General features: G+C 61.7%; 55 protein-coding genes and 1 tRNA gene (2 of these 56 running past the window's edge). 19 read left to right on the forward strand and 37 right to left on the reverse strand.

Translation table 11 applies throughout. The features are described 5' to 3' along the window. On the reverse strand, positions 1–654 hold the 5' portion of the coding sequence (gene hrpA / locus ACM6IM_RS13640; protein WP_414865388.1) for an ATP-dependent RNA helicase HrpA. Its footprint begins 3,258 nt before the window's first position; 654 of the gene's 3,912 nt are visible here — the first part of the coding sequence; the start codon lies at positions 652–654; its stop codon lies off the left edge, out of view. A 177-nt stretch (positions 655–831) separates the two neighbouring features. Further along, a complete protein-coding gene (gene aceK / locus ACM6IM_RS13645; RefSeq protein WP_414865389.1) occupies positions 832–2,550 on the reverse strand; it encodes a bifunctional isocitrate dehydrogenase kinase/phosphatase in 1,719 nt (572 codons plus the stop codon). Between the two features lie 402 nt (positions 2,551–2,952). Here aceK and ACM6IM_RS13650 point away from each other — a divergent pair, with 402 nt between their 5' ends. Then, positions 2,953–4,578 (forward strand): methyl-accepting chemotaxis protein, encoded by a 1,626-nt coding sequence (locus tag ACM6IM_RS13650; protein ID WP_414865390.1) that lies wholly within the window; start codon positions 2,953–2,955, stop codon positions 4,576–4,578. A gap of 72 nt (positions 4,579–4,650) precedes the next feature. After that, positions 4,651–5,544: a DMT family transporter gene (locus ACM6IM_RS13655; protein ID WP_414865391.1), complete on the forward strand. Its 894-nt coding sequence runs from the start codon at positions 4,651–4,653 to the stop codon at positions 5,542–5,544. 104 nt (positions 5,545–5,648) lie between these two features. Here the strand turns inward: ACM6IM_RS13655 and ACM6IM_RS13660 are convergent, their stop codons facing one another. The 7 genes from ACM6IM_RS13660 to ACM6IM_RS13690 all read right to left on the reverse strand — a co-directional run bounded on the left by ACM6IM_RS13660 (position 5,649) and on the right by ACM6IM_RS13690 (position 14,541). Next, complete coding sequence (locus ACM6IM_RS13660; protein WP_414865392.1) at positions 5,649–7,229, reverse strand: aldehyde dehydrogenase (NADP(+)); 1,581 nt, start codon at positions 7,227–7,229, stop codon at positions 5,649–5,651. Positions 7,230–7,261: 32 nt separating this feature from the next. Beyond that, entirely contained in the window at positions 7,262–8,257 is a 996-nt protein-coding gene (araD1, locus tag ACM6IM_RS13665) for an AraD1 family protein (RefSeq protein ID WP_414865393.1), read from the reverse strand. A 50-nt stretch (positions 8,258–8,307) separates the two neighbouring features. Further along, a complete protein-coding gene (locus ACM6IM_RS13670) occupies positions 8,308–9,483 on the reverse strand; it encodes an L-rhamnonate dehydratase (protein ID WP_007972458.1) in 1,176 nt (391 codons plus the stop codon). A 33-nt stretch (positions 9,484–9,516) separates the two neighbouring features. Continuing rightward, positions 9,517–10,842, reverse strand: a complete 1,326-nt coding sequence (locus tag ACM6IM_RS13675) for an MFS transporter (protein WP_414865394.1) — start codon at positions 10,840–10,842, stop codon at positions 9,517–9,519. 408 nt (positions 10,843–11,250) lie between these two features. Next, positions 11,251–12,255 (reverse strand): 4-hydroxythreonine-4-phosphate dehydrogenase PdxA, encoded by a 1,005-nt coding sequence (locus tag ACM6IM_RS13680; RefSeq protein WP_414865395.1) that lies wholly within the window; start codon positions 12,253–12,255, stop codon positions 11,251–11,253. Further along, positions 12,252–13,208 carry an amidohydrolase family protein gene (locus ACM6IM_RS13685; protein ID WP_414865396.1) on the reverse strand — a complete coding sequence of 319 codons (957 nt, stop codon included), beginning with the start codon at positions 13,206–13,208 and terminating at the stop codon, positions 12,252–12,254. The genes ACM6IM_RS13680 and ACM6IM_RS13685 overlap by 4 nt, the downstream gene beginning before the upstream one ends. Continuing rightward, positions 13,201–14,541 carry an MFS transporter gene (locus ACM6IM_RS13690; protein ID WP_414865397.1) on the reverse strand — a complete coding sequence of 447 codons (1,341 nt, stop codon included), beginning with the start codon at positions 14,539–14,541 and terminating at the stop codon, positions 13,201–13,203. The genes ACM6IM_RS13685 and ACM6IM_RS13690 overlap by 8 nt, the downstream gene beginning before the upstream one ends. Before the next feature lie 381 nt (positions 14,542–14,922). Between ACM6IM_RS13690 and ACM6IM_RS13695 the strand changes: the two genes are divergently transcribed. From ACM6IM_RS13695 to ACM6IM_RS13710, 4 genes are all read left to right on the forward strand, one after another. Next, positions 14,923–15,939, forward strand: coding sequence for a Bug family tripartite tricarboxylate transporter substrate binding protein (locus ACM6IM_RS13695; protein WP_414865398.1), 1,017 nt, complete (start codon positions 14,923–14,925; stop codon positions 15,937–15,939). Between the two features lie 52 nt (positions 15,940–15,991). Next, on the forward strand, positions 15,992–16,525 hold the full coding sequence (locus tag ACM6IM_RS13700; protein ID WP_414865399.1) for a tripartite tricarboxylate transporter TctB family protein: 534 nt from the start codon (positions 15,992–15,994) through the stop codon (positions 16,523–16,525). Beyond that, positions 16,522–18,051: a tripartite tricarboxylate transporter permease gene (locus ACM6IM_RS13705; protein WP_201196081.1), complete on the forward strand. Its 1,530-nt coding sequence runs from the start codon at positions 16,522–16,524 to the stop codon at positions 18,049–18,051. Before ACM6IM_RS13700 ends, ACM6IM_RS13705 begins: the two co-directional genes overlap by 4 nt. A gap of 69 nt (positions 18,052–18,120) precedes the next feature. Then, the gene (locus tag ACM6IM_RS13710; RefSeq protein WP_192302248.1) at positions 18,121–19,062 is read left to right on the forward strand and encodes a LysR family transcriptional regulator; all 942 of its coding nucleotides are present in this window, start codon (positions 18,121–18,123) and stop codon (positions 19,060–19,062) included. Positions 19,063–19,109: 47 nt separating this feature from the next. Here the strand turns inward: ACM6IM_RS13710 and ACM6IM_RS13715 are convergent, their stop codons facing one another. The 3 genes from ACM6IM_RS13715 to cysK form a co-directional block, all read right to left on the reverse strand. Further along, the gene (locus ACM6IM_RS13715) at positions 19,110–19,973 is read right to left on the reverse strand and encodes a DMT family transporter (RefSeq protein WP_414865400.1); all 864 of its coding nucleotides are present in this window, start codon (positions 19,971–19,973) and stop codon (positions 19,110–19,112) included. 462 nt (positions 19,974–20,435) lie between these two features. Beyond that, positions 20,436–21,374 (reverse strand): aspartyl/asparaginyl beta-hydroxylase domain-containing protein, encoded by a 939-nt coding sequence (locus ACM6IM_RS13720; protein WP_414865401.1) that lies wholly within the window; start codon positions 21,372–21,374, stop codon positions 20,436–20,438. A 200-nt stretch (positions 21,375–21,574) separates the two neighbouring features. Continuing rightward, positions 21,575–22,549, reverse strand: a complete 975-nt coding sequence (cysK, locus tag ACM6IM_RS13725; protein WP_414865402.1) for a cysteine synthase A — start codon at positions 22,547–22,549, stop codon at positions 21,575–21,577. Positions 22,550–22,676: 127 nt separating this feature from the next. Between cysK and ACM6IM_RS13730 the strand changes: the two genes are divergently transcribed. The 3 genes from ACM6IM_RS13730 (at position 22,677) to ACM6IM_RS13740 (ending at position 25,965) form a co-directional block, all read left to right on the forward strand. Further along, positions 22,677–23,753: a DUF748 domain-containing protein gene (locus tag ACM6IM_RS13730; protein ID WP_414865403.1), complete on the forward strand. Its 1,077-nt coding sequence runs from the start codon at positions 22,677–22,679 to the stop codon at positions 23,751–23,753. 163 nt (positions 23,754–23,916) lie between these two features. Further along, positions 23,917–24,762: an AAA family ATPase gene (locus ACM6IM_RS13735; protein ID WP_192302253.1), complete on the forward strand. Its 846-nt coding sequence runs from the start codon at positions 23,917–23,919 to the stop codon at positions 24,760–24,762. Positions 24,763–24,786: 24 nt separating this feature from the next. Then, a complete protein-coding gene (locus tag ACM6IM_RS13740; RefSeq protein WP_192302254.1) occupies positions 24,787–25,965 on the forward strand; it encodes a vWA domain-containing protein in 1,179 nt (392 codons plus the stop codon). Positions 25,966–26,016: 51 nt separating this feature from the next. On the opposite strand, the gene ACM6IM_RS13745 is transcribed toward ACM6IM_RS13740, so the two are convergent. Genes ACM6IM_RS13745 through ACM6IM_RS13755 form a run of 3 tightly spaced genes read right to left on the reverse strand, consistent with a single transcriptional unit; the run spans position 26,017 to position 27,878 of the window. Continuing rightward, complete coding sequence (locus ACM6IM_RS13745; RefSeq protein WP_414865404.1) at positions 26,017–26,562, reverse strand: DUF2937 family protein; 546 nt, start codon at positions 26,560–26,562, stop codon at positions 26,017–26,019. 11 nt (positions 26,563–26,573) lie between these two features. Beyond that, complete coding sequence (locus ACM6IM_RS13750) at positions 26,574–27,350, reverse strand: class II glutamine amidotransferase (protein WP_192302256.1); 777 nt, start codon at positions 27,348–27,350, stop codon at positions 26,574–26,576. A 30-nt stretch (positions 27,351–27,380) separates the two neighbouring features. Continuing rightward, positions 27,381–27,878: an MFS transporter gene (locus ACM6IM_RS13755; RefSeq protein ID WP_192302257.1), complete on the reverse strand. Its 498-nt coding sequence runs from the start codon at positions 27,876–27,878 to the stop codon at positions 27,381–27,383. Between the two features lie 208 nt (positions 27,879–28,086). Between ACM6IM_RS13755 and ACM6IM_RS13760 the strand changes: the two genes are divergently transcribed. Then, positions 28,087–30,141: a S9 family peptidase gene (locus ACM6IM_RS13760; protein ID WP_414865405.1), complete on the forward strand. Its 2,055-nt coding sequence runs from the start codon at positions 28,087–28,089 to the stop codon at positions 30,139–30,141. Positions 30,142–30,328: 187 nt separating this feature from the next. Further along, entirely contained in the window at positions 30,329–30,802 is a 474-nt protein-coding gene (locus tag ACM6IM_RS13765) for a Crp/Fnr family transcriptional regulator (protein ID WP_192302259.1), read from the forward strand. Here the strand turns inward: ACM6IM_RS13765 and ACM6IM_RS13770 are convergent. Then, entirely contained in the window at positions 30,799–31,092 is a 294-nt protein-coding gene (locus tag ACM6IM_RS13770; protein ID WP_201196108.1) for a hypothetical protein, read from the reverse strand. The two genes, ACM6IM_RS13765 and ACM6IM_RS13770, sit on opposite strands and share 4 nt — an antisense overlap. Positions 31,093–31,183: 91 nt before the next feature. Here ACM6IM_RS13770 and ACM6IM_RS13775 point away from each other — a divergent pair, with 91 nt between their 5' ends. From ACM6IM_RS13775 to ACM6IM_RS13790, 4 genes are all read left to right on the forward strand, one after another. Next, positions 31,184–31,870, forward strand: a complete 687-nt coding sequence (locus ACM6IM_RS13775) for a spermidine synthase (protein ID WP_414865406.1) — start codon at positions 31,184–31,186, stop codon at positions 31,868–31,870. A gap of 48 nt (positions 31,871–31,918) precedes the next feature. After that, positions 31,919–32,290, forward strand: a complete 372-nt coding sequence (locus ACM6IM_RS13780) for a YajD family HNH nuclease (RefSeq protein WP_007944009.1) — start codon at positions 31,919–31,921, stop codon at positions 32,288–32,290. 194 nt (positions 32,291–32,484) lie between these two features. Further along, positions 32,485–32,955, forward strand: a complete 471-nt coding sequence (locus ACM6IM_RS13785) for an RNA methyltransferase (protein ID WP_095171660.1) — start codon at positions 32,485–32,487, stop codon at positions 32,953–32,955. Positions 32,956–33,043: 88 nt separating this feature from the next. Continuing rightward, positions 33,044–33,421 (forward strand): DUF2892 domain-containing protein, encoded by a 378-nt coding sequence (locus tag ACM6IM_RS13790; RefSeq protein ID WP_414865407.1) that lies wholly within the window; start codon positions 33,044–33,046, stop codon positions 33,419–33,421. A gap of 87 nt (positions 33,422–33,508) precedes the next feature. Here the strand turns inward: ACM6IM_RS13790 and ACM6IM_RS13795 are convergent, their stop codons facing one another. Both ACM6IM_RS13795 and ACM6IM_RS13800 read right to left on the reverse strand, forming a co-directional pair. Beyond that, complete coding sequence (locus tag ACM6IM_RS13795) at positions 33,509–34,738, reverse strand: hypothetical protein (RefSeq protein WP_414865408.1); 1,230 nt, start codon at positions 34,736–34,738, stop codon at positions 33,509–33,511. 18 nt (positions 34,739–34,756) lie between these two features. Beyond that, entirely contained in the window at positions 34,757–35,206 is a 450-nt protein-coding gene (locus tag ACM6IM_RS13800) for a YcgN family cysteine cluster protein (protein ID WP_192302264.1), read from the reverse strand. Positions 35,207–35,479: 273 nt separating this feature from the next. Here ACM6IM_RS13800 and ACM6IM_RS13805 point away from each other — a divergent pair, with 273 nt between their 5' ends. Then, complete coding sequence (locus tag ACM6IM_RS13805) at positions 35,480–36,073, forward strand: nitroreductase family protein (protein ID WP_192302265.1); 594 nt, start codon at positions 35,480–35,482, stop codon at positions 36,071–36,073. A gap of 126 nt (positions 36,074–36,199) precedes the next feature. Here the strand turns inward: ACM6IM_RS13805 and ACM6IM_RS13810 are convergent, their stop codons facing one another. The 15 genes from ACM6IM_RS13810 to dapA form a co-directional block, all read right to left on the reverse strand. Then, positions 36,200–37,132, reverse strand: coding sequence for a D-2-hydroxyacid dehydrogenase (locus ACM6IM_RS13810; protein WP_414865409.1), 933 nt, complete (start codon positions 37,130–37,132; stop codon positions 36,200–36,202). Between the two features lie 119 nt (positions 37,133–37,251). Next, positions 37,252–37,545: a YcgL domain-containing protein gene (locus ACM6IM_RS13815; RefSeq protein ID WP_015093929.1), complete on the reverse strand. Its 294-nt coding sequence runs from the start codon at positions 37,543–37,545 to the stop codon at positions 37,252–37,254. Further along, positions 37,542–38,675, reverse strand: coding sequence for a ribonuclease D (gene rnd, locus ACM6IM_RS13820; RefSeq protein WP_192302267.1), 1,134 nt, complete (start codon positions 38,673–38,675; stop codon positions 37,542–37,544). Before rnd ends, ACM6IM_RS13815 begins: the two co-directional genes overlap by 4 nt. A 123-nt stretch (positions 38,676–38,798) precedes the next feature. Beyond that, on the reverse strand, positions 38,799–39,458 hold the full coding sequence (locus ACM6IM_RS13825) for a class I SAM-dependent methyltransferase (RefSeq protein ID WP_414865410.1): 660 nt from the start codon (positions 39,456–39,458) through the stop codon (positions 38,799–38,801). A gap of 75 nt (positions 39,459–39,533) precedes the next feature. Next, entirely contained in the window at positions 39,534–41,183 is a 1,650-nt protein-coding gene (locus ACM6IM_RS13830; protein WP_414865411.1) for a phosphoethanolamine transferase, read from the reverse strand. Between the two features lie 168 nt (positions 41,184–41,351). Then, positions 41,352–42,734, reverse strand: coding sequence for a glutamine synthetase family protein (locus ACM6IM_RS13835; protein ID WP_414865412.1), 1,383 nt, complete (start codon positions 42,732–42,734; stop codon positions 41,352–41,354). A 363-nt stretch (positions 42,735–43,097) separates the two neighbouring features. After that, positions 43,098–43,463: a 5-carboxymethyl-2-hydroxymuconate Delta-isomerase gene (locus ACM6IM_RS13840; protein WP_201196120.1), complete on the reverse strand. Its 366-nt coding sequence runs from the start codon at positions 43,461–43,463 to the stop codon at positions 43,098–43,100. Positions 43,464–43,521: 58 nt separating this feature from the next. Continuing rightward, on the reverse strand, positions 43,522–44,448 hold the full coding sequence (locus ACM6IM_RS13845; RefSeq protein WP_192302274.1) for a LysR family transcriptional regulator: 927 nt from the start codon (positions 44,446–44,448) through the stop codon (positions 43,522–43,524). A gap of 126 nt (positions 44,449–44,574) precedes the next feature. Further along, complete coding sequence (locus ACM6IM_RS13850) at positions 44,575–44,766, reverse strand: YegP family protein (RefSeq protein WP_192302275.1); 192 nt, start codon at positions 44,764–44,766, stop codon at positions 44,575–44,577. Positions 44,767–45,051: 285 nt separating this feature from the next. Then, positions 45,052–45,687, reverse strand: coding sequence for a hypothetical protein (locus tag ACM6IM_RS13855; RefSeq protein ID WP_414865413.1), 636 nt, complete (start codon positions 45,685–45,687; stop codon positions 45,052–45,054). Positions 45,688–45,838: 151 nt separating this feature from the next. Then, positions 45,839–45,928 (reverse strand) — tRNA-Ser (locus ACM6IM_RS13860). A gap of 83 nt (positions 45,929–46,011) precedes the next feature. After that, positions 46,012–46,725 (reverse strand): phosphoribosylaminoimidazolesuccinocarboxamide synthase, encoded by a 714-nt coding sequence (gene purC / locus ACM6IM_RS13865; RefSeq protein WP_110966859.1) that lies wholly within the window; start codon positions 46,723–46,725, stop codon positions 46,012–46,014. A 28-nt stretch (positions 46,726–46,753) separates the two neighbouring features. Further along, on the reverse strand, positions 46,754–47,512 hold the full coding sequence (locus tag ACM6IM_RS13870; protein ID WP_192302323.1) for an MBL fold metallo-hydrolase: 759 nt from the start codon (positions 47,510–47,512) through the stop codon (positions 46,754–46,756). Between the two features lie 4 nt (positions 47,513–47,516). Further along, positions 47,517–48,632, reverse strand: a complete 1,116-nt coding sequence (bamC, locus tag ACM6IM_RS13875; RefSeq protein WP_414865414.1) for an outer membrane protein assembly factor BamC — start codon at positions 48,630–48,632, stop codon at positions 47,517–47,519. A 17-nt stretch (positions 48,633–48,649) separates the two neighbouring features. Further along, positions 48,650–49,528, reverse strand: a complete 879-nt coding sequence (gene dapA, locus ACM6IM_RS13880) for a 4-hydroxy-tetrahydrodipicolinate synthase (protein WP_192302325.1) — start codon at positions 49,526–49,528, stop codon at positions 48,650–48,652. Between the two features lie 326 nt (positions 49,529–49,854). Here dapA and ACM6IM_RS13885 point away from each other — a divergent pair, with 326 nt between their 5' ends. Both ACM6IM_RS13885 and ACM6IM_RS13890 read left to right on the forward strand, forming a co-directional pair. Further along, positions 49,855–50,415, forward strand: a complete 561-nt coding sequence (locus ACM6IM_RS13885) for a glycine cleavage system protein R (protein WP_056856013.1) — start codon at positions 49,855–49,857, stop codon at positions 50,413–50,415. A gap of 10 nt (positions 50,416–50,425) precedes the next feature. Next, positions 50,426–50,899: a peroxiredoxin gene (locus tag ACM6IM_RS13890; protein ID WP_414865415.1), complete on the forward strand. Its 474-nt coding sequence runs from the start codon at positions 50,426–50,428 to the stop codon at positions 50,897–50,899. A 72-nt stretch (positions 50,900–50,971) separates the two neighbouring features. Here the strand turns inward: ACM6IM_RS13890 and ACM6IM_RS13895 are convergent, their stop codons facing one another. Both ACM6IM_RS13895 and ACM6IM_RS13900 read right to left on the reverse strand, forming a co-directional pair. Then, positions 50,972–52,042, reverse strand: coding sequence for an AI-2E family transporter (locus tag ACM6IM_RS13895; RefSeq protein ID WP_192302327.1), 1,071 nt, complete (start codon positions 52,040–52,042; stop codon positions 50,972–50,974). Between the two features lie 31 nt (positions 52,043–52,073). After that, positions 52,074–52,313, reverse strand: a complete 240-nt coding sequence (locus tag ACM6IM_RS13900; protein ID WP_192302328.1) for a sulfurtransferase TusA family protein — start codon at positions 52,311–52,313, stop codon at positions 52,074–52,076. A 98-nt stretch (positions 52,314–52,411) separates the two neighbouring features. Between ACM6IM_RS13900 and ACM6IM_RS13905 the strand changes: the two genes are divergently transcribed. Beyond that, complete coding sequence (locus ACM6IM_RS13905; protein ID WP_192302329.1) at positions 52,412–53,845, forward strand: M48 family metalloprotease; 1,434 nt, start codon at positions 52,412–52,414, stop codon at positions 53,843–53,845. A 76-nt stretch (positions 53,846–53,921) separates the two neighbouring features. On the opposite strand, the gene ACM6IM_RS13910 is transcribed toward ACM6IM_RS13905, so the two are convergent. Further along, positions 53,922–55,346 (reverse strand): DegQ family serine endoprotease, encoded by a 1,425-nt coding sequence (locus ACM6IM_RS13910; RefSeq protein WP_192302330.1) that lies wholly within the window; start codon positions 55,344–55,346, stop codon positions 53,922–53,924. A gap of 181 nt (positions 55,347–55,527) precedes the next feature. Next, positions 55,528–55,651: the final stretch of a MucB/RseB C-terminal domain-containing protein gene (locus ACM6IM_RS13915; protein ID WP_414865416.1), read on the reverse strand. Its footprint extends 833 nt past the window's final position; 124 of the gene's 957 nt are visible here — the last part of the coding sequence; the start codon falls outside the window, past its right edge — the gene reads right to left on this strand; its stop codon occupies positions 55,528–55,530.

Here is a 55,651-nt window from a genome sequence, read left to right on the forward strand (position 1 = left end):
CAGGTCCGGACGGCGCGGCAGCAGGGTTTTCAGGTAACCCAGCAGGAAATCGATGTTGAGGCTGCGTTCGTGGGCCTCGTCGACGATGATCGTGTCGTAGCGTTCCAGGTAACGGTCGTTCTGGGTTTCCGCCAGCAGGATGCCGTCGGTCATCAGCTTGATCAGGGTGTTGGCGTCGCTCTGATCCTCGAAACGCACCTGGTAACCGACCAGCGCGCCCAAAGGCGTGCCCAGTTCCTCGGCGACCCGGCTGGCGACACTGCGCGCGGCGATGCGGCGCGGCTGGGTGTGGCCGATCAGGCCGTGCTGGCCACGACCGATTTCCAGGCAGATCTTCGGCAACTGGGTGGTTTTACCCGAGCCGGTCTCGCCGGCGATGATCAACACCTGGTGCTTTTCCAGCGCCTGCTTGATTTCGTCGCGCTTGGCGGCAATCGGCAGGCTGTCGTCGTAACGAATCACCGGCAGGCTGGCCTTGCGCGCCAGCACCTGATCGCAGGACGCCTGCATGCGCGCCACCCATTGGGCCAGCTTGGCCTCGTCGGGTTTCTTGCGCAGCTCAAGCAACTGCCGCCGCAGCCGGTGACGGTCGGCGAGCATGGCGTGATCGAGGTTTTTCAGCAGTTTGTCGATGGAAGGCGATTCGTCAGTCATCAGGTACGCAATAAGTCGTCTAGTGGCGCAGGGGGGCGATTGTCGCAGATTTCACGGCCGCTGCGCGGCCGATTCGCGAGCAGGCTCGCTCCCACCGTTGACGGTGGTGCCGCCGATTGCAGGGTCGGCACAGACCCAGTGTGGGAGCGAGCCGGCTCGCGAAGCGGACACACAGAGCTACTCGTTATCGAGGCCCTTGCGCCGATACGGGAACACATCGATCACTTTCCCGGCCCGAATCGCCTCCTGCAAACCCTTCCAGTAATCGGCGTTGTACAACTCGCCATGCAACTGGTCGAACAACTTGCGCTGCCCCGCATCGGCAAACAGGAACGGCGGAAACTCTTCCGGGAACACGTCCAGCGGCCCGATCGAATACCACGGCTCCGAGGCCATTTCGTCCTCGGGCGTGCGCGGCGCCGGGATGTGGCGGAAGTTGGCTTCGGTCAGGAAACAGATTTCGTCGTAGTCATAGAACACCACGCGACCGTGACGGGTCACGCCGAAATTCTTCAGCAGCATGTCGCCGGGAAAGATGTTGGCCGCCGCCAGTTGTTTGATCGCCAGCCCGTAGTCGTCCAGCGCCTCGCGCACTTGCGCCTCGTTGGCGTTGTCCAGGTACAGGTTCAGCGGCGTCATCCGCCGCTCCGTCCAGCAGTGGCGGATCAGCACCGTGTCACCTTCGACCGACACGGTGGACGGCGCCACTTCCAGCAATTCTTCAAGGCATGCCGGTTCGAATTTACCCAGTGGAAAACGGAAGTCGGCGAACTCTTGGGTATCGGCCATGCGCCCGACGCGGTCGACGCTTTTCACCAGCCGGTACTTCTCGATCACCGTGGCGCGGTCGACGTTTTTCGACGGAGAAAACCGGTCCTTGATGATTTTGAACACGGTGTTGAAACCCGGCAGGGTAAACACGCTCATCACCATGCCACGCACGCCGGGGGCCATGATGAACTGGTCGTCGGTGTTGGCCAGGTGATTGATCAGCGCCCGGTAGAACTCCGATTTGCCGTGCTTGTAGAAACCGATCGAGGTGTACAGCTCGGCGATGTGCTTGCCCGGCAGGATGCGTTTGAGGAAGCCGATGAACTCCGCCGGCACCGGCACATCCACCATGAAATACGAACGGGTGAAGGAGAAGATGATCGACACGTCGGCTTCGTCGGTGATCAGCGCATCGATCTGGATGCCGCGACCTTCCAGGTGCAGCAGCGGGATCGCCAGCGGCCATTGCTCATCGGCGGTGAAGATGCGCCCCACCAGGTACGCGCCCTTGTTGCGGTACAGCACCGAGGAGAACAACTCGACGCTCAGGTCCGGATCCTTGCACACCCAGTCCGGCAGGTTCTCGCGCAATTGCACCTCGAGGCGTCGCAGGTCGCCCGGCAGGTCGGCGTAATCCTCGCGGAAACGGTAGTCGGCAAATATGCTCGCGAGCATCTCCGCCAAGTGCCCCTGGGGTTTGTAGGTGCGGGTTTGCGCGGCGCGCGCCCGGCGCAGGCTGGGCCGGGTGGTGTGGATGAACATGCAGCCATCGCTGATCAGGTCATGGCTGAACAGGCCGCAGAAGATCGAGTTGTACCAGGTCTCGGACAACTCATCGTCGAAGCGCAGGTCAATCAGGCTGATGTAGGCGCTCTTGACCAGCGGCCAGCAACTGACATCCAGGGTGTCGGTATCGAAGGCAATGCGCAGCCGCTCCACCGTTTCACTGACTTTTTCTTCGTAGAGGTTGATCCGTGCCGCCGACGCCACCTGCGTCGCCTGCCACTGGGCCTGCTCGAAACGCGCCCGGGCGCCGTCGGTGATCTGGCGAAAATGCTCACGGTAATCGTCAAAGCCATCGAGGACCATTCGGGCGATGTCGGCGGCGGGCCATTGCTGCGGCATGGTGAAACCTCTGCGGGTATCTGGAAGACCTGAGCTTAGCCAGTCAACCCGGTGCAGGAGAAGGGTATTTTCGGCCGTTGTTGCGGATGATTCATTTGGACACAGATATTTTTTCGGTTTTTTTAAGTCGACCGTTTAGTCAATAAACGACCTTCCATCAGCGCATCTCAGTGATGAATCGATTCATCCACAGACCTCGAATTCCGTGGCCTTCGGATCCAATCCTGGAGGCGCACGCCAGTTTGCGCCGCCCACTTCAAACCTTCGTGGCCCCCTGAACGCCTCCCAAGGTGGCCTTACCAAAGTAGTGGCACTTTGATATACACGCCGCCGTTACCCGCCTGATAACAAGATCTTCGGTCAACGAGGACTACCTCTCTCATATGCCCAAGGAGCATTTTCATGCCGTTAAGGAACCTGCGCATCGGTTTGCGTGCCAGTTTGAGTTTCGCCGTTCTCGCCAGTCTTCTGGTACTGGTCGGACTGTTTGGTCTCGGTCAGATGGCGACCTTGCGCGAAAGCGCCAGAATCATTGAAGAATCATGGATGCCGAGCAGCGAGCGCATCCACGACAGCGCGGCCAACATCGCGACCATCCGCCTGGAGTCGTTGCGCCTCAGGACCAGCAGCCACAGTGAGGTCAGGCAGAAGAGCAAGGGCATCATCAGCGCCCAACGCCAGGAGTTGCTCCAGCGTCTCGAGGATCACGCGGCCCTGCTGTCAAGCGATCAGGAACGGGCCATGCTCGACAGCCTGAAGTCAACCGTCGCCAAGTACCTGTCGCTCGTCGACCAGGTCATTGCCCACATCGACGCCGGCCATGACAGCCAGACCTACGAGCACCTCAACGTCGAATCCAACGCGCAGGGCACCCAGCTGGACAAAATCCTGGAGTCGATGATCAGCTTCAACCAGCAAGGTGCCGACGCCGCCGCCGATGCCGCCACGGCGTTGTACCAGCGCGCGCAATGGATCGTCGGCTCGATCATCGTCGTTGCCTTGCTGGCCACCCTGCTCCTGGCCTGGGCGCTGACCCGCAGCATCACCACGCCCATCAATCAGGCCCTGGACGTCGCCCGCCGGATTGCCTCGGGTGACCTCAGCGGCAAAGTCGTCAGCGATGGCAAGGACGAAGCTGCGCAGTTGCTCGATGCCCTGGCCGACATGCAGGGCAACCTGCGTTCGACCATCCACGGCATCAGTGAGTCGGCCCGACAACTGGCTTCCGCCGCCGAAGAGATGAGTTCGGTGATGGAGGAAAGCACCCGCAGCCTGCAACAACAGAACGACCAGATCGAAATGGCCGCCACCGCCGTCACCGAAATGAGCACGGCGGTGGATGAAGTGGCCAGCAATGCCGTGTCCAGCGCCGAAGCGTCCCAGGCATCGAACGAGGACAGCAAGCACGGGCACCTTCAGGTCAGCGAAACCATCACCTCGATCCAGGGGCTGGTCAGTGAAGTGCTGGGCGCCTCGGAACAGGCCCAGGGCCTGGCCGTCCAGGCGCAGGACATCAGCAAGGTGCTGGAGGTGATCCGCGGCATCGCCGGCCAGACCAACCTGCTGGCACTCAATGCCGCCATTGAAGCGGCGCGCGCCGGTGAAGCCGGACGCGGGTTCGCCGTGGTGGCCGATGAAGTGCGCTCGCTGGCGCAACGCACGCAGAACTCCACCGAAGAAATCGAGCTGATGATCACCAACATCCAGCAAGGCACCGGGGCCACGGTCGGCGCTTTGCAAAGCAGCGCCGAGCATGCCAACCAGACCTTGCGCCGGGCCAACAGTGCGGGCAATGCGCTGGAGAAAATCACCGCGTCGATCTCGCAGATCAACGAACGCAACCTGGTGATCGCCAGCGCCGCCGAACAGCAGGCGTTGGTGGCCCGGGAAGTCGATCAGAACCTGGTGAACATCCGCGATCTTTCGACCCAGACCGCGGCAGGCGCCACCCAGACCTCGGCCGCCAGCCATGAACTGTCGCGGCTGGCGGTTGACCTCAACGGCCTGGTGACGCGCTTTGTAATTTGATGCCGGTTTTTCGGTTGCCATCGACCGGGCGCTCGGCAACACTCTCGCCCCCATCAAAGGAAGGAGTGCACCGTGAGCCCTGTCGATTCTGTGCGTCTGCTGTCGCTGGCGGCCATCTGGGGTGCGAGCTTTCTGTTCATGCGCATCATTGCCCCGGTGATCGGCCCCATTCCCACCGCGTTTTTCCGTGTCTCGATAGCCGCCGTCGGGTTGCTGGCGATTCTCGGGCTGCTGCGCGTGCGCTGGGATTTCAAGGGCAAGCTGAAAACCGTGATGTTGCTCGGGGTGATCAACTCGGGCATTCCGGCGACCCTCTATTCGGTGGCGGCCCAGGTACTGCCTGCCGGCTACTCGGCGATTTTCAACGCGACGACGCCGTTGATGGGCGTGTTGATCGGCGGGCTGTTTTTCAGTGAACGGCTCACCGCCGCCAAACTCGGCGGGGTGTTTCTCGGCCTGTTCGGCGTGGGTGTGTTGACCCGCGCCGGTCCGGTGGCGTTCGACCTGCAACTGTTGATGGGCGCCCTCGCCTGCCTGCTGGCCACCACTTGCTATGGTTTTGCCGGGTTTCTCGCCCGCCGCTGGCTCGATCAGGCCGGAGGGCTCGACAGTCGCCTGTCGGCGCTGGGCAGCATGCTCGGGGCCACTCTGTTCCTGCTGCCGCTGTTCGGCTACAGCGTGCTCAGCCAGCCACCGGCGAGCTGGGGCGGCTGGAACGTCTGGCTGTCGTTGCTGGGGTTGGGGCTGGTGTGCACGGCGTTCGCCTACATCATCTACTTCCGCCTGCTGAGCTCGATCGGCCCGGTGAAATCGATGACGACGACCTTCCTCATTCCACCGTTTGGCGTGCTGTGGGGCGCGCTGTTGCTGGATGAACCGCTGTCGATTGCGCACGTGTATGGCGGAGTGTTGATTGCGGCGGCGTTGTGGTTGGTGTTGAAGCCGGCCCGGCAGGTGGGTCGGTAAAAGCATCGCGAGCAGGCTCGCTCCCACAGGATCTCGGGTAACACAGGAATCTGTGTACACCCTCATCACTGTGGGAGCGAGCCTGCTCGCGATTCGTTCAGCCACTACAAAGCTGCCTGACTCACCTCCCCATCCACCAACCGCCGTATCCCCAGCGGATTGCTGTCCTGCAACGCCTCGGGCAGCAACGCATCCGGATAATTCTGGAAGCACACCGGCCGCAGGAAGCGGTCGATCGCCAGTGTCCCCACCGACGTCCCCCTGGCATCCGACGTCGCCGGATACGGCCCGCCATGGACCATGGCGTCACAGACTTCGACGCCGGTCGGATAACCGTTGAGCAAGATCCGACCGACCTTTTCCTGCAGCACGTCGGTCAGCCAGCGGTGCTCCAGCAACTCGTCGGCCTCGCCAATCAGTGTCGCGGTCAATTGCCCGCGCAAGCCGTGCAACGCTGCCGCGAGCTGCGCCCGATCCTCGACTTCGATGACGATGGTGGTCGGTCCGAAGACCTCTTCCTGAAGCAGTTCGTCGCCCTTGAGCAACAGGCTGACGTCGGCCTTGAACACTTGGGGTTGTGCCTGCCGGCCCTGCTGCGGTTTGCCCGCCAGGTGCGTCAGCCCGGGATGTTCGTGCAGCTCGACCAGCCCATGGCTGTAGCTGGCCAGCGCACCGGCGTTGAGCATGGTCTGCGCAGGTTGCTCGTTCATGGAGGTGCAGAACGCCTGCAAAAATGCGCTGAATTGCGGCGAGCGCAGGCCGATGACCAGGCCCGGGTTGGTGCAGAACTGGCCACACCCCAACGTCACCGAACCGGCCAGTTGCGCCGCGATCTGCTCACCACGCACCTGGAGCGCTTCGGGCAACAGGAACACCGGGTTGATGCTCGACATTTCGGCGAACACCGGGATCGGCTGCGCTCGGGTCGCGGCCATGTGACTCAAGGCATTGCCGCCCTTGAGCGAACCGGTAAACCCGACCGCCTGGATCGCCGGGTGCTTGACCAGCCACTCGCCCACGCCCGCGCCGTAGATCATGTTGAACACACCCGCCGGCATGCCCGTGCGTTCGGCCGCGCGGATGATCGCGTCAGCGACCCACTCGGCCGTCGCCATATGCCCGCTGTGCGCCTTGAACACCACCGGGCAGCCGGCGGCCAGGGCCGACGCGGTATCGCCACCGGCCGTGGAAAAGGCCAGTGGAAAGTTGCTCGCACCGAACACTGCCACCGGGCCGATGGCGATGCGGTACTGACGCAGGTCAGGACGCGGCAGCGGCTGCCGGTCCGGCAGCGCCCGATCAATCCGCGCGCCATAGAAGTCACCGCGGCGCAGGACCTTGGCGAACAGACGCATCTGGCCGCTGGTGCGACCCCGTTCACCCTGGATACGAGCGGCCGGCAAGGCGGTTTCGCGGCACACGGTGGCGACGAACTCATCGCCCAGCGCATCGATTTCATCGGCGATGGCGTCGAGGAACGTGGCGCGTTTTTCCGCGCTCAGGTTGCGGTAGATCGGGTAGGCCGCAGCGGCGGCCTTGGCGGCGGCATCCACCTCGGCTTCGCTGGCCTGGAAAAACCGCACCGGCAAGGGTTCACCGGTGGTGGCATCGAGACTTTGCAGTTGCACGGTGCCGTTGGCACTGCGTCGCCCGCCAATGTAGTTGTGGCCCAGTAACGTGGTCATGAGGTTTCCTTGAGCGGCTGACAAGTGAAGAGTTAAAGCGTACGCACCTGGCCGATGGGCAGTGGCTGCGCGCTTTCGCCGATACCGTTGACCAACGGCGCGCCGAACTCGTCGAGGCTGATCTGGAACCGATCCCCCGGCTGGGTCTTCACCCCGTCGGCGAACGACAGCGTCGCGGTGCCGAAGTAGTGCACGTGAACATCGCCGGGACGCAGGAACTGCGTGTACTTGAAGTGGTGAAATTCCAGGTTGGCGAGGCTGTGGCACATGTTGTCCTCACCGCTGAGGAATTCCTTTTCCCAGAGGGTTTCGCCGTTGCGCACGATGCGGCTGGTGCCGACCAGATGCCGGGGCAATTCGCCGACGCGCAACTCGGGACCGTAGGCGCAACTGCGCAGTTTCGAGTGCGCCAGGTACAGGTAATTGCGCCGCTCCATCACATGGTCGGAGAACTCGTTGCCCAAGGCAAAACCGACGCGATACGGCAGGCCGTCGTCGCCGATCACGTAGAGACCGGTCAACTCCGGTTCCTCACCGGCATCCTCGGCGAACGGGGGCACCGGAAAGTCCGCGCCGGGGCGCACGACGATACTGCCGTCACCCTTGTAGAACCACTCGGGTTGCGCACCGACCTGGCCGTCCGCCGGTTTGCCGCCTTCCAGGCCCCACTTGAACATGCGCATGGTGTCGGTCATGCCGGCTTCGACCGCACCGTCATGTTGGTGCATCTTGTCCCGCGCCGAGGCACTGCCCAGGTGAGTCAGGCCGGTGCCGCTGATCAGGCAGTGCGCCGGGTCGTCGTGGTCCAGCGGCGGCAGGACCTTGCCCTGCTGCAACAGCTGCGCGTAATCCGGGCCCGGCCGGGTGCCGCGCAGGGCCACTTCATCCTGCAGACTGCGTTGCGCACGGATGGCCGCGAGGGCCAGTTCACGGGTGCTGCCGGTGTTGTTCAACACCTGCACAAGGGAACCCTCGACCACGCCGACCTGGCGTTCTCCAGCGGTATTTTCAAATTGAATCAGGCGCATGTTTTCCTCCACTGAGTCGGGATGGCGCCGTCCGGGACGGCGCCTCAAGGTCACTCGATGATGTTGAAGTCGCTCAGGTATTCATCGGAGATTTCCAGGCCCAGGCCCGGTTTGTTGTCATCGAGCTGGATGTAGCCGTTGACCGGCTGCGGCTCGCCCTTGAACACGTAGTAGAACAGCTCGTTGCCGACCTCGACGTCGAACACCGGGAAGAACTCGGCCATCGGCGAGGCCGTGGTGGACATGGTCAGGTGGTAGTTGTGCATCTGCCCGGCGTGCGGGATGACCGGCACCGACCAGGCCTCGGCCATGGCGTTGATCTTGCGCGCGGCGGTGATGCCGCCGACGCGGTTGGTGTCGTACTGGATCACGTCGACGGCGCGACGTTCCAGCAGGTCCTTGAAACCGTAGGAGGTGAATTCGTGCTCGCCACCGGAGATCGGCATGATCCCCATTTTTTTCAGCTCGATGTAACCCTCGATGTCGTCGGCGATCACCGGCTCTTCCAGCCAGCGCGGTTCGAACTCGGCAAGCTTGGGCAGCATGCGGCGCGCATATTCCAGGGTCCAGCCCATGTAGCACTCGAGCATGATGTCGACGTCAGGGCCGGCCAGCTCGCGCAGGGCACGCACTTGTTCGATGTTGCGACGCATGCCGGCGGGGCCGTCTTTCGGGCCGTAGCCGAAGCGCATCTTCAGCGCGGTGAACCCCTGGTTCAGGTAGCCCTGGGCTTCTTCGAGGAACAGGTCGAGGTTGTCGTTGGCGTAGAGCTTGGAGGCGTAGGTCCAGATCTTCTCTTTGGTGCGCCCGCCCAGCAGCTTGAACACCGGTTTGTTGACCGCTTTGCCCATGATGTCCCAGATCGCGATATCGATCGCCGAGATCGCCGCCATGCCGATGCCTTTGCGGCCCCAGGCGTGGCTCTGGCGGTACATTTTCTGCCAGATGTATTCGTTGTCGAACGGGTCTTCGCCAATCGCGATCGGTGCCAGGTAAGTGTCGATGATTTCCTTGGCCACACGCGGCGCCAGGGCGCAGTTGCCGATGCCGACGAGACCGGTGTCGGTCTCGACTTCCACCACCAGCCAGCCGTGGAACCGGAACGAGCCCATGGCATCGCCGCGCTCGAACAGGATGTCGCTGGCATTGGTGCAGAAGTGCGCCTGCGGTGGGACGACTTTGCCTTTCCACTCGAAAACGCGGGTACGGATTGCTTTGATTTTCATGAATTCATTTCCTTGCTAACGCTTGGGTAGTGATCAGCCAACCTGAGCCGGTGTGAGCTGCGAGGGGGTTTCGGGGGTGTGGGTGGTGCGAAGTCGGGACAGCAGGACGGCGCCGAGAATGCCCACCAGGGCCAGGGCGAACATGCCGGCACGCGGGTCGGCGAAACTGCTTTCCATCACGGTTTTCAGGTTCGGCGCGACGAAGCCGCCGAGGTTGCCGATGGAGTTGATCAGCGCAATCCCGCCCGCCGCCGCCGCACCGCTGAGGTAGCTGGTGGGAATGGTCCAGAACAGCGGCTGTACCGAGACGAAACCGGCGGCCGCGAAACAGAAGGCGATCACCACCGGCACCATGCTGGTGCCCAGCGCCGAAGCGGCGATACCGAGGGCTGCCATGGTCAGCATGCACACGGCGAGGCGACGGTGTTGGCCGGTGCGGTCGGCATAGCGGGTCACAAGGCGGGTCACCACCAGGGCGCAGACCCACGGTATTGCGGTGATCAGGCCGACGTTGAGGCCGACGTGCCCGTCGAGCAGACCGGCAATGCGGGTCGGCAGGTAGAACACCACGCCGTAGACACTCATCTGAATGGTGAAATACGCCAGGCAGAATTGCAGCACTCGCCCATTGCGCAAAGCGCTGAAGAAACCATGGGGGCTGCTGTCCTTTTTCTTCGCGTCTTCTTCGCTGAGCGCGGTTTCCAGCGCCTGCTTTTCTTCAGCGCTGAGCCAGGTGGCCTGGGCCGGACGGTTGACCAGATAGAAGTATGCGGCGATGCCGACCACCGATGCCATCAAGCCTTCCACGACGAACAGCCACTGCCAGTTGGTCAGGCCGAACACGCCGTGGAAATCCAGCAGCCAGCCCGACAGCGGACTGCCCAGGACCAGCGCCAGCGGCAAGCCGAAATAGAACAGGCCAAGCGCCTGGCCACGGCTCTGCGCCGGGAACCAGTAAGTGAGGTAGAGAATGATCCCCGGGAAGAAACCGGCTTCGGCCACACCCAGCAGGAAACGCAGGACGTAAAAGGTTTCGGCGTTGTGGGCGAACATCATCGCCGCCGACACCAGCCCCCAGGTCACCATGATCCGGCACAGCCAGACCTTCGCACCGAGGCGATGCAGCATGTAGTTGCTCGGCACTTCGAAAAACGCATAACCGATGAAGAAGATGCTTGCGCCAAACGCAAACGCCGCATCGCCCAGCCCGGTGTCCGCTTGCAGCGCCGCTTTGGCGAAGCCGACGTTGGAGCGATCGATGAACGCGAGGATGTACATCAGGATCAGAAACGGCAGCAAACGCAGCCGGCTTTTGGAGATGGCACTGGACAGAGCCAGGACGGAATCTGGACGGGTCATGTGAAGTTTCCTTTGCTGCCGGTATGTGCCTCGCGGAAGTGACAAGGCAGGCTTTTTGTAGTTGTTGTCGGATGGACCGAAGCGGCCTGTGTGGCCGGCTGAGCTCATTCGATGGAGCGACTGTAGCCAGCGCAGGGAGGTGCGGATAATCACTTATGCGCATCCATCGATAACCTGGGGTGATAGGTTCGAGCAGTAATTGCGCAAATTGGGTTATCAGGCTGCCAAACAGCTTTGCCATTCCCAAAACCACTGTGGGAGCGAGCCTTCTCGCGATAGCGGGCGGACAGTCACCCTCGCAGTGCCTGTACAGCCGTCGTCGCGAGCAGGCTCGCTCCCACAGGTTGATTTCAGTCGTTCACAGTTTGTGTGGATGCACACAGCGCCCACAGGGTTACGCGTTGATCATCAGTAGCTGTTGCCACCCATCCGGCAGGCGATTTCGAAGGCCTGGCGGATGGCGCCGGGGTTGGCCTTGCCTTGCCCGGCGATATCGAAGGCGGTGCCGTGGGCCGGGGTGGTGATCGGGATTGGCAGGCCGCCCTGGACGGTCACGCCACGGGAGAAGCCCATCAGCTTGATCGCGATCTGTCCCTGGTCGTGATACATGGTCACCACTGCGTCGAAGGCACTGGCGTCGCCCTGTACCTTGAGGAAGATCGTGTCGCCCGGATACGGTCCTTCCGCCGCGATGCCGGCGGCCTGCGCGGTGCGCACCGCCGGACCGATGATGTCCAGCTCTTCGCGGCCAAACGAGCCGTTATCGCCGTTGTGCGGGTTCAAACCACAGACGCCGATGCGCGGTTTTTCCAGGCCGCTGCGTTTCAGTGCGGTGTCGATCAACTGGATCGCTTCCACCACCCGCTCCTGGCTGAGCATCCCCGGCACCTGCGCCAACGCCACATGGGAAGTCACCCGGGACGTCCAGAGGTTGTCGAGCACATTGAACTCGCAGAAGGGGCCGTGGAAATCCAGCAGCTCGGCAAACCAGTGCAGTTCATCGTTGTGCGCCATGCCGGCCATGTGCAGCGAGGTCTTGTTCAACGGCCCGAACAGCACCGCATCGGTGGTGCCGGCCTCGGTCAGGCGCAGGGCTTTTTCGAGGGTGTCGAGGCTGTAGCGCCCACCCATGACACTGGCTTCGCTGCGGGCAAATTCCCCCAGCGTGTCGCCTCGGAAGTCATAGAACAGCGGCGTGTCGTCGGTGAACGACAACTGCTCCAGCGATTCCACGCGACGGTAGGGAAACTCAACCTCGGCGATGCGCATGCCGCGACGCATCTCCGCCTCGTCGGCAATCAGGATCACGTTGGCCTGGCGGCGTACGTCGGGCTCGCCGAGCAACCGTGCGATCAGCTCCGGGCCAATGCCGGCGGGGTCGCCCAGGACCATGGCGATGGTTGTCTTGTTCATGCTTCACTCCTCAGGGATTCAGGCCGTGTCCGGTCAATGGCGCAAGGTTCGCAGCGGTACACCCGCTGCGCGTTGCTGTAGAACAGTCGCTCCTGATCCGCCGGCGGCAGGTCAGCAACGATGGATTTGAAACCGCTGTAAATGTCGTCGAACGAGCCGCACAGGCTGTCCACCGGAAAGTTGCTGGCGAACATCACACGCCCGGCGCCGAACATGGCGATCACTTCGCGCACGATCCACGCGTTGTCCTTGGCGCGCCACGCCCGGCCCTTGAGGCCCAGGCCGGAAATCTTCACCTGGACGTTCGGCCATTCGGCCAGCCGCGCCATCGCCCGGCGCCAGCCGGCAAGGCCTTCGGCGCTGCGGTCACTGGGCAAACCGGCGTGATTGAGGATCAGCGTGGTGCCGGGAAAGTCCCGGGCCAACCGTTCGGCTTCGTGCAGATTCCACCAGGGCGTCTGCAAGTCGAAGTGCAGCCCCAGCCCTTGCAGGGCCGCATAACTGCGGCGCCAGTGCTCGTCGCTCATGAGGCTGCGCACATGGCCCACCTGCGCCGGGGCTGTCGGCCCGCCAGGCTTGTGGCGCACGCTGCGCACACACTTGAACGCCGCTTGCTCGGCGAGCACCGCGAGTGCGTCCGGGTGATCGAGCCAGGCCTGCGCCACCACCGCATTCGGCACCCCGTAGCGCGCGGCCAGTTGCTCGATGAAACGGGTTTCTCCAATCGGGTCCCGTGGGTCCCATTCGGTCTCGATGTACACCGTTTGCACGACGTTGTGCGGGCCGGCATCGGCGAAGTAATCGTCGGGAAAATAGCGCCGCTTGATCGCGCTGTAGTCGCCGTAGCGAAACGGAATGTTGGCCTCGGGCGCAAGCCAGGGATGCGGGTTGAGCGTCGGGTCCCAGAAATGATGATGGGCGTCGATGATCGGTCCGTCGTACAGCTTAGCCATGGCGCACCTCGTCCAGACTGATGAACAGCGTTGCCAGCACAAACACCGCCGAGCACAGCGCAAAGAACCCCAGCACCGGGGCGAACCCACCGGCCATTTGCAGGATCACCCCGACCAGGATCGGCACCGCAATCCCGCCGGTGCTGCCGGCCATGTTCATCACTCCGCCAATCAGGCCGACCCGAGCCGGTGCCGCGAGCAGCGCCGGGAAGCTCCAGTAGAGGCTGCCCCACATCAGGAAAAACGCGGTCATCGCCAACAGCGCCACGGCGGCAAAAGGGTTGGTCAGGGTCGGCAACAACAGGAACGCGCCGAGCGCCACCAGGCCGGAAAACGCCAGCAGGCCCTTGACCGCCACGCCACGGCGCACGCCCTTGCGGATCAGACCGTCGCAGAGAAAGCCGCCGGTCAACGAGCCCAGCGCGCCGCAGATGAAAATCACGAACGTCGCCGCGCCAATGCCCTTGATATCGAAGCCACGGGCCTGCGCCAGGTAGCTCGGCCCCCAGGTCAGCAGCCCGAAATACACCATCGCCCAACTGGCGCGGCCTATCAGCAGACCGCTGAGGGAACGCGCGGCAATGCCCAGACCCTTGACCGGCACGCGCGCGGCCTCGGCAGCCGGCGTCAGGCGCCCGGCGTTGATCTTCTCCAGCTCTTGCGCATTGACCTGCGGGTGAGTGGCCGGGTCATCGCGCAGGTAGCGCCACGCCAGCCAGCCCAGCACCAGCGTGGCGACGCCGGCGATGCCAAAGGCCAGTCGCCAGGAGTCCAGCGTGGCAATCAGGTAGGCAATGATCAGCCCGCCCAGTGCAACGCCCAAGGGGCTGCCGCTGTCCATCAGCACCGCGCCGCGACTGCGTTCGATGGGTGCCAGCCACAGCGAAATCAACTTGCCGCCCGACGGGAACAACGGCGCCTCGGCGGCCCCCAGCGCGACCCGGGCGAACAGCAACGACAACCCGCCAGTGGCAAATGCCGCGAGCACCTGGAAAGTCCCCCACAGCCCGGTGGACCAACTGATCACCCGGTGCGGTCCGAAACGATCGATCATCCAGCCGCCGGGAATCTGCAACAGTGCATACGCCCAGAAGAAGCTGCTGAGGATCAGCCCTTGCAGGCTCGGCGACAGGGAGAATTCATGGGCGATGGTCGGCATCGCAATCGACAGTGACACCCGGTCGATCAGGTTGACCATGGTCAGCGCGAATACGATCGCGAAGATCCGCCAGCGTACGCTGCTGGCCTTGGTGGTGCCCGCCAGGGGTGTGGCCGCTGCGGCGGGTGGGACATCTGCGTCTGGCAGATGCAGGGAAGCACTGGGACGAGCCATGGTGCATACCTCGATTTATTATTTTTGTAGGAGTGTCGCATTTGCCGTTTCAGGACGGCATGGGTGAGCACTATCGAAGGCCCAGCGATAACCGTCTAATCAAAACTGGAAATACGGCGATAGCCGTGAGTTATGGCATGCCCGGCTTTCAGGGACCTTTCAGTCAACACGTCTCAACCGGACTTTGCCCTGAAACCGCTCTGGCGCAAGGCTCCTGGCGATCGGCCTGATCGATCGCCCGACAAGCTATAACCCCAGGCTATCGGTGTATGTATTGTTTTGACTAGACGCGAGGGCGGCGGCTTCCCACACTCGGGCCAGGCTTGCAGCTTTTGAGCACCGACAAGTCACTCATAACAACTACAAAAACGAGGCCCTTCCATGCGAAATGCATTCGTCCGTCGCACATCCCGTCTGTTGCTTGGTTGCTCGTTGATCGCGGCCGGCGCCCTGCCCGCCCTCGCTCACGCCGCCTGGCAACCGGACAAGAACGTCGAGATCGTCGTTGCCGGCGGCCCCGGTGGCGGAACCGACCAACTCGGCCGGTTGATCCAGTCGATCATCACCACCCACAAACTGCTCGACGTCAACACCATCGTCCTCAACAAGGGCGGCGGCAACGGCGCCGAAGCCTTCCTCGACCTGAAAATGAACAAGGGCGACGCGGAAAAACTGGTGATCGGCACCAACAATATCTACCTGCTGCCCTTGGTGTCCAAGCTCGGCTACCAGTGGCAGGAACTGACCCCCGTCGCCGCCGTGGCCGAGGACGACTTCATTCTCTGGAGCTACAAGGGTGCGCCGTGGAAGGACGCCAAAGGCTTCTACGAAGCGGTCAAGGCCGACCCGAGCAAATTGCGCATGGGCGGCAGCCAGTCCAAGGACGTTGACCAGACCCTGACCCTGCTGCTGAACCAGACCACCCAGAGCAAGCTGGTCTACATCCCGTTCAAAAGCGGCAGCGAAGCCGCGACGCAACTGGCCGGCAAACACATCGCCGCCAACGTCAACAACCCCGCCGAAAGCATCAGTCAATGGCGCGGCGACCAGGTCGAACCGCTCTGTGTGTTCAGCCAGGAGCGCATGAACTACACCGACAAGGTCGCTGGCGACAAATCCTGGGCTGACGTGCCGACCTGCCACGAACAGGGCCTGGGCGTCGACCAGTATCGCTTCCCGCGCACCGTGTTCATGCCCGGCGAAGTCACCGCCGAGCAGCGGGCGTTCTACGTCGAGCTGATGCGCAAAGTCACCGAGACCCCGGAGTTCAAGGCTTACGTGAAGCAGAACGCGCTGGTGCCGACCTTCCTCGAGGGCGAGACACTGACCGCCTACATCGAAAAAGACACCGCCCGCGTCACCCCGGTGTTCAAAGAAGCCGGCTGGCTGAAAAACTGAGTCAGCGACGGCCGTACGCCTGCGCACGGCCGTCATCCCTGGAGGTGCTTTCATGTCCCATTCTTCGGATTCACCGGCCCTGGTCGGTACCCGCTGGGTCGAACTCGGCCTGGCCATCTTCACCGCGCTGATCGGCGCGGTGGTGATGGTCGGCAGTGTCGAACAGGGTATCGGCTGGGGCGATTCCGGCCCCGAGCCGGGTTATTTCCCGTTCTACATCGGCCTGATGCTGTGCGCCGCGAGCGTGGCCAACGGCGTACTGACCCTGGTGCGCTGGCAGGCGCTGAGCATTTCATTCGTCAGCCGCAGCGCGTTCAGGCAAGTGCTGTCGGTGTTCATCCCGATCGCCCTGTTCGTCGCGGCCATGCCCTTCACCGGCATCTACGTGGCGTCGGCCTGTTTCATTGCCTGGTTCATGGCCCGTGACAAAGTCCGCGCCAAGCCCTACGGCAAACTGATGATCGCCAGCGTGTCCCTCGGCGCGGCACTGGCCAGCTACCTGATTTTCGCGCTGTGGTTCAAGGTCCCGCTGGATGCAGGTCCCCTGGGCGACCTGTTGAACCTGTTGGGGAGAACCTTCAAATGAGCGAATTCGATTCCCTGCTGCAAGGCATGAACCTGATCCTCACGCCCGGCCACATCGGCCTGATGGTGATCGGCGTGCTGCTGGGCATCCTGGTCGGTGTATTGCCCGGCCTCGGCGCCCCCAATGGCGTGGCGTTGCTGCTGCCGCTGACGTTCACCATGTCGCCGGTGTCGGCGATCATCCTGCTTTCGTGCATGTATTGGGGCGCCTTGTTCGGCGGCTCGATCACCTCGATCCTGTTCAACATTCCCGGTGAACCCTCATCGGTGGCGACCACGTTCGACGGCTACCCGATGGCCCGCGAAGGTCGCGCCGCCGAAGCCTTGACCGCCGCCTTCAGCTCGGCACTGATCGGTGCACTGGCCGGGGTGCTGCTGCTGACCTTCCTGTCGACCAAGATCGCCGCGTTCGCCATGACCTTCAGCTCGCCGGAGTTCTTCGCGGTGTACCTGCTGGCGTTCTGCACCTTCATCGGCATGAGCAAGAACCCGCCATTGAAAACCGTGGTGGCGATGATGATCGGTTTCGCCATGGCGGCCGTCGGCATGGACACCGTGTCCGGCAACCTGCGCCTGACCTTCGATCAGCCGATCCTGATGACCGGCATCAGCTTCGAAGTGGCGGTGATCGGTTTGTTCGGTATCGGCGAAATCCTCTGCACGGTCGAGGAAGGCCTGGTGTTCCGTGGCGAGCATGCGCGGATCACGCCGATGGTCATCCTGCGCACCTGGGCAAAACTGCCTCGCTACTGGTGGACGATTGTGCGCAGCACATTGGTGGGTTGCTGGATGGGCATTACCCCGGGCGGCCCGACGGCGGCTTCGTTCATGAGCTACAGCCTGGCGCGGCGTTTCTCGAAGAACCGCGAGAACTTTGGCAAGGGCGAGCTGGAAGGCGTGATCGCACCGGAAACCGCCGACCATGCGGCGGGCACCAGCGCCCTGCTGCCGATGCTGACCCTGGGCATTCCGGGTTCGGCCACGGCGGCGGTGATGCTCGGCGGCCTGATGATCTGGGGCCTGCACCCTGGCCCGACGCTGTTCGTCGAGCAGCATGACTTTGTCTGGGGCCTGATTGCGAGCATGTACCTGGGCAACGTGGTGAGCCTGATCGTGGTCCTGGCCACCGTGCCGCTGTTCGCCTCGATCCTGCGCATTCCGTTCTCGGTCATCGCGCCGATCATCATCATGGTCTGCGCCATCGGTGCCTACTCGGTGCACAACTCGTTCTTCGACGTGGTGCTGATGCTGGGCTTCGGCGCGCTGGGCTACCTGTTCAAGAAGCTCGGATATCCGATCGCACCGCTGGTGCTGGCTGCCGTGCTGGGCGACAAGGCCGAAGATGCGTTCCGTCAGTCGATGCTGTTCTCCGACGGCCAGATCGGTATTTTCTGGTCGAACCCGCTGGTGGGCAGCCTGACCACGGCCGCCCTGCTGATGCTGTTCTGGCCGTTGATTTCCAAGGCACTGGGCAGCTTGATCGGCCTGCGCAAATCCGCGGCGGCCAAGACCAAACCGGTGCAGTGACACCGTAATGCTGGCAACGCCTGACATTTGTTGTCAGGCTTGCCACCGTCTTCTCTGCGAGCGTGGCCCATGACCCGAATTCCTGATGCCAATGTCATCCACAGCCGACTGCGCCTGCGCCAATTGCGCCTGATGCTGGCGCTGCAGGAATTCGGCTCGCTGCGCCGCGCCGCCGATCACATCGGCATGACCCAGCCAGCGGCGACCAAGATGCTGCACGAGGCCGAGGATCTGCTTGGCGTCGAACTGTTCGAACGCCTGCCCCGGGGCATGCGTTCAACCCCGTTCGGGGAAACCGTGATTTATTACGCGCGCATGGTGTTTGCCGAACTCAGCGGCATGCGCGAGGAACTGGTGGCCCTGGAATCCGGCAACCTGGGGCGCGTCGCCGTCGGAGCCATCCCGGCATTGGCCTCGGGGTTGCTGACCCGCACCATCGCCACCTTGAAACAGAGCCATCCACGCTTGTCGATGAGCATTCAGGTCGACACCAGCGACGTGCTCGTCCAGGCCCTGCTCCAGGACCAGCTCGACATCGTCCTGGGTCGGATTCCGGTGGGGGCGCGGGCTGAAGAGTTGCTGTTCGACAGCCTCGGCGAAGAGGCCCTGTGCGTGATCGCCAGTGCGCAGAATCCGCTGGCCAACGAGAAGCACCTGAGCTGGGCGGAATTGCAGAACATGACCTGGGTGCTGCAACAGCAGCCCAGCCCGATGCGCGCGATCATCAATCAGGTGTTTCACAATGCGCGGGTGGACATCCCCAGCAGCATCGTCGAAACCACCTCGATCATGACTTTGCTCTCGCTGATCCAGCAAACCGACATGCTCGGCGTCACGCCGGTTTCGGTGGTCGAGGACTATCCCGGCCGCGACCTCTTGGCGGTGCTGCCGATCAAGTTTGAAGCGCGGCTGCCACCGTACGGCTTGATCACACGGCGCCACCGCATTCAATCGTCGGCCATGCAGGCGTTCATGAACTCGGTGCGTGCCGAGCATGCCTCGAGCAAATGAAAAAAGGCCTGGCGTACTGCGCCAGGCCTTTTCTTGTTCCCGCAGTGCTAGGTTTTTTTACGGAAGACGAACACCAGTCCGACGATGATCAACAGCATGCCCAGCAGGCTCAGCGCTGCCAGCCGATTGCCGAAAATCAGGTAGTCCATCACCGCTGTCACCGCCGGCACCAGGTAGAACAGGCTGGTGACATTGACCAGGTTGCCGCGAGCGATCAGGCGATACAGCAGCAACGTGGCCAGCACCGACACCACCAGCCCCATCCACAGCACCGGCACGATGAAGCCGCTGGTGTGCTCGAAATGGAACGGCTGGAAAGGCAAGAAGATCCCGCACAGCAACAGCCCCGCGAGGTATTGCACCGGCAGTGTGCCGAGGGGGTTGTCGGTGATGCGTTTTTGCATGATCGAGCCGAACGTCATGCTCGCCAGCGCCAGCAGACCGAAGAGCATCCCCGCCAGTGACATGCCCGCCAGGCCGATGCCCTGGTACACCACCATGATCAGCCCGACCAGGCCCAGAGCCAGGCCGAACAGGCGGCTGGCCGAGCGCTGCCGTTCCATGATCACCACGGTGAGAATGGGCTGCACGCCCATGATCGTGGCCATCACCCCCGGCGTGACTTTCAGGTCCAGGGCCAGCAGATAGAAAATCTGATAGGCCCCCAGCAACACCACCCCGGTGGCCATGGCGTACAACATCGGTTTGCCGCCCCGGGGCAACTTCAGCTTGAGCAAGGGCACCAGCAGCACCAGCCCGCACAGGGCGATGGCGAAGCGAATCAGCAGAAAGGCAAAGGGTGACGCGTGGGCCAGGCCCCACTTGGAGAAGATCGCCCCGCTGCTCCACAGCAGGACGAACAGGCTCGTGGACGCCGCCGCGAGCGCGGTTTTTTTCGAAAGGACAAACATGAATACCACCTGTAGTCAGGCAAGAAGCCAACTCAGCCGAAGCTGAAATCCAGTAGTTTTTTCAGGCGTTTGCGAGGACATGGAACAGCAGGAAAGCTGATCAGCCCCGAATGCCAGCGCCCGGCGGTGATACGACTGCGCACACCGGCGTGCTACGGACAGGTGGAGGGTAATGACTGATCTGCACAGGCTGCTGATTCCCGCACGGCACGACGCCAGCGTTGACCGCTGAATCGACTACCGCGTTGATGAGGGCTGCAGGCATGGGCTGATCTTTTTCGAGGGGAAATAACCGAGTGCCGACTATAACCAGCGGGCGACATGGATTGCAATGACTTGGACAAAGGGCCAGCAACGACAGCGAAGCAGAAGAACCTGTTGGCGTCCTTGCCGGCGAATCGTTCAGGTTTTCCTCATAAAAAAACCGCTCCCAAGGAGCGGTTTTTCATTCCACGGTCAATCTCACCCAAACAACCAATACCCCAACAACGTCAGCACCACCACGGCCAACACCGGCCGCAGCACACGATAGGCCTTGTGGTTGCGGCGTTTCCACTGCTTGACCATGCCACTGAACTGGTCGCTGAAGCGCTTGCTCCAGGCGTAAGCCTGGTTGATTCCGCCCACGCGCTCATCGTCGAGGTTCTGCGGTGCCGTGGCGCGCCCGAGCAGGGCACTGACCCGACGGTTGAGGCCGGTCATCAGGCGATTGCTCAACGGACGCTCGATGTCGCAGAACAGGATCACCCGGGTCTGCTCGGTTTCGTTCTTGACCCAGTGCACGTAGGTTTCATCGAACATCACATCATCGCCATCGCGCCAGGCGTAAACCTGGCCATCGACAAAAATGCGGCAATCGTCGGAGTTCGGCGTGGACAGGCCCAGGTGATAACGCAGGGAACCGGCAAAGGGGTCGCGATGCGGGTTGAGGTGGCTGCCACCGGGCAGCAGCGCGAACATGGCGCCCTTGACGTTGGGAATGCTGCTGACCAGCGCCACGGTTTTCGGGCACAGGGCTTCGGCCGAAGGCAGGGGCTTGTCGTACCACTTGAGGTAGAAACGCTTCCAGCCTTTCTTGAAGAACGAGCCGAAACCGGCGTCATTGTTCTTCTCGGCGGCACGGATGTAGCCCTCGTCGAACAGGTGCATCGCCTCGTCGCGAATGACCTGCCAGTTATCCTTGAGCACATCCAGTTCAGGGAATTTGCTGCGATCCAGGTAAGGCCGGGAAGGCACGCTGGAAAACAGGTACATCAAGGCGTTGTAGGGCGCAAACAGTGCCGAGTGATTGACGAACTGGCGCAAGACCGGCAAACGCGCCTTGCCGCGCAAGTGCACATACAGCGTGCTGCCCAGGAACAGCAGCAACAGCAACGCCTTCACGGCAAAAGAAACAGTCATCCACAACTCCTTGAAATAAACACCCCTGCACAGCGCCATGTTCCCGGCGCGGCAGCCAGCCATGATAAGCACTCGTGGCCAGGGGGGAAACCCGCCTGACTCGACATTCAGTGTTGAGAATTGTGCAATAAAGCACTTCTTAACATAAGCCTCCTGAACGGGGCCTGACGTCAATCAGCCCCCGATCGGACACACGGTGCTTAAACCTGGGTCTCCTGCTCGGTGAACAGGTCACTGAACAGCATGCTCGACAGGTAGCGTTCGCCGGAGTCCGGCAGAATCACCACGATGGTCTTGCCCTGCATTTCCGGGGTTTCGGCCAGACGCGCCGCCACGGCCATGGCGGCACCGCAGGAAATGCCGCACAAAATCCCTTCTTCCTGCATCAGACGCAGGGCCATGGCCTTGGATTCCTCGTCAGTGACCAGTTCGACGCGGTCGACCATCGACAGGTCCAGGTTCTTCGGCACAAAACCGGCACCGATGCCCTGGATCTTGTGGGGGCTTGGCTTGATCTCGTCGCCCGCCAACGCCTGGGTAATCACCGGCGATACCACCGGTTCGACCGCCACCGACAGGATCGGCTTGCCCTGGGTGTTTTTGATATACCGCGATACACCGGTGATGGTGCCACCGGTGCCCACCCCCGCCACCAGCACATCGACGGCACCGTCGGTGTCGTTCCAGATTTCCGGACCGGTGGTTTTTTCATGAATGGCCGGGTTGGCCGGGTTTTCGAACTGCCCCGGCATGAAGTGCCGGGCGGGATCGCCGGCGACGATCTCGGTCGCCTTTTCGATCGCGCCCTTCATGCTCTTGGCCGGTTCGGTCAACACCAGCTCGGCGCCCAGTGCCTTGAGCACCTTGCGACGTTCGATGCTCATGGACGCCGGCATGGTCAGGATCAGCTTGTAGCCCCGCGCCGCCGCGACGAACGCCAGGCCAATCCCGGTGTTGCCGGAAGTGGGTTCGACGATGGTCATGCCAGGCTTGAGTTTGCCGGTGCTTTCAGCGTCCCAGATCATGTTGGCGCCAATCCGGCATTTGACCGAGTAACCCGGGTTGCGCCCCTCGATCTTGGCCAGGATGGTCACGCCGCGAGGCGCGATGCGGTTGATCTGCACCAGTGGCGTATTGCCAATGGAGTGGGCGTTGTCAGCGTAGATACGACTCATGGCCGGGTCCTTAATGCAGCGTTGAATTAGCCCTTAACGGTATGCCTGTTGCCGGTGCTCGTCCAGTCGGGTCGAACGTCCGCCGAGCATCAGAGTCAATGCATTACAACGCCAGAGATTTGCCATCATGAAACGTCGATACAGCTGGCCCCTATGGACCCTTGTCGGTCTCGTGGTGCTCCTGATTGCCCTGCACATCGCCCTGCCCTATATGGTGCGCGACTACCTGAACGGCAAGCTCGCCGACATGGGCGACTACCGTGGCCAGGTGACCGACGTGGACCTCGCGCTGTGGCGCGGTGCCTACAGGATCAACGGCCTGAAAATCGTCAAGGTCGATGGCAAGGTTCCGGTGCCCTTCGTCGATGCCCCGCTGATCGACCTGTCCGTCAGTTGGCACTCGCTCGTGTACGACCACGCCGTCGTGGCCAAGGTGCAGTTTTTCAACCCGCAAGTGAACTTCGTCGATGGCGGGGCCAACAAGCAGAACTCGCAGACCGGTGAAGGCACCGACTGGCGTGCGCAATTGAGCAAGCTGTTACCGATCACCCTGGACGAAGTGCGCCTCTACGACGGCAAGATCAGCTTCCGCAACTTCAATTCCAAGCCGCCCGTCAACATGAACGCCACTCAGGTCAATGCCAGCATCTACAACCTGACCAACGTCGTCGACAAGGACGGCAAACGCGACGCCCGCTTCGAGGGCAAAGCCCTGCTGCTGGGCCACGCGCCGCTTGAAACCAGCGCAACCTTCGATCCGCTGAGCAACTTCGAAGAATTCCAGTTCCGCTTGCGCGCCAGGGACATCGAACTCAAACGCATGAACGACTTCGCGTCGGCCTACGGCAAATTCGATTTCAACGCCGGTCACGGCGACGTGGTGATTGAAGCCCAGGCGAAAAAGGCGCAGTTGACCGGCTACATCAAACCCCTGTTGAAAGACGTGGACGTGTTCAATTGGCAGCAGGACGTCGAGAACAAGGACAAGGGACTGTTCCGCTCCATCTGGGAAGCCATTGTCGGGGGTTCCGAAACCGTGCTGAAAAACCAGGGCAAGAATCAGTTTGCGACACGCGTGGAGTTGAGCGGCAACGTGCACCGGCAAGATATCAGCGCGTTCCAGGCGTTTTTGCAGATTTTACGCAATGGATTCGTCCAGGCGTTCAATGCCCGCTATGAACGGCCAAAGCCGGAGGCTGGTTAACCGCCTCTGCCACCGAGACTGAGTCAAGTTGTGACGCTCCATTCAGAGACTGAATAAGCCGTCCGCGTTCACAGTCGCCCGGCCTGCGCGTTATAGTCGGACACTTGTCTATTGCGACCCGCCCTGCCCTGTCAGGCCGGCTTTACCGTTCGAGGATTAGCAGATGAAGTTCGAAGGCACCCAGGCCTACGTCGCCACCGATGACCTGAAGCTGGCGGTCAACGCCGCCATCACCCTGGAGCGTCCGCTGCTGGTCAAGGGCGAGCCGGGCACGGGCAAGACCATGCTCGCCGAGCAACTGGCGGAGTCCTTCGGCGCCCGGCTGATCACCTGGCACATCAAGTCCACCACCAAGGCGCACCAGGGTCTCTACGAATACGATGCCGTGAGCCGGCTGCGCGACTCGCAACTGGGCAACGAAAAGGTCCACGACGTCCGTAACTACCTGAAAAAGGGCAAGCTCTGGGAAGCGTTCGAGTCCGAGGAGCGGGTGATCCTGCTGATCGATGAAATCGACAAGGCCGACATCGAGTTCCCGAACGACCTGCTGCAGGAACTCGACAAGATGGAGTTCTACGTCTACGAGATCGACGAGACCATCAAGGCCAAGCAGAGGCCGATCATCATCATTACCTCCAACAACGAAAAGGAGCTGCCGGACGCCTTCCTGCGCCGCTGCTTCTTCCACTACATCGCTTTCCCGGACCGCGCCACCCTGCAAAAGATCGTCGACGTGCACTACCCGGACATCAAGAAGGACCTGGTCAGCGAAGCGCTGGACGTGTTCTTCGATGTGCGCAAGGTGCCAGGGCTGAAGAAAAAGCCGTCGACCTCCGAACTGGTGGACTGGCTGAAGCTGCTGATGGCCGACAACATCGGCGAAGCGGTGCTGCGCGAACGCGATCCGACCAAGGCGATTCCGCCGCTGGCCGGGGCCCTGGTGAAAAACGAACAGGACGTGCAATTGCTCGAGCGCCTGGCGTTCATGAGCCGTCGCGGCACTCGCTAAGCACTTGTAAAGAGGGCTGACGCCATGCTGCTCAACCTGTTCAACGAAATGCGCGCCGCCAAGGTACCGGTCTCGGTCCGTGAGCTGCTGGACCTGATCAACGCGCTGAAACAGCGCGTGACCTTCGCCGACATGGACGAATTCTACTACCTGTCGCGGGCGATTCTGGTGAAGGACGAAAGGCATTTCGACAAATTCGACCGGGCCTTCGGCGCCTATTTCAATGGTCTGGAAAAACTCGACGACCACCTCCAGGCGCTGATTCCCGAAGACTGGCTGCGCAAGGAGTTCGAGCGCTCGCTGACCGACGAGGAGCGGGCGGCAATCCAGTCCCTGGGCGGGCTGGACAAGCTGATCGAAGAGTTCAAGAAACGCCTGGAAGAACAGAAGGAACGCCACGCCGGCGGCAACAAATGGATTGGTACCGGCGGCACCAGCCCCTTCGGCTCCGGTGGCTTCAACCCCGAAGGCATTCGTGTCGGCGATGCCGGCAAACGCCAGGGCAAGGCGGTCAAGGTCTGGGACCAGCGCGAGTACAAGAACCTCGACGACTCGGTGGAACTGGGCACGCGCAACATCAAGGTCGCCCTGCGTCGCCTGCGCAAATTCGCCCGCCAGGGTGCCGCCGAAGAACTGGATATCGATGGCACCATCGACCACACCGCCAAGGACGCCGGCCTGCTGAACATTCAGATGCGCCCGGAACGGCGCAACACGGTGAAGCTGTTGCTGCTGTTCGACATCGGCGGCTCGATGGACGCGCACGTGAAAACCTGCGAAGAACTGTTCTCGGCCTGCAAGACCGAGTTCAAGCACCTGGAGTATTTCTACTTCCACAACTTCATTTATGAATCGGTGTGGAAAAACAACATGCGCCGCACCTCCGAGCGCACTTCCACCCAGGATCTGCTGCACAAGTACGGCGCCGACTACAAGGTGATCTTCATCGGCGACGCCGCCATGGCGCCCTACGAAATCACTCAACCGGGCGGCAGTGTCGAGCACTGGAACGAAGAAGCCGGCTACGTGTGGATGCAGCGGTTCATGGAGAAATACAAGAAGCTCATCTGGATCAATCCGTATCCGAAGGACACGTGGGGCTATACCTCATCGACCAACATCGTGCGCGATTTGATCGAGGACCAGATGTACCCCCTGACGTTGCGCGGGCTTGAGGAAGGGATGCGGTTTCTGTCCAAGTAGAAAGGCCAGCGGCTGATTGATCGTTCCCGAGCCCGGAAACGATCAATCCAGTCACTGCAGCCCGCGAACGTCCCGGTCCTCGATCGGCCGGCTCTGGCGCAGGCGTCGGCCACCCAGCACCACCCAGTCGATCAGCCGGAACAGGCACTCGATGCCAAACGACAGCAGCAACGCGCCGCTCATGCCCCAGATCATCGCTTCCGGCGTCAGCAGGATCTGGTAACTGTAACCGTTCCAGGTTTCCTTGCGGATATCCGGATCGGCGGCCAGGACCACCTGCAGGAAGCGGATGTACCAGGGCCCCTGCATGGCCTGGAACTGTTTATCCAGGGCCACCTGTCGGGTCAGCAGGTTGCTCAGGCTGTCGGCGTCGCTGCGAAAGATCGGGTCTTCGCTGGCGCGGTAGTGGGCGACCAGCGCCTGCATATCGCCCTTGAAGAACTGATTGGCGGTGCCCTGGAAGCCGCTCAGGCTGGTCTGCGCCTCGATCAGATGCGCTTCGATGCGCTTGGCGTAGTCGTTGATGAACCCCGGCACCTGGACACCGATCAACAGTCCCGCCGCGAACAGCACCAGCCGTAGATAACTGAGCAACATGAGAGCGTCCTTTATTCGGTCTTGCCCTGGCTGACGCATTCACCACGTCGCCACAGGCTCCATTGGCCCGGCTCGTAGCGGGTCCAGGTTTCGTTTTCGGTCAGGGGTTCGGTGGCGATCACCGTCACCACGTCGTTGGGCGTGGTCTCAGCCTGGAAATCGACGATCACATCGACATCCTTCAGGCGCGCCGGGCCAAACGGCGCGCGACGGGTAATCTGCGCCAGCTTGGTCGAGCAGTAGCAGAACAGCCAGTCACCATCGCTGAGCAGACAGTTGAACACGCCTTTACCGCGGTATTCGGCGCAGGCGGCGACCAGGTCGGGCAACAGCGCCTCGACCTCCACCGGCTCCGGAAACGCCGCGCGCACCCGGTTGAGCAAATCGCAGAACGCCGCTTCGCTGTCGGTATCGCCGACGGGGCGGTAAAAGCTGGTCATCGGTTGAAAATCCGCCAACTGGCCGTTGTGCGCGAAACACCAGTTGCGCCCCCACAGTTCGCGCACGAACGGGTGGGTGTTGGACAGGCAGACCTTGCCGACGTTGGCCTGGCGGATGTGCCCGATCACCACTTCGCTCTTGATCGGATACCGCTGCACCAGGTTGGCGACTTCCGACTCGCTGCTCGCCGCCGGATCCTGGAACAGGCGCAGGCCACGGCCTTCGTAGAATGCGATGCCCCAGCCGTCACGGTGCGGCCCGGTGCGGCCACCGCGTTGCATCAACCCGGTGAAGCTGAACACGATATCGGTCGGAACATTGGCGCTCATGCCCAATAACTCACACATGCTCGGACTCTCTGAAAGGCAGGGGCACGGTTACAAACGCGGTTCGACCCGCATGCGCTGCGGGTTGCTCGGGACCGGCGGGCGACCGTAGCGGTCATCACCGGCACCGCCGAACGGCTGATCGTCGTCAGGCTCGTCGGCGCGGGCAGCCGTCCTGGCCGCCTCCGCCCGCTCCTTGCGGGCTCGGGAAGCGCGCTCGATGGGGAAGCGGATCGCCACGAACACCAGGTAAACGCCAAAGGCGATCATGCCGTACATGAACAGATCGGAAATGGCGCGCCAGGCGTTGTTGCCGACCTTGAACGCAAGGTCCAGGGTGGTGATGGCAATGGCCGGGGCGACCTTCTCCTTCACCGGATCGATGATGGTCGGGCTGAACAGCAACACCGCAACCAGCAGCCGCAGCGGCTCGCGCAGCCAGCGCCACATCCAGCGGGTGATACGCATCCACACCAACAGGCAGCCCAAAGCGGCGAAGGCGTAAAGGCCCCAAGCGATCAGATAGTCGTTCTCGGTCATGGTGTCCATGGCAAGGCAGGCAAATAGGCGCTTATAGTAACGACTTTTCGCACGCCAGGCTTGTCCCAATACCTGACAGCTACGCCTCACCTGTGGGAGCGGGCTTGCTCGCGAAGGCGTCCTGTCAGCCAACATCGCTCTGGGACAGCGCTTTCGCGAGCAAGCCCGCTCCCACCGGCTGCAAATCCCTCATTCGTACATTGTCCGAGAGCCCTTCATGCCCCAATCCGCCAACGTCACCAGCGCCCCTATTGCCCACAAGGCGCCAGGCACTGACCCGTATGCCTGGCTGCAGGAACGCGACACCGACGCGGTGCTCGACTACCTGAAAGCGGAAAACAGCTATCAGGAAGCGCAAACCGCCGATCAGGCCGGGCTGCGCGAAACCCTGTTCGAAGAGATCAAGGGCCGCATCCTCGAAACCGACCTGTCGCTGCCTTCGCCGTGGGGCCCCTATCTGTATTACACGCGCACCACCGCCGGCGACGAGTACGCCCGGCACTACCGCTGCCCGCGCCCGGACGACGACAGCCTGCAGCTCGACGAAAGCCGGGAACAGCTGCTGCTGGACCCGAACGAACTGGCCAACGGCGGCTTCTTCTCCCTCGGCGCGTTCAGCATCAGCCCGGATCACCAGCGCCTGGCCTACAGCGTCGACGCCACGGGCGACGAGATTTACACCCTGTTCATCAAGGAATTGTCCGACGGCCGTGTCAGCGAGCTGGCGTTCGAGAACTGCGATGGCAGCATGACCTGGGCCAACGACAGCCTGACGCTGTTTTTCGGCGAACTGGACGACACCCATCGCCCGCACAAGCTGCTCCGCTACCGGCTGGACGGCACGGCGGCCGAAGAAGTGTTCCATGAGCCGGACGGCCGGTTCTTCATGCACTGCTACCGCTCCAGCTCCGAACAGCAATTGCTGCTGGCCCTGGGCAGCAAGACCACCAGCGAAATCTGGGTGCTGGACGCCTTCCAGCCGCAGCAGGCCTTTACCTGCATCGCACCACGGGTCGAAGACCATGAGTACGATGTCGATCACGGCGCACTCGACGGGCAGTGGACCTGGTTCATTCGCACCAACCGCGACGGCATCAACTTCGCCCTCTACACCGCCGTCGATACCGGCGTGGCGCCGTGCGAAGCCGACTGGCGCAACCTGATCCCCCATCGCGACAGCACGATGATCGATGGCATGAGCCTCAATGCCGGGGCCATGACCCTGAGCCTGCGCGAGGGCGGCCTGCCGATTATCGAAGTGCACCCGCAGGACCTGCCCAGCTACCGCGTGCAATTGCCGGATGCCGCCTACAGCCTGCACGTCCAGAACAGTCTGGATTTCGTCAGCGAGCAGATTCGCCTGCGCTATGAAGCGCTGAACCGGCCGGCGCAAATCCGCCAACTGGAACTGGTCAACGGCGAGCAGAAGGTGTTGAAGCAGACCCCGGTGCTCGGCCCGTTCGACGCCGATGCCTACGTCAGCCAGCGTCTCTGGGCCACCGCCCCGGACGGCACGCAAGTGCCGATCAGCCTGGTGGTCAAGCGCGAAGCGCTGGGCCAACCGACGCCGCTGTACCTGTACGGCTACGGCGCCTACGGCCAGAGCCTCGACCCGTGGTTCTCCCACGCCCGCCTGAGCCTGCTGGATCGCGGCGTGGCCTTTGCCATCGCCCATGTGCGCGGCGGCGGCGAACTGGGTGAGGCCTGGTACCGCGCCGGCAAACAGGAACACAAGCACAACACCTTCAGCGATTTCATCGCCTGCGCCGAGCACCTGATTGCCAACGGTTACACCACTTCCCCGCAACTGGCGATCAGCGGCGGCAGTGCCGGCGGCCTGCTGATCGGCGCGGTGCTGAACATGCGCCCGCAGCTGTTCGGCGCGGCGATTGCCGAAGTGCCGTTCGTCGACGTGCTCAATACCATGCTCGACCCGGACCTGCCGCTGACCATTACCGAGTACGACGAGTGGGGCAACCCGCAGGAGCCGGACGTCTACGAACGGATCAAGGCCTACGCCCCGTACGAAAACGTCACTGCGCAAGAGTATCCGGCGACGCTGGTGATCGCGGGCTACAACGACAGTCGCGTACAGTATTGGGAAGCCGCCAAGTGGGTGGCCAAGCTGCGCGCCAACAAAACCGACAACAATCCGTTACTGCTCAAGACCGAGCTGGGGGCTGGCCACGGCGGAATGAGCGGCCGTTATCAGGGATTACGTGACGTAGCGCTCGAATACGCATTCGTTTTCAAGGTTTTGGGCATTGCCTGAGGAACTTGGCCTGATGGCCCGGTCTTAAGACCATCGCGTTTCCATTGTGGGAGCGAGCCTGCTCGCGATGGCGGCAGCACAGCCCGCATTCGTATTGAATAGGCGGCCCAATCGCGAGCAGGCTCGCTCCCACAAAAAAGCCGATCAAGATCCGCCACGACAGACACAACAAAAAAGACCGCACGACATGTCAGAACCGACCTTACTGAACAATGAAATTCGCGACTGGCTGATGGACTGCGGCCTGTTCGCTCAATTGCAGCCCGCCGACTTCGCGGCAGCTTCAGGCTATTTCAGCATCAGCACGGTGGCCGAGGGCGAAGAGATTTTCCACGAAGGCGATGCCGGCAGCTTCATGTGCATCATTCACACCGGCCAGGTCGCGGTACAGAAAACCAACAGCGACGGCCAACTGGTGACCATGACCATCCTGCGCAGCGGCCGGGCCTTCGGCGAAATGGCGGTGCTCGATGGCGAGCGCCGCTCCGCCAGCTGCGTGGCCGCGAGCAACTGCCAGTTGCTCAACCTGGGCAAGGACTCACTGGAAAAAATGCTCAACGACGCGCCGAAGATCGCCGCCAAGATCATCCGAGCCCTGGCCGTGTCCCTGTCCAAGCGCTTGCGCATGGCCGACGGGCAACTGCTTTCGCAACAGGTCTAGCCACCCGGCGACTTGCTCTTCGTGGTGTTCTGCTCAAGTCCCGGCAGGGGCTGGTCCCTGGGCGGCGGGCTGGGGACGTCGATCGGTGGCAACAGCGGTGGCCCGCCGCTGCCCGGACCGGCCTTGGGCACGCTGTTGGGGGTGATCTGCGGGTAAGGTGTCGGCGTCGCGGTACCGGGCGAACCGGGCAGCGGCGCCGGGCTGGTCGGAATGGTTTGCAGCTCCTGGGCCGACGCTGCAGTTATCGAGAGCGCGGCCAGGGCAATGACCGTTAGAATGGTGCGCTTCATCAGGGCTCCGTTGACAGGTTGTCTGCCTGCAGGCTACTCCCAACGGCGCGCCTTTGCCTTCCCCTTTGCCCAATCTTCTCAAGAGATCCCCATGAAACGTTTCGTCCTGCTCGACACCGCCCCAATCCCTGGCAACGGCGGTGCCCTGTGCCTGTTCGAATACGGCGAGGATTTTGTCATCAAGATCCAGGGCGGTGATGGCGGCCAGCTGATGAACACGCGCATGCACGGTTCCGAAGATGCCCTGGCCGAGATCCCCTGCCGCAAGGTTGCCGGGCGTCCGAACTCGCGGGTGCTGATCGGAGGCCTGGGCTTGGGCTTCACCCTCGCTTCGGCCCTGAAGCATCTGGGCAAGGGCGCCGAGGTGGTGGTCGCCGAACTGGTGCCCGGCGTGGTCGAGTGGAATCGCGGGCCGCTGGGCGAAAAAGCCGGCAAACCGTTGCAGGATCCACGTACAGTGATCCGCATGGAAGACGTGGCCAAGGTGCTGCAAGCCGAACCGCAGGGGTTCGACGCAATCATGCTCGACGTCGACAACGGGCCCGAAGGCCTTACCCAGCGCGCCAACAGTTGGCTCTACTCGGCCGGCGGCCTGAGTGCCTGCGCCAAGGCCTTGCGGCCAAAAGGCGTGCTGGCCGTCTGGTCGGCCAGCGCCGACCGGCAGTTTTCCGACAAACTGAAGAAGGCCGGATTCAAGGCCGAAGAAGTCCAGGTCTTCGCCCACGGCAACAAAGGCACCCGCCACACCATCTGGATTGCCGAGAAGCTCAAGGGCTGAGCTAAACTGCGAGCCTAACCGTCATCAGTCTTTTACAAAGGTGAACCCATGAGTTCGTCCACCCCCACCAACACGTCGAAGCTGGACCGCATCCTCGCCGACAACCAGCGCGACAAGGAAATGGGTTATCGCGACAAGGCCCTGAAGATGTACCCGCACGTGTGCGGCCGCTGCGCCCGTGAATTTTCCGGCAAGCGCCTGAGCGAACTGACCGTGCACCACCGCGACCACAACCACGACAACAACCCGCAGGACGGCTCGAACTGGGAGCTGTTGTGCCTGTACTGCCACGACAACGAACACTCGCGCTACACCGACCAGCAGTATTTCGGCGAAGGCTCGCTGAGCACGCCGAAGATCGCCAAGGCCACGCACAACCCCTTTGCGGCGTTGGCCGGGTTGATGAAGAAGGAAGACTGAGGCTGTTTTTTCGGGGCCGTTACTGGCCCCATCGCGAGCCGGCTCGCTCCCACACTGGCTCCGTTACACCCATGCCCCCTGTGGGAGCGAGCCTGCTCGCGATGACGCCGGCACAGACAGCAAAAAAACATCAGACCCGCCGCCCTGCCCCATTCCCCGTATAATCGCCGTTTTTTCCCGAAGGCACCCCGCTCGTGGCAGACAAACGGTACAGCTGCATTGGTTTGTATAACCCCAAATCACCGGAAAACGTCGGCTCGGTCATGCGCGCCGCCGGCTGCTATGGCGTGGCGTCCGTGTTCTACACCGGCAAGCGTTATGAACGCGCCGCCGATTTCGTCACCGACACCAAGCGCGTGCACTACGACATCCCGCTGATCGGCATCGACGACCTGAAAAAGATCTTGCCGCTGGGCTGCGTCCCGGTCGCCGTGGAGCTGGTCGAGGGTGCCCGCTCGTTGCCCGAATACACCCATCCGGATCGCGCGCTGTATATCTTTGGCCCGGAAGACGGCTCGCTGGACAAGGAGATTCGGGACTGGTGCGAAGACGTGGTCTACATCCCGACCACCGGCTGCATGAACCTCGCCGCCACGGTCAACGTTGTGCTCTACGACCGCATGGCCAAGGGCTTGAACACCCGCTCCGGGCCGAAATTTCGCTGAACCGCCCACATCCGATGGAACAAGCCGCCTGCCTCGGCAGTCAGCTTAAATATCCATCGAAGCAGTCATTTGCGCCAGGAGACAGATCATGAGCCAACTCAAACGCGTGGAGCGTATCGAAACCACTCCGTTCCAGAGCCCTTCCGAGCAGAACGTCCACGGCTGGGAACGCCTCGGCTCGCTGGCGGGCGGCGTGGTGATGGTCGGCAAGGGCCTGCGTCGCGGCGGTATTTTCGGCCTGATCCAGGTGGCCATCGGCGGCGTGGCACTGGCCCGGGGCATCACCGGCCACAGTTCGGCCAAAAGCCTGCTGGAAAAAAGCCGCCAGGACATGAACAACGTGCGAGCGAAGATCGAACGTGCCGGGGAAGAGTTGGGGCGATTGAAAGCGAATGCGGAAGCGGCGACCAACACGGCGACCGTGACCGGCAATGATTCGTTGAAGTCGCCTAAAGCCGGGGTTTGAGCCTGATTGCACGCTGGGGCTAATGGCTTCATCGCGAGCAGGCTCGCTCCCACAGGTGATGCGTCGTCCTTGCTCGCGATAGCAGTGTTACTGAAGCAACTCGGTATTGAGCACTCTGGATGACTCGCCGATCACGCTTTCGGCCAGTTGCACAAAGTCCCGGGTATTCACACTTTCCAACCGCATCGCCCCACGCATCACATCATCCAGCGAGCGCTTGTTGCGGGTTTTCAGGCGAATCTCGCGATCCAGCTCTTGCAGCAACAACACCGCCTTGGCCACCTGCGCCGGGCTGGCCTGGGCGTCACGCAAGGTGGTGACTTTCTGGCTGTCCTTGACCAGCTTGCCATGCAGGTTTTCATAACGCTCGTCACTCATCCCCCCGGCGCGCCGCACCAGCTCGATCGCGTAGTACTCGGCCAGCCCTTCGCTGATCCAGTCGCTGCGCTGCGTATCGTTGACGCGCCCGAACAGTTGGGCCAACTCCCGCACCAGCGCGCTGCTGCCGCTTTCGCTGACCAGCGGCAGACGCGTATTGAGGTAGATCGATTCCCGCGCCGCCAGGCTGCCGCGCCACATCGGGTCATTCGCCCCGACGATCAGCAGTTTGGCGGGATGTCGCGGGAACACCGCCTGCACCTGCGGCCAGACGAACGTCAGCAGTGTCAGCACGTCCATGCGGTGCATGCCCTGCCCCTTCGGCGAGGCCACGGTGACCTCGGTTTCCCCCAGACGGGTGCGACGACTGCCAAGGTGGCCGGCGAGCATCCAGCCCGTGGGCCGATCGAACAGGCGCGAGACGTTGTCGATGCGGAACTTGTTCTTGCCGATGCGCGGCCAGGCGGTTTCGACGCTTTTCCAGCCACTGGGCAACTCGAACTCAAGGCGTGACACCAACTCGATGCCATCCTGCTGATCGAGCCTGGCGGCGGGCACCAGATCGTCACCACGCATCAGCGCCCAGCCCGGCGTCATGCGCGTGTCGAAGCTGCCATTCTTGCGGCTGTGGCTGATGCGTACGCGATAGGTCAGGCTGGCCTTGTCCGCCGCCGGGCGCCAGATGCCGCGAGTCGGCTTGCCAGGGGTGAGCTGCCAATTGCCGTCGGCCTCGAAGTCGCTGTAACGATTGCCGTCACCGAGGTCGAAATCCAGGCTGCGCACCGCCGAGCCCTGGGCCAGGGTCAGGCGCACTTCAGCCTGATCGCTTTGCGGCAGCAGGCGCACGTGATAATCCAGATCGACTTTCTTCGCCGCCCACACCGACGAACTCAGGGCCACCAGCCCGACGGCCAGCGCCAGGCGCAATCCCACAGCCATACACACTCCTTGTTGAAACTAACCTGCGCGGAAAATCAGATGATCTTCCCAATCCTCTTCGGCCACGCTGCCTTCGGCGAGCATGCGCCCGGACTGAGAAATGCGTTCGTGGTGTACGGCGTCGCGATCACCGCACACCAGGTGATGCCAGAGCGGCAGGTCCTTGCCTTCACTGACCAGACGATAACCGCAGGTCGGCGGCAGCCACTTGAACTCATCGGCCTTGCCGGGCGTGAGTTGAATGCAGTCCGGCACGAATTCGCGACGGTTGGGGTAATCGCTGCACTGGCAGGTTTTCAGGTCCAGCAATTTACAGGCGATGCGCGTGTAATAAACGCTGTTGTCGTCCTCATCCTCGAGCTTTTGCAGGCAGCACAGCCCGCAACCGTCGCACAGCGATTCCCATTCCTCCTGATCGAGTTGATCGAGGGTTTTGCGTATCCAGAACGGTTCGACTTTGGCGGCCATGGCTCGAGCATCAACATCAGGTGGTGAAAAGGCCGCCAGTCTAGTGCCCGGCGCCCCGCCGGCCAAGCATTGGCGACTGCCGGTAGAACGGGACTTGTCAGTTAATGCGTCGCCAAGTAGCTTTGCCAGTCGCAAGGAGCCAGGCACTGCGTGCCATGAACGCCCGACCGCGTTGCATTCAGATGAAATGCCAGGCCCATGAAAAAACCCATCGCCCAGCCTACCTGTGCCCGCCGGTTTTAAATCGACTCTTTGACCGCAAGGAATTTCCGCATGAGTGCCAATCCACGCGTTGCCGATTATGCCATCCACCCGCAATTCACCGATCGCTGGTCGCCCCGTGCCTTCACCGGCGAAGCCATCCCCGAAGAAACCCTGCTGAGCTTCTTCGAAGCCGCACGCTGGGCGCCATCGGCCTACAACTCGCAGCCATGGCGCTTCCTGTATGCGCGTCGCGACACGCCAAACTGGGAGCGTTACCTGGGCCTGCTCAACGAATTCAACCGCAGTTGGGCACAACACGCCTCGGCGCTGGTGATCGTGATCTCCAAGACCACCTTCGTCGCGCCCGGCGCCACGGAAGAAACCCCGGCCTTGTGGCACACCTTCGACACCGGTTCGGCCTGGGGTCATCTGGCGTTGCAAGCGAGCCTCAGTGGCTGGCACACCCACGGCATGGCCGGTTTCGATCAGGAACTGACCCGCAAGGAGCTGAACATTCCTGAAGGTTACGCGCTGCACGCCGCCGTTGCGGTGGGCAAGCTCGGCGACAAGGCGACGCTGGCGGACTACCTGCAAGCGCGCGAAACGCCCAGCCCGCGTCGGCCGTTGAGTGAAACGGTTGCCGAAGGCGATTTCAGCCTCTGAGCCATAGCGCGATTTCCATTGTGGGAGCGAGCCAGCTCGCGATGAGGACCTGTCAGTCGACACTTTCATCGTCTGATACGCCGTTATCGCGAGCAGGCTCGCTCCCACAGTTTGATCAGGGTGGTGTCAATAACCTCGATCGAAATCCACTTCCCCGCGCAGTGCCTGGCCCGCGTGATACGCCCGCAGGTTCTCGACGAACAGTTGCACCATCATCGTCGGCGAAGTCGGCGCCGAGCTGTGCCCCGTCAGCAGCAAGCCCCAGGCCGTCCAGAACGGGTGGCGTTGCGGCAACGGCTCCTGACGGCAGACATCGATCACCGCCCCCGCCAGATGCCCTTCCTTCAAGGCTTCCACCAGGTCAGCATCGACCACCGCCACCCCGCGCCCGGCGTTGATGAACAGGCCCGTCGACTTGAATTGCCTGAACAGCGCGGCGTCGTACAGGTCATGGGTCGTCGGCGTGTTCGGCAGCAGGTTGATCACGTAATCCACTTCACCCACCAGGCGCGGCAAGTCTGCCAGCGTGGCCACTTCGGCAAACGGGGCCTGTACCCGGGCTTCGCTGGCGATGCCATACAACTCGACCCCGAACGGCAGCAGAAACTGCGCGACGGTCTGGCCAATATCGCCGGTGCCGACGATCAACACCTTGCGCCCCGCCAGGCTCTGGCCCTGACGGCTGTCCCATTTGCGCTCGACCTGGCTGACCAGGCGCGGCAGCACTTCACGTTCGTGGCCGAGCATGTAGGTCAGCACGTATTCGGCCATGACCTGACCGAAAATCCCCACCGCGCGCGTCAGGCGATAGTGCCGTGTCAGCCCGTCGGCCAGCAGTGGCGTGATACCGGCCCAGGTCGACTGCAGCCACTGAGGCTGGTGGCCCTGACGCAGCAGGGTGGCCAGCAGGTCCGGCTGGCCCAGCCAGATCGGGCAATCGGCGGCCTGACGGGCCAGTTCGGCGGAGTCACCGCTGGTGAGCACTTCCAGTTCAGGCGCGGCCTGGCGCAACAGTTGGGCGTATACAGCGTAGTCGTGTTCGGCAATCAGAACGCGCATGGTTCAAACCTTTCAAAAGCAGTGCAAACGGCCGCCGGGGAAGTCTCGCTCCCCGGCCTGGCCATCGCCAAAATCATTCCAGTATTTCACGCCGACTCTGAACAGAGCCTGTCTGCCGGTCAGACCGGGTCGTTGCGCCGCAACAATTCTTCCGGCAAGTGTTCGATGTACTCGTCTTCGGCCGGCGGCATCTGCAGGTGGTAGCCCTGCTTCTCAAGGTTTTCCAGGACCACCGCGATGTCTTCGCGCGACAGCTTGCGCTCGGGGCTCAGCACCAGATCGAACGCGTGGATGGCCTTGCCGAAGGCCGCCATCAGCGGTTCCGGCACACGCTCCAGGGCGTCACTCTTGAGCACATAGAGGTACATCTCGTTTCTCTTCGAACTGCGGTAGATCGAGCAAATACGTTTCAAGGCTGTTCTCCGGGGGTGGCCAGGCTGTCGAGCAAGGCCTGGCCCATCAATTCGCGGCGCCAGCCACGCAGCGAATCAGGCAATTGGTAGGGACCGTTGGGGAAGCCGCTCTTGAGCAGGGCTTCCAGGGTTTTCTTGCGCAGCATCAGTTCCGGCGCAATGTTCAGTCGCTCGGCTTCGGCCTGGCCGAGGGCGCGCAACTGCTTGATCAGCGCGGCGGCATCCACGGGCAGCGGCTCCGGCACGGCAGGCGGCCACTGATCGGGCGACACGCTGCCGGAGCGCTTGATCAGATCCAGCAGGAATTCGCCATCCTGGCGCACGGTGCGCGGGTGCATGTCTTCGATTTTACCCAGCGCCGCGAGGTTGTCCGGCTGCGTACGCGCCAGCGGCCACAGGGAATGTTCGCGGATGATGCGATTGCGCGGCAGGTCGCGGGCGCGGGCCTCGCGCTCGCGCCAGGCGCAGAGTTCGCGCAGCACGGCGAGCTGGGCCCGGGAAAGCTTCCAGGCCAGCTTGGCGTCGCGATAAACCTCATAGGGATCGATTTCGCGCCGCAGGTTGGCCACCAGCTCGGCGCCGTCTTCCAGGACCCAGGCGTATTTGTCGTCAGACAGCTTGGGACGCAGTTGTACGAAAACTTCTGCAAGGTGCAAGGCATCTTCAGCGGCGTAGCTGATCTGGGTGTCCGACAGCGGACGTTGCAGCCAGTCGGAACGAGTTTCGCCCTTGGGCAGTTCGATGCCCAGCACTTCCTGCACCAGGCGCGAGTAACCCATGGAAAAGCCGAGGTTCAGGTAGGCGGCGGCCAGTTGCGTGTCGAACAGCGGCGCCGGCAGGCTGCCGGTCAGGCGCAGCAGCACCTCGAGGTCTTCGCTGCAGGCATGGAGCACCTTGACCACGGCCGGGTTTTCCAGCAAGGCAGCCAGGGGTTGCCAGCGGTCGATGGTCAGCGGATCGATCAGGTAAGCGCGCACGCCGTCGCCAACCTGCAACAGGCCGGCAATCGGATAAAAGGTGTCGACCCGCATGAACTCGGTGTCGAGGGCAACGTAGGGCAGCTGCTGCCACTCGGCACAAAACCGGGCGAGGCTATCGTTGTCGCGAATCCAGTGAATATCGATGGCCACACGGCTCTCCCTTGAAGAATGGCGCGCAGTATATATCGCCCCCGGCGATTTCCGCGCATCCGCTAAACAAGAGCTTTAACGAAAAAACCTGCTTGAAGGCAAGAATTGTCTGATGGAGGGAGGTTACAAGGTCTTACGCAAGACGTAGACGCGCTTGCACACGCAACCGGGCAGGAAGTCCTGATGACTGAGCAGAGTGAAGCCGGCCTGCCTGAATTCGGCCTCCACTTCAGCCTTGTTGACCCACGGTCGGGCCCCAGAGCCCTGTGTCGATGGCCGGCGCTTCAAACGGGCATCAATCTGCACCGCCACAATCACCGTATCGCGACTGACCCGATGGAACTCCCGGAGGATGGCCAGACGATGCTCGGGACTGGCGATGTGTTGATACAGCTGCATGCAAAAAATGCAGTCCACCGCGTTCGCCGACAAGCCGAGGGTGAACGCCGACCCCTGAAAAGTCTTGATGCGTTTCAACACCTGTTGCGAGTGATGGATCGGCGCATGGTCGAGCATCTGCCGCGACGGATCGGACGCCAGAATCACCCGGTTCGCATGCTCTGCCAGCACCGGCCAGAAGCGCCCGGCCCCGCAGGCGACATCCAGTATCAATCCCGGTTCGCCCGCCACCTTGAGCGCATTGCGCACCAACTGCTCGTCGCGCCAGAACGCCAGGCGTCCGATGAAGCCACGGGGATGCGGCTGCAAGCAGACGCGGGCATGCTCCTCCTCGTGGCGCCGGGCGAACTCAAGCTCAATGGTGGAGGGGGACTGCGCGGACATGTGCAAAGGCTCTTGTAGGAATAGTCTGGCGGAACGCACGTTAACGGCCGGCAGGTGAAAAAAAGGTCGAAGCCCTTACTCCTTGGCCAACACACCGTCGATCACCGCACCGCGACAACCGGCAAACATATCCAGGTCCTGGTTGTAGACCTTGCTGCTGACCTCCAGCAAACCGAGCATCGAATGGAACAGGTTGTCCTGGCTCAACGGCTTTTCACGGCTCAGTTGCAGGCAATGGGTGTCCACCGAGAACGACTTCTGATAGCTGTCGGAAAACCAGGCGAGCATCGCGACATGCTTTTGCTGATCGGGCGCCATCATGTAAGGCGTGCCGTGGAGGAACAGGTTGTACTCGCCCAGGGACTCGCCGTGGTCCGACAGGTACAACATCGCGGTATCGACCTTGTCCTGGTTGCTGCGCAGCAGGTCGATCAGGGTCGACAGCACATGGTCGGTGTACACCAGCGTATTGTCGTAACCATTGACGATACTTTCGCGACTGCAATTGTTGAGGGCATTACTCTCGCAAACCGGAGTGAATCGCTCGTACTCCTTTGGATAGCGCTTGAAGTACTCGGGCCCGTGACTGCCCATCTGGTGCAGCACCAGCACGGTGTCCTTGTCCAGGTTATCGATGAAGTGCTGCAAACCCTGCAGGAGAATCTCATCCCGGCATTCGCTGTTGGCGCACAGTGCCGGGTCCTTCAAATTACTGACGTCCTCGAGGGTGACCCGATCGCACGTGCCTTTGCAGCCCGACTGGTTATCCCGCCAGATCACGTCGAGCCCTGCACGCTTGAGCACGTCCAGCAGCCCTTCTTCATTCTTTGCCTTGCTGGCGTTGTAGTCCTTGCGGCCCATGTTGGAAAACATGCAAGGCACCGAGACGGCGGTTTCCGTGCCGCAGGAATGCACATCGGTGAAGGCGATCAGGCCTGCTTCCTTGTCCAGTTGAGGGGTGGTGTCGCGGTGGTAGCCCAGCACGCCAAAGTTTTCGGCCCGGGCGCTTTCGCCCACGACCAACACGGTCAGGGATTTGCGGCCGTGGGCGTGCCACGCCGGATTTCTCTCGGCGTCTTCGCCAATCCTGACGAAGGGCTGCTGGGCTGAAGCGACTTGTTCGCTCAAGTAACTGAACGAGGCGCCCACGTAATTACTGGGGACCACCATCAAACGCAATTCATGATGATTGCGGAACAACGATGACAACCCCTGATAATTACCCAGTGCAACACCGCCAATCACCGCAACCGAGGCAACTCCCACCAACAACTTACTGATTAACTCGCGGTGCCAGCGACGATAATTAACGGGTGTCCTCCACAACAACCAGGACGGTAATATGCCGAGCAAAACAATATAGAGAAACAACTTGACCGAGAGTAAATCGCGCACTTCCGTGGCATTGGTCTGCGCGAAGTTACGCAACATTCCGGTGTCCATCAGCACACCGTATTGGCTCATGAAATACGCCACGCTGGCGCTGATCATGAAAATCAGGGTCAGCAACGGTTTCATGACGGGACGGAAAGCAAAAAGGGTCAGCACCATATTCAAGGCCGCCAGAATCATCAGTCCGAAAGCCACGCGCATGACGACACCCTTGGCGTCGGACGCGGTGATTTCAAACAGGTGCTGCCACAGTACCGAGTTGAACCCGATCAAAAGAAAGGCGCTGGCAATCAGTGTCACCCACTCCGGGCGCACGGCTTTGAACTTCAACATGATGATTGGCTGTTCCTGAAAAGAAATGCCGTCGACAAATGTGAAAATTTCATTTATCGCGACAGCACTAACTTTAGGCAGACAACCATCAATTTTTTGTGAAAAAGAAGCCAACGATTAGTTGGCTTAGCGTCTTCTACAACAACTTTAGTAGTATTTGAGAATGGTTCAGGCCTGATTCAGGTACCAACGCCAATCCTGTTCTCCGACCTCCCCCATGAACTGTCGATACTCGGCACGTTTGACGGCAAGGTAAACCCCAAGAAACTCCGCGCCAAGGGCTTCCCGCGCCCAACTTGAAGCTTCCAGTGCACGCAAGGTCGTGAGCCAGTCGGTGGGCAACAATCGCGTGGCCTGGGCGTAACCGTTGCCTTCCACGGGCGCACCCGGGTCCGACTGCTCGCGAATACCGCGATGGATGCCGGCCAGGATCGCCGCTGCGGCCAGGTACGGATTGGCGTCGGCGCCGCAGATGCGATGCTCGATGTGTCGCGAGAACGCCGGGCCGCCCGGGACGCGCAAACTCACGGTGCGGTTGTCGACGCCCCAGGTGGCGGCCAGGGGCGCGTAGCTATTGGTCTGGAACCGTCGGTAGGAGTTGGCATTCGGGCAGAACAGCAACAACGAATCGAGCAAGGTGCTGAGCATGCCGCCCACCGCGTGCCTGAGCAGCGGCGTACCGTCCGCGGCCTCGCTGGCAAACAGGTTGTGACCGTCGCGGTCGGCCAGGCTGACGTGCATGTGCATGCCGGTCCCGGCCAGATCATCGAAGGGTTTGGCCATGAAGCACGCCGTCATCCCGTGCTTGTGCGCCACGCCCTTGACCAGACGCTTGTAGCGCACGGCCTCGTCCATCGCCTGCAGGGCATCGGTGCGATGCTCGAGGGTGATTTCAACCTGCCCCGGGGCGTATTCAGAGATCGCCGTGCGTGCCGGAATGCCCTGGAGTTTGCAGGCATTGTACAAATCGGCCAGGAACGGCTCGATCTGCTCCAGTTCGCGCAGACCGTAGACCTGTGTGCCCCGAGGACGGCCACCATCGACATCCCGCGCCGGCTGCGGCCGGCCGTGGCTGTCGCGCTGCTGGTCCAGCAGGTAGAACTCCAGTTCCGCCGCCATCACCGGGTAATAACCGTCGGCTTGCAGGCCTTCGATCACCTTCGCCAACAAGTGCCGGGGGTCGGCGATCGTCGCCGGCATGCCCTGCGTCGGATGCATGCTGACCTGCACCGCCGCCGTCGGCATCAGACGCCACGGCATGCGCGTCAGGCTGCCGCTGAGCGGGTAGGCACGGCAATCGATATCACCGACCTCCCAGACCAGCCCGGAATTTTCCACGTCATCACCGTTGATGGTCAGGCCCAGGATCGTGCTGGGCAAGGGGCGCCCGCTTTCGTACACCGCCAGCAACTCATCGCGGTGCAGCAACTTGCCCCGGGGCACACCGTTGTTGTCGAGGATGAACAACTCGAACATCTCGATATCCGGGTTCTGTTGCAGAAAAGTCAGGGCTTCTTGCGGGGAGGCGAAGGATGTCGTGGCACAACTCATGGGAATTCTCTTGTTTCCGCGTCAGGCAAACGCGCAGGCGCTGCCGATTTGATCCGGGGGATAGCCCAGGACCTGTCAGGATCATTAACGGGAAAGGCAGGAATCCGGCGGGCGCGCGTGACGACAGTGCCACAACGCCCAGAAGGCAAGTTCAGAAGGGAGTGCGACCGGACAATCGTCCATAGAGTAGACCGCAGTGAACAGATGGCAGCAGCGTCACACGGCGGGATAAGTCGTTAAATCGGGATTTGAAGAACTTTGGTTGTGGTCTGGCTAAACATTCGACAGATGGGAGCAGCCTGCGCCACACCGTGAATCGTCACGCGATCCAGAACGCTGCGGCTGCTCGGCACCGGATGACACTCAGTTATTGATGGCGACCTTGCTGTAGGACTCGCGATCCATGTCGACAATTTCCACTGCCAACTGCACTTCCACACCGGCTGGCCACTGACACAGGTCCTGCAGCACCGCCAGCAGGCTTTCCGACAACTGCTTCTTGATCTGCGGCGAGCGGCCACTCAACAGCGCCAGGTTGACGTACACGAACGCACGCTCGTTCAAGGCGGTGCCGACCTTGAAGGTCTCGACCTTCACCGCGCGGGCCTTGATGTCGGATTCGGCAGCAAACTGACCGGAAGCCACCAGCGCATTGTTGAACCGCAGCAGCGCCACATCGGCATTCAGCTCAGGCAGGTTGGCGGTGTATTCCATGTGCAGGTGAGGCATGACGTGGTTCCTGAGGTAAAGGGGAAAGGTCGTACATATATCACAGAGTTGCCCTGCTCTACTGCGGCATCGGTGATTGGAAACGCTCACTCATGAATGCCTCCAGCCGCGAACGCAACCAACGCTCGGCAGGATCGGTATCGACATGGCTCAACCAGACCATGGACAGGTCCAGGGTCGGTGTCTTGAACGGAAAAGGTTCGACGAACAACTGGCCGGAGGCGGCCATCGCCGTGGCCGTGTAATCCGGCAGGCTGGCGATCAGGTCAGTCCCGGCGAGCAGGGCGGGCAACGAACTGTACTGCGGCACGGAAAGCACCACCTGACGCGTGCGACCGATCTCTGCCAGCCACTCGTCAGCGTAGCCGCTGACGTTGGCCGTGTGGGACACCAGCACATGAGGACGTGAGCAATACTCATCGAGGGTCAGTGGCGTGTCCGAGGCATCGGCGCGCAGGATGCTGGGCAGGATATGCCGCAACAGCTTGCGCTTGGCATTGGCCGGCAGGCCGCGGGTCTGACTGATGCCGACGGTAATGTCACCGGACGCCAGCAAGTCGGGAATCCGCCAGTAGTCGACATGCTGCACCACGAATACCACCTTTGGCGCCTCCTGGCGCAGGGCGCGCAACAGGGGCGGCAACAGGCCGAACTCGACATCGTCCGACAGGCCGATGCGAAAGGTCATGGTGCTGCTGGCGGGGTCGAAGTCGTGGGTCAGGCTCAAGGCCACCGACAGCGAGTCCAGGGCGGGCGACAGGTACTGGATCAACTCTTCGGCCCGGGCCGTGGGCTCCATGCGATGCCCGACCCGAATGAACAACGGGTCGTTGAACATCGTGCGCAGGCGATTGAGCGCCGAACTGATGGTCGGCTGCCCCAGGAATAACTTCTCCGCCACCCGGGTCACGTTGCGTTCATGCATCAAGGTTTCGAACACCACCATGAGGTTGATGTCGGCCTTGCGTAGTTCATTGCGATTCATCCACTGCCCCCGATCTCCTGTCTGCCGACAGTTTAGGTAGCGGGTGCAAGCGGCGTCTATGCGACTGAAGACGTTTTGCTGCCTGAAACGAAGCTGCTTCGATCGAGCAGCTTCGTCGAGACGTGTCTAGATTTCCTTCATCGGGGTCTGATCGTGGGTGCCCTTGATCAGGTTGATGGCGTGTACGCAATCGGCCTTGTTGACGTACGACTCGCCGCTGGCAATCGTCTCATGGTTCGCCGCCCTCAAGCGCCACCGCCATTGGCCCCTGCCAGTCTGGGGGATGCCTCGGGTCTGCCGGTAAATCTCGAAATACATTGTTCGCTCCTTGCGATGGTTGATACGCAGATCCGGGATCTGCGAAACCAGAGTAGATGAGGATTTCTGCCGGGACAGCCTTTCAGTGTCAGGGGATATTTCGACATACCGGTGCCGATTCGAGGTCCGCCCCATGGGTGATGGGGCGGGTAAACCGGATGACCTGAGGGGAGCATTTTTCTTCGGAACGGGCTGACGCTTCTGACGCGTGAGCACCGACTGATCCGACAAACAAACCGCAGTCGTCACGCGCAAGGGCGCACTGTTTGCGACGGCCAAGAGGCTTTAATCGAATTGCTTCACGAATTCCCGGGTTTGCGCGTCCAGACCCTTGTCGTTGCCGAACACGGTTTTTATCGTTTCGTCCGCCCCGAGGAGCAGTTCGCACTGCATGCCCAGGGCCAGCCTCTGATGATTCAACTCAAGCAAGGCTTGCTGATGTTCCTGCCGGGCAACTTGCAGACGCTGAAACGCTGCCTCTTTCAGCTCGGGTTTGGTCTGCAGGGGCCAGACGCGCTCGGCTTCGAGCACGCGGCGGTTGGTCAAACCGGCGCTCACATTGGCCATGCGCATCTTGGTGTAGGTGCGTATGACGGATAAGGCGCGAGACGAAAACGCTATCGCTGCGTTTTTTTGCTCTTCGGCACCCGCCCCATCCGCCGCCTGCATCTCCAGCAGGTCCGCAGCCAACGCCTTTTCCGCCCCCTCGCCGCGCACCAGGTAGCTGGAAAGGTCCAGGCCTGGCTCGTTTTCAAAGGCCAGCAAATGCCCGGAAACCAGTGAGGAGGCGTGATTCACGTAGTCCGCACCGTGCTGCCGAAACCCGCCATCCGCAACGGCGACCGCGGCAAAGATGAACAGCAAAAAGCCACCCATTGTCTTTTTCATGGATCCCTCCAAAACAGCCGGGAATGCTATCACGCTTCATCCGGCTGGCAGCAAAGCCTCCCCGGCCACTGGAACACCGCAAATGACACTCGGCGCTAGCTCAACGTTCGAAAAAAACCCAGGCCAAAACCACAGAAACGAAAAAGCCCCGTAACTTTTCAGCTACGGGGCTTTTTCAATGTAATGGCGGAGAGATAGGGATTCGAACCCTAGGTACCCGCGAAGGTACAACGGATTTCGAATCCGTCCCATTCGGCCACTCTGGCATCTCTCCAACGGCGCGCATCATAACAACACTTTCGCCGGAAGCGAACCCCCTAAGCGAAATTTTTCCGTGCTATCAGATGCTTGCGTCGATTAAAGCGGTACGCCCAGACGGTTGGCGACTTCTTCGTAGGCTTCGATGACGTCACCGAGGCCCTGGCGGAAGCGGTCCTTGTCCATCTTCTTCTTGGTGTCCTTGTCCCAGAGGCGGCAGCCGTCCGGGCTGAACTCGTCGCCCAGGACGATGGAGCCGTCGCTGAACACGCCGAATTCAAGCTTGAAGTCGACCAGCAGCAGGCCGGCGTCGTCGAACAGTTTGCTCAGGATCTCGTTGACCTTGAGCGACAGTTCCTTCATGCGCGCCAGTTGCTCGGCGGTGCCCCAGCCAAAGGCCACGACGTGGGATTCGTTGATGAACGGGTCGCCCTTGGCGTCGTCCTTCAGGAACAGTTCGAAGGTGTAGGGGTTGAGCTTCATGCCCTCTTCGACGCCCAGGCGCTTGACCAGGCTGCCGGCCGCGTAGTTACGCACGACGCACTCGACCGGGATCATGTCGAGTTTTTTCACCAGGCATTCGTTGTCGCCCAGCAGCTTGTCGAACTGGGTCGGCACGCCGGCGGCTTCGAGTTTCTGCATGATGAAGGCGTTGAACTTGTTGTTCACCATGCCTTTGCGGTCGAGCTGTTCGATGCGCTTGCCGTCGAACGCCGAGGTGTCGTTGCGAAACAGCAGGATCAAACGGTCAGCGTCGTCGGTCTTGTAAACCGACTTGGCTTTGCCGCGGTAGAGTTCTTCACGTTTTTCCATGATGGGCTCCGCTTGCTAAGTAGGTGGGCTAGGCGATGTGTCGCCAGTCGAGCCCTGAATCTTGATCGGCCAGTTGCAGCCAGTCCGGGTCGCACCCAAGGGTGTCGACAAAACATTGCCGGGCAAGCTGCGGCAGGTTGTTCTTGCTGCTCAGATGGGCCAGGACCAGGTGTTGCAGGCCTTGCCAGCCCAACTCGGACACCAGGAATGCCGCCTGATGGTTGTTCAAATGTCCCAGTTCGCCGCCCACCCGCTGCTTGAGAAAGTACGGGTAGTGACCGCGAGCCAGCATGTCCCGGCAATGGTTGGCCTCGATCATCAACGCATCGAGGTCACGATAGCCGTCCAGCACCTTGTTGCAATACGACCCCAGGTCGGTCAGCAGGCCGAAGCGGCGCTCACCGTCGCTGAACACGTATTGCGTCGGTTCCTGTGCATCGTGTGCCACGGCAATGACGCCGATGTTCAGGTGACCGATCTGCAATTGCTCGCCATCTGCCAGGAAACCCGTAGGCTCGATGGGTTTGCGCATCCCGCGCAAGGTCCCGCGACTGAGGTAGACCGGCAGATTGTAGCGCCGAGACAGCAAACCCACGCCATGCACGTGGTCGGCATGTTCGTGGGTCACGAGTATCGCGCTCAGTTGCGCCGGGTTCACACCCAGGCGCAACAGGCGTTTTTCGGTTTCCCGCAGGGAGAAACCACAATCCACCAGCACATACGTATCAGCGCTGGCTATCAGCGTGCCGTTCCCTTGGCTACCGCTGCCGAGAACGGCAAAACGCATGTGATCAGCCCAGGTTGTCCTGAATCACGCTCAACACTTTGCGCGCCACGTCAGCCGGCGCCACGGTGTTGATGTTCTTCTCGACGGTGACCTCGACGTTTTCGCCGACCTTGCTCAGGCGAACCTGATAACGCTCGGCACGCGCTTCGATTTCTTCCTTGCTTGGGCCACTGCCAAACAGGCTGCTGAAGAAACCAGGCTTCTCGTCTTTCTTCTCGGCTTTTTCGGACAGGTTGATGTAGTACAGGCCCAGGCTGCGGTTGATGTCCTCGACACGCCATTCGCCCTGTTCAAGCGCACGGCCGACGCTCGACCAGGCACGGTCCAGGTCGTTGCCGACGTTGAGTACCGGGTTGCCGCTGCCGTCTTCGGTCAGGCTGACACGGCTCGGGGTATCGAAATCACGCGAAGCCAACATGGATACCGAACCGCCCTTCTCCGAGATGCGGCTCATGCTTGCCAGCATGTCGTCGACCAGTGCCGCGTCCAGGCCGGTGTTGACCGAACGGTTGGTGAACGCCACGTCGGCGGTGCTGCCGGCAGGACGCTCGGCGCTCACGACGTAGACTTCACTGGTGTTGCGCTGCACGCCCGGCTCGATACGCACCCGCACGCGGGTTTCGCTGTCGCTGCCGACACCGGCGGCGCTCAGGCGCTTGGCCATGGCGGCTGACAGTTCATCGGCATGCTGCCAGGTGGTGGTGAATTCACCGGTTTGCGGGCGCTGCTCATCCAGGCGGAAACCGTTGTCCTGGAAGAACTGCACGGCCACTGGCCAGACTTCGGCCGGCGGGTTCTGCGCCACGATCCAGCTCGCGTCGCCGGTTTTCTGCAACGAGTACGGCGTTACGTCGGCAGCAGCGGACAGCGGCTGTGGACGCGGCACGATGTATTCGCCCTTGGCGGTGTCGTCAGCCACGTTACGCGGGATCGGCAACAGCGGATCCAGGCGCTTGGAGGTGGTGACGTCCGGTGGCAATTGCATCGGGGCAGTCTGTTGCGCTTCCAGGTAATCGCTACCACGGTCACGGAAATAACCTTCCGGGCCCCAGATCCACCCACAGCCACTGGTGCTGGAGATAATCAAGGCAAGTGCGGAAAGTCCGGCCAATCGCTTCATGCGTAGTGCTTCCTCAATTAAACCAGGACGCCGGACTGGCGCATGGCCTGCCGCAGCGGTTCGTGACAGGCCGCACTGAGCCAGGTGAGCGGCAGACGGATACCGTCCGGCATCAGGCCCATCTCATGCAGCGCCCATTTCACGGGGATAGGGTTGGATTCGATAAACAGGGTTTTATTGAGCGGCATCAGCTTTTCATGGATCGCCCGGGCCGTGACGGCGTCGCCTTTGAGGGCGGCGTTGCACAGGTCGGCCATGTCGCGCGGGGCGACGTTGGCGGTCACCGAAATGTTGCCCTTGCCGCCCAGCAGGATCAGTTCCACGGCCGTGGCATCGTCACCGGAGAGCACGATGAAGTCCTTGCTCACGCCTGCGAGGATGGCTTTGGCGCGGTCCAGGTCGCCAGTGGCTTCCTTGATGCCAATGATGTTCTTGACGGTCGACAGGCGGATCACGGTGTCGGCCTGCATGTCGCACGCGGTACGGCCAGGCACGTTGTAGAGGATCTGCGGGATATCGACGGCTTCGGCAACGGCCTTGAAGTGCTGGTACAGGCCTTCTTGCGTCGGCTTGTTGTAATACGGAGTCACCAGCAGGCAGGCATCGGCGCCGGCGGTCTTCGCATTGGTGGTCAGCTCGATGGCTTCGCGAGTCGAGTTGGCACCGGTCCCGGCGATCACCGGAATGCGCCCTGCGACCTGCTTGACCACGTAACGAATCACTTCGATGTGTTCGTTGACGTCCAGCGTCGCCGATTCACCTGTCGTGCCGACCGCCACGATGGCGTGGGTGCCGTTTTGCAGGTGAAAGTCCACCAGTTTGCTCAGGCTGTCCCAGTCGAGACGACCCTGTGCATCCATGGGTGTGACCAGTGCCACCATACTGCCCGCAATCATGCAACCGCTCCTGCCGGAAAAAGAGAGCCGTAATGGTACTGGCGCCAAGATGCTTGCACAAGCGAAGTACTGCGCTGCCGCCATTCCCCTTGGCGCTGCTTTTCGCTACCCTTCAGACTTTGATTGGTACTGACAAGCTCCCACGCCGGGTTGCAACCTCCATTTTCGGCTTCACGAGCCCCTATCCAGCGTTGCCAGCCCCCGCTCCCGCCATACCGGAGCACGTTGCAACCTTCGGGCTCGGTTTTTCGAATTTGCCTTCACAGGCTCGCCCCGGTCAAAAAGCCCGTAGAAGTACCGACCGCTCATCGCTTTAGGAATGCTGCATGTCCACCCCCACAGTTCGCGAACAATTCCTTGTCATCAGTGCCCTTGGCGCCAACCCCATGGAGCTGACGAATGTCCTGTGCCGCGCCAGCCATGAAAACCGCTGCGCCGTGGTCACCTCTCGCCTGACCCGTCATGGCGAGTGCAGTGCGCTGGTCCTTGAAGTTTCCGGTAGCTGGGACGCCCTGGCGCGCCTGGAAGGCAGCCTTCCCGTGCTGGCCAAACGGCACGCCTTCACCGTCAACGTGGTGCGCAGTGCCGCCCTGGAAAACCGCCCGCAGGCGTTGCCGTACGTCGCCTATGTGAGCTCGGCCTATCGCTCGGACATCATCAACGAGCTGTGCCAGTTCTTCATGGACCACAACGTCGAGCTGGAAAACCTGACCTGTGACACCTACCAGGCACCGCAAACCGGCGGCACCATGCTCAATGCCACCTTTACCGTGACCTTGCCGGCCGGCGTGCAGATCAGCTGGCTGCGCGATCAGTTCCTGGATTTCGCCGATGCGCTGAACCTGGATGCCCTGATCGAACCGTGGCGCCCACAAAACCCAATGTAAGGAAGCTTTCATGGCCGTCTCCATCGACCAACCGGTTGCCGACTTCGAAGCCCCCGCCACCGGCGGGCAGACCATCAGCCTCGCCAGCCTCAAGGGCAAGCAGGTGGTGATCTATTTCTACCCGAAGGACAGCACGCCGGGGTGCACGACCCAGGGCCAGGGCTTTCGCGATCAGCTCGAGGCCTTCAAGGCCGCGAACACCGAGGTGTTCGGTGTGTCCCGCGACAGCCTCAAATCCCATGAAAACTTCAAGGCCAAGCAGGGCTTCACCTTCGACCTGATCAGCGACAAGGAAGAAGCGCTGTGCCAGCTGTTTGATGTGATCAAGTTGAAGAAGCTGTATGGCAAGGAATACCTGGGAGTGGATCGCAGCACCTTCCTGATCGACAAGAACGGTGTACTGCGCCAGGAGTGGCGTGGCGTGAAGGTGCCGGGGCATGTGGATGCCGTTCTGGCGGCAGCTCAGGCCTTGAACAAGGCGTAATGCTTCTGGCGTCCGGGCAGATGCGAGCGTGCCCGCTCCCACAGGGGAGCGGGCACGCTTGCGATAGGGCCCTCAGAGCAGCGGCGCCACCACCGGCTCCTTGCGCGGCCAGGCATCCAGCACGGCCTTGAACAGGGTCGCCAGGGGAATCGCGAAGAACACGCCCCAGAATCCCCACAACCCGCCAAACAGCAACACCGCACAGATGATCGCCACCGGGTGCAGGTTGACCGCTTCAGAAAACAACAGCGGCACCAGTACGTTGCCGTCCAGCGTCTGAATGATCCCGTAGACCGCCATCAGGTAGATGAACTGATCGCTCCAGCCCCACTGGAACAAGGCGATCAGCAGCACCGGCACGGTCACCACCACGGCCCCGACGTAGGGCACGACCACCGATATGCCGACCAGCAGCGCCAGCAGCGCCGCGTAGTTGAGTCCCAGGATGACGAAGCCGATGTAGGTGACGCCGCCACAGATGAGGATCTCGATGACCTTGCCGCGAATGTAGTTGGCAATCTGCCGGTTCATGACATGCGCCACACGGGTGATCAGGGTCCGCTCGCGAGGCAGGTAACCGCGAACCCAGTGACCGATCATTTCCCGGTCCTTGAGAAAGAAGAACACCAGGATCGGCACCAGCACCAGATAGATCATGATGTTGACCAGCAACGGCAGGCTCGACAACGAGAACGTCAGCGCCCACTGGCCGAATTTGCCGATCTCGCCACGTGCGGCCTCGATGGCCTGCAGCACCTGTTCGTCGGACACCAGGTGCGGATAACGCTCGGGCAGCAGCAACAGCAGCGACTGCCACTTGGCAAGCATACCGGGCAATTCGTTGAACAGCGTGATCAGTTGATGCCAGAGCAACGGCACCACGACCACGATGAACACCAGCAACACACCCATGAACAGGGCGAACACCAACCCCACGGCCACCCCGCCCGGAACACGCAGGCGCTCCAGCGTGACCACCAGGCCTTGCATCAGGTACGCCAGCACCATCCCTGCCAGCACCGGCGCCAGCATGCCACCCAGGGTCAGGACGGCGGTGAACGCCAGAAACAACAGGACCGCCAGGACCACCGCTTCCTCATCGGAGAAATAACGCTGGATCCAGTCGCGCAACACTTTGAACATCAGTCATCCTTAGAAACGAACGCAGCGGTTTTCAGGCCTTTTTCAGCCAGTAACGGTAGACACCGGCTTCCTCTTCCTCACGCAGCAGCGTGTGACCGGCCAATCGGGCGAAGGTGCGGAAATCGCGCTGTGAACCGGCATCGGTGGCGATGACCTTGAGCACTGCGCCACGGCTCATGCGGTTGAGTTCAAGCTTGGCCTTGAGCAGCGGCAACGGACAATTCAGGCCACTGGCGTCCAGTTCGGCGTCGTGGGCTACAGCGTCGGTCATTGCGTTACTCCGGGTCAGGTGATCGAGCGGCTTAGAATATCTGGTCCGAAGCCTACTGTCCGGCTACAGTAAGGTCTTTGTCGATTAAGGCTTTGTGCATGACTTTTTTGCGCCCTACCCTGCTGACGCTCGCTTGCCTGCTCGCCTCACCGGGCTTCGCCGACGACCTGCCGTCACTCGGTGACGCCAGTTCTGCCATTGTCTCGCCACAACAGGAATACCAATTGGGTCGCGCCTGGCTCGCATTGCTGCGCAGCCAGGTTTCCCAGCTCAACGATCCGCAGCTCAAGGACTACGTCGAATCCAGCGTCTACCGTCTGGTGGAAACCAGCCAGGTCAATGACCGGCGCCTGGAGTTCATCCTGATCAACAGTCCGCAACTCAACGCCTTTGCGGCGCCGGGCGGGATCGTCGGGGTCAACGGTGGTCTGTTCCTGAACGCGCAGACTGAAGGCGAATACGCCTCGGTCCTCGCCCACGAACTGGCTCACCTGTCGCAACGCCACTTCGCCCGCGGCGTCGAAGCCCAGCAACGCATGCAAGTGCCGATGATGGCGGCGTTGCTGGCCGGGATCGTGATTGCCGCGGCCGGCGCCGGCGATGCCGGGATCGCCGCCATCGCCGGCACACAGGCCGCCGCGATTCAGGAGCAGCGACGCTTTTCGCGCCAGAACGAGCAGGAGGCCGACCGCATCGGCATCCTGAACCTGGAAAAGGCCGGTTACGATCCACGTTCGATGCCGACCATGTTCGAGCGATTGGCCCGCCAGTACCGCTTCGACGCCAAGCCACCGGAATTCCTGCTGACTCACCCGGTGACCGAATCGCGTATTGCCGACACCCGTAACCGCGCCGAGCAAGCCAGGCCGGGCGGCATCGAAGACAGCATGCGTTATCAGCTGATTCGCGCACGCGTCCAACTGATCTACGAGGAAACCCCTGGCCTGGGCGCCAAACGCTTTCGCGCTCAGCTGGATGAAAACCCGAAAAACGATGTGGCCCGCTATGGCCTGGCAATTGCGCAGATCAAGGGTGGCCAGCTCAACGAAGCGCGGGAAAACCTCAAGCAGCTGCTGGCCAAGTCGCCCAACGAGATCATCTACAACCTCGCGCAGATCGACCTGGACATCACCAGCAATCGACTGCCGGACGCCCAGACACGGGTTGACCGCCTGCTCACCCAATACCCGGGCAACTACCCGCTGAACCAGGTGCGTGTCGATCTGTTGCTCAAGCAAAACCGTGCCGCCGACGCCGAGAAAGCCCTGGAAAACCTGCTGAAAAGCCGCCCGGATGACCCGGACGTCTGGTACATGGTGGCGGAAACCCGCGGCCTGTCCGGCAACATCATCGGCCTGCATCAGGCCCGCGCCGAGTATTTCGCACTGGTTGGCGACTACCGCCAGGCCATCCAGCAGCTGGACTTCGCCAAGCGCAAGGCCGGCAGCAACTTCCCACTGTCGTCGCGTATCGACGCGCGCCAGCGGGAATTGATGGAACAGGAGCGCATGATCAAGGACATGATGGGTTGATCGACGCTCCCGCCAAAATACAGGTATAAAAAAACCGCCTCTTTCGAGGCGGTTTTTCATTCGACCAGCAATCGGATTATTCAGCCAGCTTGAAGGTGATGAAGCTGGCGCGATTCTGACGCAAGACCCGCATCGAAACCGAACGGTTCTTCGGCAGCGCCTTGGCGATGTCGGTGAACTCCTTGGCGGAGCCAATCGCCTGGTTGTTCAGGTGAGTGATGACGTCGCCAGGCTGCAAGCCAATCAGGGAGGCAGGACCGTCCTGAACTTCCTTGATCACCACGCCGCCTTTGAGGTCGTAGGTCTTTTTCTGTTCGTCGGTCAGCTCGGCCACCGACACACCCAGGCGATTGCTGCTGCGCTCGGTGTTGGATTTGGCCAGGGTAGCCTGCTCATCGCCTTCATCCGGGATAGCGCCGACCGTCAGCTCGACGTTCTTGCGCTGGCCTTCGCGGATCACCTCCAGCTTGGCCTTGGAACCGGCCTTCAACGCACCGACCAGATGCGGCAGATCCGCCGACATGACGATCGGTTGACCGTTCATGCTCAGGATCACATCGCCGACCTGCAAACCGCCCTTGGCCGCCGGACCGTCATCCTGGATCTGTGCCACCAGCGCACCCGCCGGCTTGTCGAGACCGAACGACTCGGCCAGGTCCTTGTTCACTTCCTGGATGACCACGCCCAACCAGCCACGGCTGACCTTGCCACCGCTTTTCAGTTGGTTGGAAACATCCATGGCCACGTCGATCGGGATCGCGAACGATACGCCCATGAAGCCACCGGAACGGGTGTAGATCTGCGAGTTGATCCCCACCACTTCACCCGACAGGTTGAACAGCGGACCACCGGAGTTGCCCGGGTTGATCGGCACGTCGGTCTGGATGAACGGCACGTAGTTTTCGTTCGGCAGGCTGCGCCCCACCGCGCTGACGATACCTTGGGTCACGGTATGGTCGAAACCGAAGGGCGAACCGATGGCTACGACCCATTGGCCGGCCTTCAGGTCCTGGGATTTGCCCAGCTTCAGGACGGGCAGATCCTTGCCTTCGATTTTCAGCAAGGCCACGTCGGAACGTGGATCGGTGCCGATCAGCTTGGCTTTCATCTCACTGCGGTCGGCGAGACGAACGAGAATTTCGTCGGCATCGGCGATCACATGGTTGTTGGTGAGGATGTAGCCGTCGGACGAGATGATGAAACCCGATCCCAGGGATTGGGCTTCGCGCTGGCGACCGCCGCGCGGCGAGCGCTGTTGAGGCATGCCCCGCTCGAAGAACTCGCGCAGCATCGGCGGCAAGCCTTCGAGATCCGGCATCTGCTCGCTGACTCGACGATCAGGCAGTTTCTGCGTGGTACTGATGTTGACGACGGCAGGCGAGGCCTGCTCGACCAGTTGCGTGAAGTCAGGCAGCTCGACGGCTTGAGCTGCAACTGCCTGACCGAGCACCAGTACCGTGGCAAATATGGAGAGATAAGATTTCAAGCGTGGTATCGACATACGGCTCCCGTTAAGACGAGCATGGTTAAGCGATATGGATCAAGGAACACCGGGAACGATACGCCGGTATTTTTGTTCCGGGAACAACAAACAAGGCCAGAGCCGAGGGGCTCTGACCTATAAGAAAATTCAGGGGTATTTGCAAACTGAAATGCTCACGAAACATTTCGCCATGGGCTCACTACTGGGTTGCAGTGGCATTGGTGCGCATGGACAACGCAATCCGTTCAGCAGTACCTACAGGAATTTCACCGACAACGGTGACCATCATGTCGCCTTCCGGCGTAGTCAGGCGCCGGGAGACC

The sequence above is a fragment of the Pseudomonas sp. IT-P12 genome (assembly GCF_949767465.1).
GTDB lineage: Bacteria > Pseudomonadota > Gammaproteobacteria > Pseudomonadales > Pseudomonadaceae > Aquipseudomonas.

What these genes read in the sequence shown, in the direction of transcription:
- ACM6IM_RS13715 (WP_414865400.1), bottom strand. Translation starts at nt 19,973, where the DNA reads ATGTTTGTCCTTTCGAAAAAAACCGCGCTCGCGGCGGCGTCCACGAGC.
- ACM6IM_RS13650 (WP_414865390.1), top strand. Translation starts at nt 2,953, where the DNA reads ATGCCGTTAAGGAACCTGCGCATCGGTTTGCGTGCCAGTTTGAGTTTC.
- ACM6IM_RS13685 (WP_414865396.1), bottom strand. Translation starts at nt 13,208, where the DNA reads ATGGCTAAGCTGTACGACGGACCGATCATCGACGCCCATCATCATTTC.
- ACM6IM_RS13755 (WP_192302257.1), bottom strand. Translation starts at nt 27,878, where the DNA reads ATGGACACCATGACCGAGAACGACTATCTGATCGCTTGGGGCCTTTAC.
- ACM6IM_RS13895 (WP_192302327.1), bottom strand. Translation starts at nt 52,042, where the DNA reads ATGTTCAAAGTGTTGCGCGACTGGATCCAGCGTTATTTCTCCGATGAG.
- araD1 (WP_414865393.1), bottom strand. Translation starts at nt 8,257, where the DNA reads ATGCGCCTGATTCAATTTGAAAATACCGCTGGAGAACGCCAGGTCGGC.
- purC (WP_110966859.1), bottom strand. Translation starts at nt 46,725, where the DNA reads ATGGAAAAACGTGAAGAACTCTACCGCGGCAAAGCCAAGTCGGTTTAC.
- ACM6IM_RS13660 (WP_414865392.1), bottom strand. Translation starts at nt 7,229, where the DNA reads ATGACCACGTTACTGGGCCACAACTACATTGGCGGGCGACGCAGTGCC.
- ACM6IM_RS13905 (WP_192302329.1), top strand. Translation starts at nt 52,412, where the DNA reads ATGACTTTTTTGCGCCCTACCCTGCTGACGCTCGCTTGCCTGCTCGCC.
- ACM6IM_RS13870 (WP_192302323.1), bottom strand. Translation starts at nt 47,512, where the DNA reads ATGCGTTTTGCCGTTCTCGGCAGCGGTAGCCAAGGGAACGGCACGCTG.
- ACM6IM_RS13710 (WP_192302248.1), top strand. Translation starts at nt 18,121, where the DNA reads ATGACCCGAATTCCTGATGCCAATGTCATCCACAGCCGACTGCGCCTG.
- dapA (WP_192302325.1), bottom strand. Translation starts at nt 49,528, where the DNA reads ATGATTGCGGGCAGTATGGTGGCACTGGTCACACCCATGGATGCACAG.
- cysK (WP_414865402.1), bottom strand. Translation starts at nt 22,549, where the DNA reads ATGAGTCGTATCTACGCTGACAACGCCCACTCCATTGGCAATACGCCA.
- ACM6IM_RS13800 (WP_192302264.1), bottom strand. Translation starts at nt 35,206, where the DNA reads ATGGCCGCCAAAGTCGAACCGTTCTGGATACGCAAAACCCTCGATCAA.
- ACM6IM_RS13740 (WP_192302254.1), top strand. Translation starts at nt 24,787, where the DNA reads ATGCTGCTCAACCTGTTCAACGAAATGCGCGCCGCCAAGGTACCGGTC.
- ACM6IM_RS13900 (WP_192302328.1), bottom strand. Translation starts at nt 52,313, where the DNA reads ATGACCGACGCTGTAGCCCACGACGCCGAACTGGACGCCAGTGGCCTG.
- ACM6IM_RS13750 (WP_192302256.1), bottom strand. Translation starts at nt 27,350, where the DNA reads ATGTGTGAGTTATTGGGCATGAGCGCCAATGTTCCGACCGATATCGTG.
- ACM6IM_RS13885 (WP_056856013.1), top strand. Translation starts at nt 49,855, where the DNA reads ATGTCCACCCCCACAGTTCGCGAACAATTCCTTGTCATCAGTGCCCTT.
- aceK (WP_414865389.1), bottom strand. Translation starts at nt 2,550, where the DNA reads ATGCCGCAGCAATGGCCCGCCGCCGACATCGCCCGAATGGTCCTCGAT.
- ACM6IM_RS13810 (WP_414865409.1), bottom strand. Translation starts at nt 37,132, where the DNA reads ATGCGCGTTCTGATTGCCGAACACGACTACGCTGTATACGCCCAACTG.
- ACM6IM_RS13835 (WP_414865412.1), bottom strand. Translation starts at nt 42,734, where the DNA reads ATGAGTTGTGCCACGACATCCTTCGCCTCCCCGCAAGAAGCCCTGACT.
- ACM6IM_RS13745 (WP_414865404.1), bottom strand. Translation starts at nt 26,562, where the DNA reads ATGTTGCTCAGTTATCTACGGCTGGTGCTGTTCGCGGCGGGACTGTTG.
- ACM6IM_RS13670 (WP_007972458.1), bottom strand. Translation starts at nt 9,483, where the DNA reads ATGAAAATCAAAGCAATCCGTACCCGCGTTTTCGAGTGGAAAGGCAAA.
- ACM6IM_RS13765 (WP_192302259.1), top strand. Translation starts at nt 30,329, where the DNA reads ATGTCAGAACCGACCTTACTGAACAATGAAATTCGCGACTGGCTGATG.
- ACM6IM_RS13675 (WP_414865394.1), bottom strand. Translation starts at nt 10,842, where the DNA reads ATGACCCGTCCAGATTCCGTCCTGGCTCTGTCCAGTGCCATCTCCAAA.
- bamC (WP_414865414.1), bottom strand. Translation starts at nt 48,632, where the DNA reads ATGAAGCGATTGGCCGGACTTTCCGCACTTGCCTTGATTATCTCCAGC.
- ACM6IM_RS13775 (WP_414865406.1), top strand. Translation starts at nt 31,184, where the DNA reads ATGAAACGTTTCGTCCTGCTCGACACCGCCCCAATCCCTGGCAACGGC.
- ACM6IM_RS13840 (WP_201196120.1), bottom strand. Translation starts at nt 43,463, where the DNA reads ATGCCTCACCTGCACATGGAATACACCGCCAACCTGCCTGAGCTGAAT.
- ACM6IM_RS13850 (WP_192302275.1), bottom strand. Translation starts at nt 44,766, where the DNA reads ATGTATTTCGAGATTTACCGGCAGACCCGAGGCATCCCCCAGACTGGC.
- ACM6IM_RS13910 (WP_192302330.1), bottom strand. Translation starts at nt 55,346, where the DNA reads ATGTCGATACCACGCTTGAAATCTTATCTCTCCATATTTGCCACGGTA.
- ACM6IM_RS13760 (WP_414865405.1), top strand. Translation starts at nt 28,087, where the DNA reads ATGCCCCAATCCGCCAACGTCACCAGCGCCCCTATTGCCCACAAGGCG.
- ACM6IM_RS13700 (WP_414865399.1), top strand. Translation starts at nt 15,992, where the DNA reads ATGTCCCATTCTTCGGATTCACCGGCCCTGGTCGGTACCCGCTGGGTC.
- ACM6IM_RS13705 (WP_201196081.1), top strand. Translation starts at nt 16,522, where the DNA reads ATGAGCGAATTCGATTCCCTGCTGCAAGGCATGAACCTGATCCTCACG.
- ACM6IM_RS13805 (WP_192302265.1), top strand. Translation starts at nt 35,480, where the DNA reads ATGAGTGCCAATCCACGCGTTGCCGATTATGCCATCCACCCGCAATTC.
- ACM6IM_RS13720 (WP_414865401.1), bottom strand. Translation starts at nt 21,374, where the DNA reads ATGACTGTTTCTTTTGCCGTGAAGGCGTTGCTGTTGCTGCTGTTCCTG.
- ACM6IM_RS13795 (WP_414865408.1), bottom strand. Translation starts at nt 34,738, where the DNA reads ATGGCTGTGGGATTGCGCCTGGCGCTGGCCGTCGGGCTGGTGGCCCTG.
- ACM6IM_RS13695 (WP_414865398.1), top strand. Translation starts at nt 14,923, where the DNA reads ATGCGAAATGCATTCGTCCGTCGCACATCCCGTCTGTTGCTTGGTTGC.
- ACM6IM_RS13830 (WP_414865411.1), bottom strand. Translation starts at nt 41,183, where the DNA reads ATGTTGAAGTTCAAAGCCGTGCGCCCGGAGTGGGTGACACTGATTGCC.
- ACM6IM_RS13680 (WP_414865395.1), bottom strand. Translation starts at nt 12,255, where the DNA reads ATGAACAAGACAACCATCGCCATGGTCCTGGGCGACCCCGCCGGCATT.
- ACM6IM_RS13770 (WP_201196108.1), bottom strand. Translation starts at nt 31,092, where the DNA reads ATGAAGCGCACCATTCTAACGGTCATTGCCCTGGCCGCGCTCTCGATA.
- ACM6IM_RS13735 (WP_192302253.1), top strand. Translation starts at nt 23,917, where the DNA reads ATGAAGTTCGAAGGCACCCAGGCCTACGTCGCCACCGATGACCTGAAG.
- ACM6IM_RS13845 (WP_192302274.1), bottom strand. Translation starts at nt 44,448, where the DNA reads ATGAATCGCAATGAACTACGCAAGGCCGACATCAACCTCATGGTGGTG.
- ACM6IM_RS13890 (WP_414865415.1), top strand. Translation starts at nt 50,426, where the DNA reads ATGGCCGTCTCCATCGACCAACCGGTTGCCGACTTCGAAGCCCCCGCC.
- ACM6IM_RS13730 (WP_414865403.1), top strand. Translation starts at nt 22,677, where the DNA reads ATGAAACGTCGATACAGCTGGCCCCTATGGACCCTTGTCGGTCTCGTG.
- ACM6IM_RS13825 (WP_414865410.1), bottom strand. Translation starts at nt 39,458, where the DNA reads ATGTCCGCGCAGTCCCCCTCCACCATTGAGCTTGAGTTCGCCCGGCGC.
- ACM6IM_RS13790 (WP_414865407.1), top strand. Translation starts at nt 33,044, where the DNA reads ATGAGCCAACTCAAACGCGTGGAGCGTATCGAAACCACTCCGTTCCAG.
- ACM6IM_RS13780 (WP_007944009.1), top strand. Translation starts at nt 31,919, where the DNA reads ATGAGTTCGTCCACCCCCACCAACACGTCGAAGCTGGACCGCATCCTC.
- ACM6IM_RS13690 (WP_414865397.1), bottom strand. Translation starts at nt 14,541, where the DNA reads ATGGCTCGTCCCAGTGCTTCCCTGCATCTGCCAGACGCAGATGTCCCA.